Origin of the sequence: Pantoea leporis (genome assembly GCF_028048155.1) — a bacterium.
Lineage (GTDB): Bacteria > Pseudomonadota > Gammaproteobacteria > Enterobacterales > Enterobacteriaceae > Pantoea > Pantoea leporis.
The window spans coordinates 748,087-804,421 of record NZ_JALMEU010000001.1 but is presented as its reverse complement, the minus strand read 5'-3'; the positions used below and the strand labels follow the sequence as shown (position 1 = coordinate 804,421).

The window sequence follows — 56,335 nt, the reverse complement described above, 5'->3', positions numbered from 1 at the left end:
AACCGGCGCTGGCACGCGGTGCCTGGGTGGTGGGCGATCGTCACGATCTCTCTTCCCAAGCCTATCAGGGCGGCGGACGCGGACTGGATGCGCAACTGATGACCACGCTGCGTGATGCGGTGCTGGGCGATTTCCGTCCCGATCTCACACTCTATCTCGACGTCACGCCAGAAATTGGATTGCAGCGCGCCCGCGCACGCGGTGAGCTGGATCGCATTGAGCAGGAATCATTGCGCTTCTTCGAGCGCACGCGTGAACGCTATCTGGCCTTAGCTGCTCAGGATCCCTCGATACTCACCATTGATGCGACGCAAAACATTGCAAACGTGACATTGTCACTTCAACGCACCTTGCGTAGCTGGCTGGCAGGCCAATCCGCATGAATTGGTATCCGTGGTTGAATCAGCCTTATCGACAAATTATCGCCCGTCATCAAAGCGGCCAGGCGCATCACGCGCTACTGGTACAAGCCATTGCAGGCATGGGTGACGATGCGCTGATCTGGGGCGTGAGCCGTTGGTTGATGTGTTTACAGCCGGAAGGATTGAAAAGTTGCGGCCATTGCCACGGTTGCCAGTTAATGCAGGCGCACACGCATCCCGATTGGTATCGCTTGGAAGCTGAAAAGGGGAAATCTTCGCTCGGTATTGATGCGGTGCGCGACGTCACTGAAAAGCTGTATCACTTTGCCCAGCAGGGCGGCGCAAAAATCGTTTGGTTGCCCGATGCCGCGCAGCTGACGGAAGCCGCCGCTAACGCATTATTGAAAACGCTGGAAGAGCCACCGGCCAATTGCTGGTTTTTCCTCAGCGTGCGCGAACCTTCACGCCTGCTGCCTACGTTACGCAGTCGCTGCATGACGTGGCATCTGTCGCCGCCGGAAGAGGCGCATAGCCTGCAATGGCTGCAGAAACAGCAACCGCAGCCGGAAGAGAAGCTGCGCGCTGCCTTGCGTTTGAGTAATGGCGCACCCGCCGCCGCCTTGACGCTGTTGCAGCCCGAGCGCTGGCAGGCGCGTGAAACGTTGTGTGAAACGCTGATTAAAGCGCTCAACGGCGATGTGCTGCAGCTGTTACCCGCGCTAAACAGTGAAGATGTGGCCGTACGTCTCAGCTGGCTGATTTCACTGCTGGTGGATGCGATGAAAGTGCAGCAGGGCGCAAGTCAGTGGCTGAGCAACGGTGATCATCCGGATGTGGTCACACAGTTGGCGCAAAGAATGAACAGTAGTGCGCTCAACAGCAGCGCGCAGCAATGGATGCAGTGTCGCGAACAGCTGTTGCATGTCGCTGCACTCAACCGTGAATTAATGTTGACCGATCGTTTACTCGCCTGGGGACGTTCACTGACTCCGGCAACGGTCGGCTAAGCGAAAAGAGAGCTCTATGTTTATTGTCGATTCCCACTGCCATCTCGATGGCCTCGATTATGAAAAGCACCATCGCGATCTGGATGATGTCATCGCCAAAGCGGCGGCGCGCGATGTGAAGTTTATGCTGGCGATTGCCACCACCTTGCCGGATTACTACAAAATCAAACAGCTGGTAGGCGATCGTGAAAACGTCGCGCTGGCTTGTGGCGTCCATCCGCTTAATCAGGAAGCGCCGTACGACGTCGAAGAGTTCCGCCGTCTGGCCGCAGAGGATCGCGTGGTTGCGCTGGGTGAAACCGGGCTGGACTATTTCTATCAGCAGGAAACCAAAGCGCAGCAACAAGCTTCGTTTCGTGAGCACATTCGTACCGGCATTGCGCTGAATAAACCGATCATCGTGCACACGCGTGATGCGCGTGAAGACACGCTGGCGATTCTGCGCGAAGAGCAGGTAGAGAAGTGCGGCGGCGTGCTGCACTGTTTTACCGAAGATAAAGAGACCGCCGCCAAATTGCTCGATCTCGGTTTTTATATCTCTTTCTCCGGCATTCTGACTTTCCGCAACGCCGAACAGATCCGCGATGCGGCGCGCTACGTGCCGCTTGATCGTATGCTGGTGGAAACCGATTCGCCGTATCTGGCGCCGGTACCGCACCGTGGTAAAGAGAATCAGCCGGCGTTTACGCGTGATGTGGCGGATTATATGGCGGTGTTAAAAGGCGTTGATATCGAAACCCTCGCCGCTGCTACCACCGAAAATTTCTCCTGCCTGTTCCACATCCCGATGAGTCGCCTCGGCGGCTAAACGCTTTATTTCAAACGCTGTAATTAATCACCAATCACTCTCCTGCACTGCGTCTAATGGGACGCAGGCAGTGTTTTATTGCTGTTTATTAGCGCAAGTCAGTAAGAAATGACTGAAAGGAAAGGGGCGTCCTTAGCGAAATGTGATGGCCGTCAATTTAACAATTAGCGATTTATTTTACTCTTCGTAATAAATCAAAAGACGCTCAGCGTCACCCCGGCGAAGGATCCTCCCCCTAAGCCATGCGCACTGCGCAAAAAATTGCACTCATACTCAGGAGTTTCTATGTTCAAGAACGCATTTGCGAACCTGCAGAAAGTAGGTAAATCGCTGATGTTGCCGGTATCGGTTCTGCCGATTGCCGGTATTTTGTTAGGTGTTGGTTCTGCAAACTTCAGCTGGCTGCCGGAAGTGGTTTCTCACGTCATGGCCGAAGCGGGTGGTTCGGTGTTTGCCAATATGCCGCTGATCTTTGCGATCGGTGTGGCGCTTGGCTTTACCAATAACGACGGCGTTTCCGCGCTGGCGGCCGTGGTTGCCTACGGCATCATGGTGAAAACCATGGCGGTGGTTGCACCGCTGGTGCTGCATATGCCTGCCGGAGAAATTGAGGCTAAGCATCTTGCAGATACCGGTGTGCTCGGCGGAATCATCGCCGGTTCCATCGCGGCGTATATGTTTAACCGCTTCTATCGCATCAAACTGCCTGAGTATCTCGGCTTCTTTGCCGGCAAGCGCTTTGTGCCGATCATCTCCGGTCTGGCGGCGATTTTCACCGGTGTGGTGCTGTCATTCATTTGGCCGCCAATCGGTACGGCGATTCAGGAATTCTCACAGTGGGCAGCCTATCAAAACCCAGTCGTCGCCTTTGGACTGTACGGTCTGATTGAGCGTTCGCTGGTGCCGTTTGGTCTGCACCATATCTGGAACGTCCCTTTCCAGATGCAAATTGGTGAGTTCACCAATGCCGCAGGTCAGGTATTCCACGGTGATATCCCACGTTACATGGCAGGCGACCCAACCGCAGGTAAATTGTCTGGCGGCTTCCTGTTCAAAATGTACGGTTTGCCAGCGGCAGCGATTGCGATTTGGCATACGGCTAAACCAGAAAACCGCGCCAAAGTGGGCGGTATTATGATCTCCGCCGCGCTGACCTCGTTCCTGACCGGTATCACCGAGCCAATCGAGTTTGCCTTCATGTTCGTGGCGCCGATTCTGTATGTGATCCACGCGATTCTGGCAGGTCTGGCCTTCCCAATTTGTATTCTGCTGGGGATGCGTGATGGCACCAGCTTCTCACACGGTTTGATCGACTTTATCGTGTTGAGCGGTAACAGCAGCAAAATCTGGTTGTTCCCGATTGTGGGTATCATCTACGGCCTGATTTACTACACCGTATTCCGTTTCCTGATTGTGAAACTGAATCTGAAAACCCCTGGCCGTGAGGAGACCGCGATGGAGCAGAGCAGCGCAACCAGCAGCGAAATGGCGGGTAAGCTGGTTACCGCGTTTGGTGGTAAAGAGAACATCACTAACCTTGATGCCTGTATCACGCGTCTGCGTGTCAGCGTGGCGGATGTCGGCAAGGTTGATCAGGCTGAACTGAAAAGCCTCGGCGCACGTGGTGTGGTGGTAGCAGGTTCAGGCGTTCAGGCGATTTTCGGCACCAAGTCCGATAACCTGAAAACCGAAATGGATGATTATATCCGCAGCATGTAATCGTCTGTTCTGACAGCACGCACATGCGTTGAGAGCAGGAAGAGGCGGCAGAGGAGTAAAGCGTCCCGCGACAAGGATGTCGCGGGCCGAGCCCCAGGGACGGTTTATGGCGACTTTACGATCTGACGCCTCTTCCAGCGTAAGTAGTTAAACCCTCAGACGAGGGTTTTTTGCTATAAATAAACCCGCAAATACTCCGTCAAACACAGCAGCGCCATGGCCTGACCATACGGCATTGAGGTGAGCGGGATTTGGCGGTAATAATCGAGATCGCTGCCCATCGCTGTTCCGAACGACACCTGCTTCAATTCCCCATCTTCATCAATATTGCCGATCACGCCGCGCAACGCTTTCTCCGCCAGCGGCAAATACTCGGGAGAAAGATAATGTTTACGCACCGCTTTAAGAATGCCATAGGCGAAACCGGCGGTGGCGGAGGCTTCCGGGTAACTGTTGGGATCGTCGAGCAAGGTGTGCCACAAACCGCTGCTGTGCTGACAGGCGCTCAGCGCCTTCACCTGGCTTTCCAGCACCTGTTGCAGGAAACGGCGCGTGGCATGCTGTTCCGGCCAGTTCATCATCTCGAGGAAATCAGGAATAACGATAGTCAGCCAGCTGTTGCCGCGCGCCCAACGTGCATTGGCAAAATTGTGCCGTCCCTCAAACGTCCAGCCGTGGAACCACAAACCGGTTTGGCGGTCCATTAAGTATTGGGTATGAATCAGGAACTGATAACTGGCTTCTTCGACAAACTCAGGACGATCCAGCAGCTGGCCAATCTTCGCCAGCGCCATCACGCTCATCATTAAGGTGTCATCCCACAGCTGCTGGGTATTTTCGTTGTTGTAGACGATGTGCTGCAAGCCGCCTTGCTCGGTGCGTGGCATCTCATACATCACCCATTCAGCCCAACGCTCCAGCACTGGTCGCCACGCGGCATTGCGCGTCTCTTCATAGCGATATGCCAGCGTCAGGAACGGGCAGACGGTATTGACGTTCTTGGTTGGCGTACCTTCCGCCAGGCGCGTGCTGAACCAGTCATCGATAATCTTCAGCGTCGCTTGATCGCCGGTTTGCTGATAGTAGTGCAGCATGCCGTACAGACCGATGCCGTGCGTCCACTCCCAACCGGCCCAGCCTTTGGTATCGATCACGCGGCCATCATCGAGGCGCAGCAAAAACTCGCCGCTGTGATCGGTAATATTCACCAGATTATGGGTTAGCCGCTGAATCAATTGCACCAGCTCAGTGCGTGGCAACAGATATTCAGGCTGGCGCAGTAACGCGCTGTGCTTTACAGGAAATACAGTCATGGTTCATTCCTATCGTTAATCAGGGTAGAGAGAGAAGGTAAAGATCGTGGCTGCGTCGGCAGCGGCGGTGCGGCCGCCTTATGACGGTTGAGATATCCGACGTTGTTATTGCCCCACAGATTTTCATACGGCATGCCCGCCAGCATTTCGACCACTTCACGCGCCTGTGGCGAAATACGCTCTGGCACCACGCGTCCGGCTTCGCGCATTTTCAACGTCTCTTCGCGCAGCACGGTGTGGGTTTGCAGATTGAGTTTAAAGCGCAGTGAAATAATGAAGCCGCAGGCCAGCACACAGAGCGTGCCCACGCTGAGGATCGCCAGAATGGTATGGCCGACAGCCGGCACCTGCGTGGCCTGGCCGGAAGAGAAGCCCGCCAGCTGCAACACGATACCGACGAACATCACCGCACCCGCTTGCGAGGCTTTGCGCGTCAGCGTCATGATGCCGGCAAAAATGCCTTCGCGACGCTGGCCGGTAATCACTTCATCGACGTCAGCGATATAGGTGTAAGTATTCCACGGCACATAGTTGATGCCGCCGCGACCAAGACCGGCAAGACCGGAAATCAGTACCAGCAGAGCGAAGTTGTCGTTCATGCCGGTGTACCACAATCCGGCGTAGGAGAGGGCGCTAAGCCCAAACAGCACCACCACCATACGATACGCGGGCGCAGGCCCAAGGCGGATACACAGCGGAATCATCGCCATCACCGCAATAAACTGCATCACCGCCATGGTGCCCATCAGGTTGGAGGCGATCTGCGCGCTTTGCATCAGCACAAACACCACATACCAGGTGAACACCGCGTTAAACACGTCCTGCGCGATATAGCCGCCGAGATACATGCCCAGATGCTGGCGGAAAATACGAATGCGCAGCGTTGAGGCCAGCTCGGTGTAGAGGCGCTTCAGGCTCTGCAGCAAGGTCAGCTGTGATTTTTCCTGCTCTGCGCGGCGCGATTCGGCAGAGAAATCGTCGGGATCGCGTTCCCAGGTAAACAGCCACACCAACGTTAACACCAGCGCACAAATCACCGAGAACACCAGGCTGGCGTAGAAGAAGGAGATCGGATTCTCTTTGCCAAACCAGCCAATCAGTATGCCCGGCAGGAACGCTGCCATAATGGCCGACAGCTGCGCCAGGCCAATACGCGCGCCAGAGAAGCGGGTTTTCTGTTTGAAATCATCGGTCATCTCCGGTACCAGCGTTTCGTAAGGCACCAGAATCATGGTGTAGACCATATCGAACAGCAGATAAGTCAGCAGATACCACCAAAAACTCATGTCGCCAACCCACATCAGGCTGTAGCTGAACACGCACGGAATGCCGAGCAGGATAAAAAATTTGCGGCGGCCAAAGCGCTTACCGAGCCAGGTCGAACCAAAGTTATCGGTCAGGAAACCCATTAGCGGGCTCACCACCGCATCCAGCACGCGGGCGGCGGCGAAAATGAAGGTCGCCTGAATCGGCGAGAGCCCACAAAAGGTGGTGTAAAAGTAGAGCAGCCAGGCGGCGGTTAGCGCCGTGGTGCCTGCACCGAGGAAATCCCCGGACCCATAGGCCAGATAATGGCCCAGGCCAATCTTACGAGAGCGCATGGCAGGTTCTCCTTGAATTAGTCGGTAAACACATCCCTCATCACTCCGTACAACTTGCGCGGATTGGATTGAAAGTAGAGCGGCTTAAGCTGGCAAACCTTCGTGATTTCGCAATGACCTGCAGGTGAGTGGCAAAATCACAAAGAAAAAGGCGTGATATCTCTAATTTATAAAACAGCGTTTCATTTTTGTGGTTAATGAGAGGTTAGAAATGCGAGCTGCAGCACAATGCGTGGCGAAGTGAGAAAACGGCTTAAAGGCAGCCATTTAATGCAGGAATTGTGGTCCTGAGGTTGAAAGAAATGGAATTCCTCACGCATACTGCCTGACTGAACTCAGGCTTAAGGAAATGCACCATGGCTGAAGAAACCATTTTCAGTAAAATCATCCGTCGCGAGATCCCCGCCGACGTGGTTTATCAGGACGAACTGGTCACCGCCTTCCGTGATATCGCGCCCAAAGCGCCTACCCATATCTTGATCATCCCCAATGTATTGATTCCCACCGCCAATGATGCGCAGCCCGCACACGAGCAGGCGCTGGGCCGGATGATCACCGTAGCCGCCAAAATTGCCCGTGATGAAGGCATTGCCGAAGATGGCTATCGTCTGATCATCAACTGCAACAGCCATGGCGGTCAGGAGGTTTATCACATCCATATGCATTTGGTTGGCGGTCAGCCGCTGGGCCCGATGCTGGCCAGCTAACTCAGGCGGACAACGTGATGCGTCAATGGCTGAGTGGCTTGCTGTTGCTGACCCTTGCAGGTTGCAGCAGCGATAAGCCGATGATTAATACCTCGCAGTCGCTGGTGATGGAATCGGCGGTGTTATCCGCGGGCATTATTACCGATGATCCGAAGTTGACCGAACAAGATGGTCAGCAGCGTGCCATGAGCATGTTGTACAACCAGCGTGAAACGCCAGTGAAAGTGCACTATCGTTTCTATTGGTACGACGACAAAGGATTGGAAATCACGCCGGAAGAGCCGGCGCAAAGCCAAATCGTTCCGGCACACGGCAGCGTAGAAGTGGCCTCACAAATGGGCAATCCGACCGCCAGTAAGGTGCGTCTCTATCTTTATCTTTGAGGAGTAAGCTGTGATTCGCAGTGTAAAACGTTCGGGCGCGTTGTTATTTGCGCTAATGCTCACCGGTTGTGTGGTGCAACAACAGACGCCGGCACCGGTAGAACCCACGCAGCCGACTACGCCCACTCAGCCGGTTGAACCTACGCCGCAGCCAGTGCCGCCGCCGCAAACCGTGCCGCAGCCACCAAAGCTGAAAACCATTAACTGGGATGCTAGCGTCCAGCCGTTGGTCGGCAAGATGGTGCAATCTTCAGGCGTGAATCCGGGCAGCGTGCTGCTGGTGGATCGCATCAAGAACAGTACTAATGGCGCGCTGCAAACCGACAAAGCCACCGATGCGATTCAGAATGCGCTGGCCAACAACGGCAAGTTCACGCTGATCACCCCAGAACAGCTGGCGCAGGCCAAGCAAACGCTGGGCTTGTCGCCGGATGACAGCCTCAACTCGCGCAGTAAAGCGATCGGCCTGGCGCGCAACGTTAACGCGCAGTATGTGCTCTACAGCAATGCGCAGGGCGATGTGAAATCACCGACGCTGCAAATGCAGCTGATGCTGGTACAAACCGGTGAAATAATCTGGTCAGGAAACGGTGTTGCTCAACCCTGATCCACAGCTGCAAAACCTGCTTCAGCAACAATGGCCGACGGCGCAAGCTGCCGGTCATTTTTTCGCGCTGCCGGGACTGAGCGGGCAAAGCGTGCGCGTGCAGATGCCGCAGGGCGAATTGCTGGCGAGACGTGCGCCGCCGCAGCCGATCCCGTTTGTCGATCGCCAGCGCGAATACCGCATTCTGCAGCAGCTGCGGCATGCACAACTTGGTCCGCAGCCGCTGGCGTGGCGCCATCCCTGGCTGCTGCAAAGCTGGCTGCCGGGCGAGGTGCTCACTTCCGCGCAGTTTAACGCGCAGCGGCAGGCGATTGTGGCGCTGCTGCAGCGTCTGCACCAACAGCCGCTCACCGGCTACCGTTTACGATTAGCGCCGCTGCTACAGCGCTATTGGCAGCTTTGCCGGCAGCGTCACTGGCGCTGGCAGCGTCGTCTGCAACGCTTATTACAGCAGGGCGAACCGCAGCCGCTGCGCCTGGCGCCGCTGCATATGGATGTCCACGCCGGCAACCTGATTGCCACGCCGGAAGGGTTACGCCTGATCGACTGGGAATATGCCGCCGACGGTGACGTGGCGCTGGAGCTGGCGGCGGTGTGTGCGGTTGATGGCGATACGCGTTCCGCGTGGATTGCTGATTACGCCGCGCGCGCGCAACTGGATGAGCCAGCACTGGCATGCCAGATGCAGCGCTGGCAACCGTGGCTGCAGCTGTTGATGGCCAGCTGGTATCAGCTGCGTGCCGAGCAGAGCCAGGATGACACCTTACTGCAGCTGGCGCAGGCTAGCTGGCACGACCTTTAACTCAGGATTTTAATCATGACCATGAACACACCCGGACCGCTGATGCTCGACGTCGAAAGCTATGAGCTGGACGCCGAAGAACGCGAAATTCTGCAGCATCCGCTGGTGGGCGGACTGATTCTGTTTGCCCGCAACTTCCACGATGTCGAGCAGTTGGCAGAGCTGGTGCGCCAGATTCGCGCGGCATCGCGTCATCGTCTGGTGGTGGCGGTGGATCAGGAAGGCGGTCGCGTGCAGCGTTTCCGCGACGGCTTCACGCAGCTGCCGGCGATGCAATCCTTCGCCGCGCTGCACGATCTCAATAGCGCGGGTGAACTGGCGCATCAGGCGGGCTGGCAGATGGCGTCGGAAATGATCGCCATGGACATCGACATCAGTTTCGCGCCGGTGCTCGATATTGGCCACATCAGCGCGGCGATCGGCGATCGTTCATTCCATGAAGATCCGGCCATCGCCCTACAGGTCGCGCGACGTTTTATCAACGGCATGCATGAAGCCGGCATGAAAACCACCGGCAAACACTTCCCCGGTCACGGTGCGGTCAGTGCCGATTCGCATAAAGAGACGCCGCGCGACAACCGCGATGCCGCCACGCTGCGTCAGCATGACATGGCGATCTTTAAGCAGTTGATCGACGAGCAGCTTCTTGATGCGGTGATGCCGGCGCACGTTATCTATACTGAGGTGGATCCGTTGCCTGCCAGCGGTTCGCCGTATTGGCTGCAAACCGTATTGCGCGAGGAGCTCAGCTTTAACGGCGTGATTTTCTCCGACGACCTGTCGATGGAAGGTGCCGCGGTGATGGGCAGCTACGCCGAACGCGCGCAGCAGTCGCTGAATGCCGGTTGCGATATGATCCTGGTGTGCAATCAACGCGCGGGCGCGGTGAGCGTGCTGGATAACTTGACGCCGATCGGGGCAGAGCGCGTGACGCAGTTATACCATCAAGGGCGTTTTACCCGTCAAAGCCTGCTGGCAAGCGAGCGCTGGCGGCAAAATCAGCGTCAGTTAAGCGCGTTGCAAGAGCGCTGGCTGGCGCACAAAGCCTCGGGCAGATAAGCTTCGCTGCCCGGATTTCACTCCACGCTGAGGATAATCATGATCATCTATCTGCACGGTTTTGATTCCAACAGTCCGGGCAACCATGAAAAGGTGCTGCAGCTGCAGTTTATTGACCCGGACGTCAGATTAGTCAGCTACAGCACCCGCCATCCCAAACACGACATGCAGTTTCTGCTGAAAGAGTGCGACAAGCTGCTGCAACAGGGCGACGATGCGCATCCGCTGATTTGCGGGGTTGGGCTGGGGGGTTATTGGGCCGAACGCATTGGCTTCCTGTGCGGCATGCGTCAGGTGATCTTCAATCCAAATCTGTTCCCGTTTGAGAACATGGAAGGCAAAATCGATCGCCCGGAAGAGTATCTCGATATCGCCACTAAGTGCGTCAACGATTTCCGCGAAAAGAACCGCGAAAAGTGTCTGGCGATTTTGTCTCGTCAGGACGAAGTGCTGGATAATCAGCGCAGCGCGACGTACCTGCAGCCGTTCTATGAAATTATCTGGGATGACGTAGCCAGCCACAAATTCAAGAACATCGCGCCGCATTTGCAGCGCATCAAAGCCTTCAAACTCCTCGCCTGACCGTCCGCGCGCCGTGTGATGCGGCGCATAAAATGTGTAACATTCTGATAATGCAGCTGAAAGATTGATGTACATCAATTTTCTTATGTGATGTCTCTGACGCCGTGATATTCTGCCCTCAGCTCGCGATTTAACGTCGCCAACCCTATGTTTATTAAGGTTTTTATTAACCATTAATTAACTATTGGTTTACAACTTTGAGGGGGTCTTTGTTGACTACATCTATGGAAAAAATCGTTATCATCGGCGGTGGTGCTGGCGGCTTAGAGCTGGCAACGCAGCTCGGTCACAAGCTGGGACGCAAGAAGAAAGCCGAGATCATCCTGGTCGATCGTAACCACAGTCATTTGTGGAAACCGCTGCTGCATGAAGTGGCAACCGGTTCGATGGACGAAGGGATTGATGCGCTGAGCTATCTGGCGCACGCGCGTAATCACGGTTTCCAGTTCCAGTTGGGATCGCTGACGCAAATCAATCGTGAAAACAAAACCCTTGAGCTGGCCGAAATCCGCGATGCGGAAGGCGCACTGTTAGTGCCGCAGCGTGAGCTGGCCTACGATCGTCTGGTCATCGCGCTTGGCAGCACCTCAAATGACTTCGGCACGCCGGGCGTAAAAGATCACTGCATCTTCCTCGACAACCCGCATCAGGCGCGTCGTTTCCATAACGAAATGCTCAACCTGTTCCTGCGTTTCTCGGCCAGCGAAGGCAGCCTGGAAAAAGTCAACATCGCCATTGTCGGCGGCGGCGCCACCGGCGTGGAACTCTCTGCAGAGCTGTATAACGCGGTGAAACAGTTGCACAGCTACGGCTACAAAGGTCTGGATAGCAGCTCGCTGAACGTCACGCTGGTGGAAGCCGGTGAACGCATTCTGCCGGCGCTGCCACCGCGTATCTCGGCGGCGGCGCATCAGGAGCTGACCAAACTTGGCGTACGCGTGTTGACGCAAACCATGGTCACCAGCGCCACCGAAAACGGCTTGAATACCAAAGGCGGCGAATTCATTGATGCCGATCTGATGGTGTGGGCGGCCGGTATCAAGGCGCCAGACTTCCTGAAAGAGATTGGCGTTCTGGAAACCAACCGCATCAATCAGCTGGTGGTAAAAGAGACGCTGCAAACCACGCTGGATGACGACATCTACGCCATTGGTGATTGCGCCTCCTGTGCGCTGCCGGGGGGCGGATTTGTACCGCCGCGCGCGCAGTCAGCGCATCAAATGGCGTCGCGCGCGCTGGAGAACATCCTTGCACAGCGTAAAGACAAACCGTTGAAAGCCTATGTTTATAAAGATCACGGTTCGCTGGTGTCGCTGTCGCGCTTCAGCACCGTCGGCAGTTTGATGGGTAACCTGATGCGCGGATCGATGATGGTGGAAGGGCGCATTGCGCGTTTTGTCTACATCTCTCTATATCGTATGCACCAGATTGCGCTCCACGGATACTTCAAGACCGGTCTTATGATGCTGGTCGGCAGTCTTAACCGCGTCCTGCGTCCGCGTCTCAAGCTGCACTGATGATTTTCGGGCGGTGAATGCCGCCCTACGCCACACCAGCTGCCGTAACCCGCTGAAAACTGCACGTTCAGCTTTAGGTTACGGCACTATTTCATCCGCTCTCGGAACTCTCCTAAAAGCTGGCCCTGATGGGTTTCCGCTGCGTTTCCTCCATTAATCTGATGTTGCAATTACGGTCCATCTGTAAAACTTATCACCAACAAACACGGCGCGGCGCGCACGCCGGTTATGCCTCGGTTACCCAGGATTGGGTAGCGGCAGGAATGCGCGGTAACAACCTTCAGGAGGATATTCCTGTGAATAAATCAATGTTAGCGGGTATCGGTATCGGCGTGGCAGCAGCGTTAGGTGTTGCCGCAGTCGCCAGCATGGATGTTTTCGATCGCGGCCCGCAGTTTGCACAAGTCCTGTCGGCGACGCCGATTAAAGAGAGCATCAAGCAGCCGCGACAGGAGTGTCGCAATGTGACGCTGACCCATCGTCGTGCGGTCCAGGATGAGAATCGCATTGCCGGTTCGGTGCTGGGCGCGGTAGCCGGCGGCGTGTTGGGCCATCAGTTTGGTGGCGGACGCGGACGCGATGTGGCTACGGTAGCGGGCGCGTTAGCTGGCGGTTACGGTGGTAATCAGGTGCAGGGTGCGCTGCAGGATCGCGACACGTACACCACCAACGAGCAGCGTTGCAAAACGGTATATGACAAACAGGAAAAAATGCTGGGTTATGACGTGACCTATAAAATAGGCGACCAGCAGGGCAAAATCCGCATGGAAAACGACCCTGGTACCCGCATTCCGCTCGACCGTAATGGTCAGCTGATCCTGAATTCAAATCAGGCCTAATTGGGCAAAGATGCATCACAGCAGCAGTAACGAAAAAAGCGCCGCAAGGCGCTTTTTTTTATGTGTGAGATCCTCAACGCGCACAGATTCGTAGCGGCGCAATTTGTTGCGCATCATCAATGGCGCACGGAGTCAAAGGCGCGCGATGAATCGCGCCGCTACGATTCCATGCGGATATCCACTAAACCCGGTTTTTCGCCAGCTCGCTGACAAATCCCTGCACCCACTCCATACGGATTTTCCGGTCCGCCATATCGCGGGTGAACTTCAATCGCGTTGGGCCATCCAGCTTCCATTGCTGAGGATCTTTCTGCAGCAGGCCAATCAGCCAGCCCGGATCAACCCGATTCTGCGGCGCAAACTCGAAGAATCCGCCTTTGTCGCTGGCTTCAATCTTACGAATCCCCAACTCGCGCGCCACTAAACGCAGCCCGGCAACATCCAGCAGATTACGCGCGGCATCCGGCAGCGTGCCGAAGCGGTCAATCATCTCAACCTTCAGTTCCGCCAAATCCTGCTCATCGGCGGCGCTGGCCACGCGCTTGTAGAGCGACAAGCGAGTATTCACATCCGGGATAAAATCATCTGGCAGCAGGGCAGGCATACGCAGTTCAATTTCGGTTTGATTGCTGGTGAGATCTTCCAGCGACGGCTCGCGGCCCGCCTTCAGCGCATCGACCGCGTTCTCCAGCAGCTCCATATACAGCGTGAAGCCGATGGTTTCCATCTGGCCGCTCTGATCTTCGCCGAGCAGCTCACCCGCGCCGCGGATCTCCAGATCGTGGGTTGCCAGCGCAAAACCGGCGCCAAGATCTTCCAGCGACGCGATAGCTTCCAGACGTTTTTGCGCATCAGTGGTCATCGCTTTTGGATGCGGCGTCAGCAGCCACGCATAGGCCTGATGGTGCGAACGTCCCACGCGGCCACGCAGCTGATGCAGCTGCGCCAGACCAAAGTGGTCAGCGCGTTCGATGATAATGGTGTTGGCGCTGGGTACGTCGATACCGGTTTCGATGATGGTGGTACACACCAGCACGTTAAAGCGCTGATGGTGGAAATCATTCATCACCCGCTCGAGATCGCGTTCGCGCATCTGACCGTGACCAATGGCAATGCGCGCTTCCGGCACCAGATCGGCCAATCGCTGCGCCGCTTTCTCGATGTTCTCTACGTCATTGTAGAGATAGTAAACCTGGCCGCCGCGCAGCACTTCACGCAGGATTGCCTCGCGCACCACCAGGCTGTCGTACTCACGCACAAAGGTTTTCACCGCCATGCGTCGTGCCGGTGGCGTGGCAATAATCGACAGATCGCGCATGCCGCTCATCGCCATATTCAGGGTGCGCGGAATCGGCGTGGCGGTGAGCGTCAGGATATCGACATCGGCGCGCATCGCCTTGATCCGCTCTTTATGACGCACGCCAAAGCGGTGCTCTTCATCGACAATCAGCAGGCCGAGATCGTGCCACTTCAGGTCGTTCGACAGCAGCTTATGGGTGCCAATCAGAATATCGACTTTGCCCTCGCGCGCCTGTTCCAGCACCTGACTCTGCTCTTTGGCGGTGCGGAAGCGCGACAGCATCTCAATGCGCACCGGCCAGTTAGCGAAACGATCGCGGAAGTTGTCGTAATGCTGCTGCGCCAGCAGCGTGGTGGGCACCAGCACCGCGACCTGTTTGGCGTTCTCAACCGCCAGAAACGCAGCGCGCATCGCCACTTCGGTTTTACCAAAGCCGACGTCGCCACACACCAAACGATCCATCGCCAGCGGCTGACACATGTCGCTCAGCACCGCGTTGATCGCCTGGCCTTGATCCGGCGTGGTTTCAAACGGGAAGCCTTCGCAGAACAGCTGATACTGATCGCGATCGTGCTTAAAGGCAAAGCCGGTTTTGGCTGCGCGCTGAGCGTAAATATCCAGCAGCTCTGCCGCCACGTCGCGCACTTTCTCAGCAGCTTTCTGCCGCGCGCGTGACCAGGCATCGCTGCCAAGTTTATGCAGCGGCGCGTTTTCATCCGCGCCACCGGCATAGCGGCTAATCAGATGCAGTGATGAAACCGGCACGTACAGCTTGGCGTCGCCCGCATAGGAGAGCATCAGATACTCAGCGACGATGCCGCCGGCTTCCAGCGTGGTCAGGCCGATATAACGCCCAACGCCGTGCTCCAGATGCACCACCGGCTGGCCAGGATGCAGCTCGGCGAGGTTGCGGATCAGCACATCAGGATTGATGGTGCGGCGATTATCCTGGCGACGACGACTGACGCGCTCGCCAAGCAGATCGCTTTCGCAGATCAACGCCAGCTGGCGTTGCGTATCGATAAAGCCGCGCTCGCTGGCGCCAATCATCAGGCTAAGCGGCTGATTGGCGGCCTGATCAAAGTGATCGATAGCCTGTGGACGCAGTTTAATGCGCGCCAACAGCTCTTGCAGGCTTTCACGGCGGCCTTCACTCTCAACCGAGAAAATCACCTGACCGCTGAATTGTTCAAGGAACTGACGCAGCAGATCGAGTGGCGCTTTGGCCTGCGCCTGCACCGTCAATTCCGGCAGCGGCTGATAACCGAGATTGGTATTCGCTGCTTTTTCCGGCAGCGTCTCGCTGCTTAACTGCATGCGCGGCCAGGCTTTCAGTTCGCTCATCAGCGTGTCGGGACGCAGCCACAGCGTGACCGGCTCCAGCAGCGGGCGCATCGGATCGATACGGCGATTCTCAAAGCGCGCGTTGGCGTCAAGCCAGAAGCGCTCGGCGCTGGCCAGCAAATCGCCGCTGTTGAGCAGCAGCGTATTGGCGGGCAGATAGCTGAACAGCGTCGGCAACGCCTGCTCAAAGAACAGCGGCTGCCAGTATTCGATACCGGCGGGCAGCGTGCCTTTGCTCACCTGCTGATAGACATGCTCCGGCTCGCGCCGTACGTCAAAGGTTTCGCGCCAGCGGCTGCGGAACAGCTCGATGGCGGCTTTATCCGTGGGGAATTCATGCGCCGGCAACAGGTTGATGGCGTTGACCGCCTCCAGCGTGCGCTGCGTATCGACGTCAAACAGACGCAGGCTGTCGATCTCATCGTCAAAGAAGTCGATGCGATAAGGTTGGTCGCTGCCCATCGGGAACAGATCGAGCAGCGCACCGCGCGTGGCGTATTCACCGTGCTCCATCACCTGATCGACGTGGCGATAACCGGCCTGCTCCAGCTGATCGCGCAGCGCATCGCGCGACAGCTTTTGCCCTTGCTGCATCACCAGCGCATGGCCGTGCAGGAAGCTGTGCGGACATACGCGCTGCATCAGCGTGTTGACCGGCATAATCAGCATACCGCGCGTTAAGTTGGGCAGTTGATACAGCGTGGAGAGGCGAGCTGAGATGATGTCCTGATGCGGCGAGAAGCTGTCGTAGGGCAGCGTTTCCCAGTCAGCGAGATGGGTGACCGGCAGATCGGTGAACTGGCGAATCTCCTCCTGCAGACGCAGGGCAGATTGCATATCCGGGGTAATCATCAACACCGGACCGCTGTGGCGTTCGGTGATGCTGGCGCACTCAAGCGCTTGCGCGGCGCCGACGAGCTGGCCGAGCTGGCGATGGTCGCCGGCTTTGACTGGCAGGGTATAACGACTCTGTTCCGACATGGGATCTCGACATTCTCTCCTTGGATTACAGGGCGTCATCATTCCATAATCCGCCCTGAGGATCATCTGTCGTGGTGCGATTTCTCACACTTTTGCCGGTTGAGCTACTTACTCGATTGCTGTGTGTAGTGCATACGTGGGCGGTCGATATTGGCCCAGGACAGCTCTTTCTCCAGATGGTAGCTGTGGTTGCCGTCGTCCCACTTCACGTAATAGCCGGTTGGCGCATCTCCCTGTTCAAAAACGTTGACGATCTCGCCTTTAATTTCACCCGATTTATGCTTAACAATGCTGCTTTTGGGGAACTTGAACATGGTGTACTCCTCGTCGCCTACGGTAATTCACCTTTAAGTCTACGCCAGCCAATGACGAATAAACGTACAAATAACATCATTAATTTGTCGCAATTTTATGCATAAGCGTTGGCTGGGACGGTTTTTGACACAACTTTGCCGCAGACTCAGAGGGTTAGAGGTTTCATAAAGGGGACGCCTCCTTTATCATCCCACTACTTATTTTCAGGCAACTGCCAAGACGGATCTCATGTATCAACCAGTCGCGTTATTCATCGGTTTACGCTACATGCGTGGACGTGCCTCAGACCGCTTTGGTCGCTTCGTCTCCTGGCTCTCAACTATCGGCATCACGCTCGGCGTGCTGGCGCTGGTCACCGTGTTGTCGGTGATGAATGGCTTTGAGCGCGAGCTGGAAGGCAATATCCTCGGCCTGATGCCGCAGGCGCTGATCACCAGCGAAAAAGGCAGCATCAGTCCCAAGGCGTTGCCCGCCGATAATCTCCAACTGCAAGGGGTTAAGCGCATCGCACCGCTGACCACCGCTGATGTGGTGCTACAAAGCGCGCGTAACGTCTCGGTCGGCGTGATGCTCGGCATCAATCCCGACGAACAGGATCCGCTGACGCCATTCCTCGTCAACACCCAACAAAGCGTGCTGCAGCCGGGCCAGTACAACGTCATCCTCGGTGAACAGCTGGCTGCACAGCTGGGCGTGAAGCGCGGCGATCAGCTGCGTCTGATGGTGCCATCGGTCAGCCAGTTCACGCCGGTAGGACGTTTGCCGAGCCAGCGTATTTTCACTGTGGCTGGCACCTATGCCGCCAACAGCGAAGTGGATGGCTATCAAATTCTGGTCAATCAGCAGGATGCGTCACGCGTGATGCGCTATCCGCTCGGCAACATCACCGGCTGGCGTTTGTGGCTGGATAAGCCGTTAAGCGTTGATGCGCTCAGCCAGCAGAAACTGCCGGAGGGCCTGACGTGGAAAGACTGGCGCGAACGCAAAGGCGATCTGTTCCAGGCGGTACGCATGGAAAAAAACATGATGGGGCTGCTGCTGAGCCTGATCATCGCGGTGGCGGCTTTTAATATCATTACCTCGCTGGGCCTGCTGATCATGGAGAAGCAGGGCGAAGTGGCCATTTTGCAAACGCTGGGTTTAACCCGTCGCCAGATTGTTGCGGTGTTTATGGTGCAGGGCGCCAGCGCGGGCATTATTGGCGCGCTGCTGGGCACCGTGCTTGGCGTGCTGCTTGCCAGCCAACTGAATAATTTGATGCCGGTGATTGGTCTGTTCCTTGATGGCGCGGCGCTGCCGGTCGACATCAACGTGTTGCAGGTGATCACCATTGCGCTGGTCTCAATGGCCGTCGCGCTACTTTCTACCCTTTATCCGTCGTGGCGCGCTGCCGCCGTCCAACCCGCTGAGGCTTTACGTTATGAGTAATACTCCTTTGTTGCAGTGTCGTGACCTATGCAAACGCTATCAGGAAGGCAGCGTGCAGACCGATGTGCTGCGCAATGTGGCTTTCAGCCTGCAGCCGGGTGAACTGACGGCGATTGTCGGCAGCTCCGGTTCGGGTAAAAGTACCTTACTGCATCTGCTTGGCGGTCTGGATGCGCCGACGTCAGGCGATGTGATTTTCGATGGTAAATCGCTGAATGCGATGTCGTCGGCCGCGAAAGCCGAGCTACGCAACCGCGAGCTGGGCTTTATCTATCAGTTCCACCATCTGCTGCCGGATTTTAGCGCGCTGGAGAACGTGGCGATGCCGCTGCTGATTGGCAAAATTGGCAAAGCGGAAGCGGAATCACGCGCGCGTGAAATGCTGGCGGCGGTCGGGCTGGAAAAACGTGCTGCGCATCGGCCTTCTGAACTGTCGGGCGGTGAACGTCAGCGTGTGGCGATTGCCCGCGCGCTGGTGAATCGTCCGCGGCTGGTGATGGCCGATGAACCTACCGGTAACCTCGATGCGCGCAACGCCGACGCGATTTTTGAACTGCTCGGCGAGCTGAACGTTAAACAGGGCACCGCTTTTCTGGTAGTGACGCACGATCTGCAGCTGGCGAAACGCCTGAGCCGCCAGATGGAAATGCGCGACGGTGAGCTGAGCGACCAACTGACGCTGGGAGTGATCTGATGGCTTCGTCATTATCCCTGCTGCTCGGGCTGCGTTTTAGCCGCGGTCGGCGGCGTGGTGGCATGGTCTCGCTGATCTCCATCATCTCCACCATCGGCATTGCGCTGGGCGTGGCGGTGCTGATCATCGGCCTGAGCGCCATGAACGGCTTTGAGCGTGAGCTGAATAACCGCATTCTGGCGGTGGTACCGCACGGTGAAATCGAGCCGGTGAATCAGCCGTTCCGTAACTGGCAACCGATGATCGCGCCGATTGAGCAGGTGGCCGGCATTGCCGCCGCAGCGCCCTATATCAACTTCACCGGGCTGATTGAGAGCGGCGCAAAGCTGCAGGCGCTGCAGGTGAAAGGCGTCGATCCGCAGCAGGAAGCGCGTCTTAGCGCCTTGCCGAGCTTTGTGGCCGGAGATGCATGGTCGCAGTTCGCGGCTGGTAAACAGCAAATCATTCTGGGTGGCGGCATCGCTAAATCGCTCAATGTGAAACAGGGCGACTGGATCACCATCATGATCCCCAATAATGATGGCGAGAATAAGCTGCTGCAGCCAAAACGTATTCGTCTGCAGGTCAGCGGCGTGCTGCAACTGAGCGGCATGCTCGATCACAGCCTGGCGCTGGTGCCGCTGGCCGATGCGCAGAAATATCTGGATATGGGCGACAGCGTCAGCGGTATTGCGCTGAAGATGAATGACCCGTTCCAGGCGCAGAAGTTGATACATGACGCCGGTGAAGTGACGCACTCTTACGTCTACATTAAGAGCTGGATTGGCACTTACGGCTACATGTACCGTGACATCCAGATGATTCGCGCCATTATGTATTTAGCCATGGTGCTGGTGATTGGCGTGGCCTGCTTCAACATCGTTTCGACGCTGGTGATGGCGGTTAAAGACAAGAGCAGCGACATCGCGGTACTGCGCACGCTGGGGGCCAAAGATGGTTTGATCCGCGCCATCTTTATCTGGTACGGCTTGCTGGCGGGCCTGCTCGGCAGCGTCAGCGGCGTGGTGGTCGGCGTGCTGGTAGCGCTCAATCTCACGCCGGTGATGCGCGTGTTTGAGCACCTGACCGGGCATCAGCTGCTGGCAGGCGATATCTACTTTATCGATTTCCTGCCGTCCGAACTGCACTGGATTGATGTGATTTCGGTGCTGGCCACCGCGATTGTCCTGAGCCTGATTGCCAGCTGGTATCCGGCACGACGCGCCAGCCGTATCGATCCGGCCCGCGTACTCAGCGGTCAGTAAAGATAAAACGCAGCCGCTGTGCGGCTGCTATTATCGGGCAGAGTAGCCCGAAAAATCCCCGATGCGCGGCAATAAACGCCGCAGATAAGGAGCTTTTATGCGCATACCGCGCCGCCGCCTACGACTCGCCCGCGACAAAAAAAACCGCCGCAAGGTGCATCAGCGCTTTCGGCAGCGCATCTTCGAGCGCGATCGCAAAGCTGAACTGGCCGCGCATCCGCAACCGCGCGTGGTGGTGCTGACTGGCGCGGGGATCTCCGCCGAATCCGGTATTCGCACTTTCCGCGCCGCCGATGGCTTGTGGGAAGAGCATCGCGTTGAAGATGTCGCCACGCCGGAAGGTTTTCAACGCAATCCGGCGCTGGTGCAGGCGTTTTACAACGCGCGGCGTCAACAGCTGCAGCAGCCAGAAATTCAGCCCAACGCCGCGCACAAAGCGCTGGCGGAACTGGAGCAGGTGCTGGGCGATAACTTCCTGCTGGTGACGCAGAATATCGATAACCTGCACGAACGCGCCGGCAGCCAGCGCGTGCTGCATATGCACGGTGAACTGTTGAAAGTGCGCTGCGTCAGCAGTGGACAAGTGCTGGACTGGACCGAAGATTTAACCGCGGACGATCGCTGCACCTGCTGCCAGTTCCCGGCCATGCTGCGCCCGCACATCGTGTGGTTCGGCGAAATGCCGCTGGGGATGGAAGAGATTTATCAGGCGATTGAGCAGGCGAATCTGTTTATCGCCATTGGCACGTCGGGCCATGTCTATCCCGCCGCCGGTTTTGTCCACGAAGCGAAACTGCAGGGCGCGCATACTGTGGAGCTGAATCTGGAACCGAGCCAGGTCGGCAATGAGTTTGCCGAGCGTCATTACGGCTTAGCAAGCGAAGTGGTGCCGGAGTTTGTGCATACGTTTTTGCGTGGGTTGTATAAGTAGATTTGTGCGCGCTTTACCTCATCCCAACCTTCTCCCAGAGGGAGAAGGGGCTAGACGGAACCCTCTCCCGCTTGCGAGAGAGGGCAGAGCGAGGGGAAGCCGCAGAGAGTTAACGTCCCGCCTTCAGCTTCTGGAACAACGTCTCATACTGCACGCTGGCGTCACCGACATCGTTTTGCCACTCGCCGTTTTTGATCACATCCTCAGCAGGATAAAGCGAAGGATCGCTGGCCACTTCTTGTGGCAGTAACTTCTTCGCTGCCAGGTTTGGCGTGGGATAGCCGATGGTTTCCGCCACCTGTGCCGCCACATCCGGACGCAGCAGGAAGTTAATCAGCTTCAGCGCGCCTTCACGGTTTTTCGCATTGGCCGGAATCGCCAGGTTATCCATCCAGAAAATCCCGCCTTCCTGCGGCCAGATAATCTGCAGCGGCGTGCCTGCCTGGCGCGCCACGTAGGCGGAACCGTTCCAGATCATCCCAACGTTCACTTCGCCTTCCATAAACGGATTTCCTGGATTATCGGAGTTAAACGCCAGCACGTTCGGCATCAGCTTTTTTAACTCTTCATAAGCGGCTTCGATCTGCTTGGGATCGCGGGTGTTGCCCGAATAGCCCAGCTTACGCAGCGCCATCTGGAATACTTCACGCGCATCGTCGGTCAGCAGCAGGCTTTGCTTATACTCAGGCTTCCACAAATCGGCCCAGCGGGTAATGCTTTTGGCATCCACTTCGTCAGTGTTGATGCCAATGGCGGTCGCGCCCCAGATATAGGGGATCGAGTAATCATTGTTAGGATCAAACGGCTTGTTGAGCAGGTTAGGATCGAGGTTTTTGAAGTTGCTGAGCTGGGTTTTATCGATCTTTTGCAGCATGCCTTCATTACGCATTTTGGCGACGAAGTAGGTTGAAGGCACCACCAAATCGTAGGCGCCATCTTTCCAGGTCTTCAGCTTGGCATACATGCTTTCATTGGATTCGTAGGTGGAGTAAATCACCTTGATGCCGGTCTCTTTGGTGAACTGCTCCAGCAGTCCCGGCGGCACGTATTCGGTCCAGTTATAGAAGTAGAGCGTTTTGCCGGCGTCCGCCTGCGCGCTCTGCATGCCCAATGCTAGCGCCCCAGCCGCCAGCCAGTGAGACCACTTTTTCATCGATTATCCTCTATTTGGTTTTATCACGGAGCAACAGCTGACTGAGCGCCACCAACAGCAGCGACAGCAGCAGCAAAATTGTCGCCAGCGCGTTCACTTCCGGTGACACGCCAACTTTCACCATCGAATAGATTTTTAACGGCAAAATTTCGAAGCTCGGGCCGGTGACGAACGACGATACCACGACATCGTCCATCGACAGCGTAAAGCTCAGCAGCCAACCTGCTGCGACCGCCGGCAGCGCCAGCGGCAGCAGAATTTTGCGCAAAATGGTGAGTTCGCTGGCACCGAGATCTTTGGCGGCTTCCAGCATGCGCACATCAAACCCTTTCAGGCGTGAATAGACGGTGATCACCACAAACGGCAGGCAGAAGGTGATATGCGAGAACAGCAGCGACCAGAAGCCCAGCGAAATGCCCAGCAGCATAAACAGCACCAGCAGCGAAATCGCCATCACGATATCCGGCGACATCATCACCACAAACAGCATGCCGCTGACGAACGGTTTACCACGGAAGCGATAGCGATAGAGCGCGACGGCGGTCAGCGAGCCGATAATCGTGGCGCAGCTGGCAGAGAGCACGCCCATCAGCAATGAATGTTGTGCCGCCTGAATCAGGCTGTCGTTATTCATCAGCATGCGATACCACTGCGTGCTGAAGCCCTGCCAGTTAATGCCGAAACGCGAACGGTTGAAGGAGTTGACGATCAGAATGATGATCGGGATATAAAACCAGGCATAAATCACGGCCATGAAGCCGCCACGTAACCAGCGCGCCATCATTGCAGTTCCACCTTGTTATTCAGCATACGCGCTGCGCGCCAGTAAGCCAGCAGCATCAGCCCCATCAGCAGCGTCATCACAATGCTGGTGGCAGCACCGAACGGCCAGTCACGGATATTCAGGAACTGGCTCTTGATCACGTTGCCAATTAACAGGTTTTTCGCGCCGCCCAGCAAATCCGCTACAAAGAACAAGCCCATCGCCGGGATAAACACCAGCAGGCAACCGGCGACAATGCCCGGCATGGTAAGTGGCAGAATGATGCGCAAAAAGGTTTTCACTTTGTTCGCGCCAAGATCGCGCGCCGCTTCGAGGCAGGATTTATCCAGCTTTTCCAGGCTGGAGTAGAGCGGCAGCACCATAAACGGCAGCAGAATGTAGATCAGCCCCAGAATCACCGCTTCCGAGGTGTACATGATGCGAAACGGTTTATCGATCACCCCAAGCCACAGCAAAAATTCATTCAGCCAGCCGCGCGTGCTGAGGAAGATTTTCAGACCATAGATACGGATCAGCGAGTTGGTCCAGAACGGCACAATCAGCAGGAACAGCATCAGCGGACGCAGGCGCGCCGGCAGTTTCGTCAGACACCAGGCAAACGGATAACTGAGCAGCAGGCAGCACAGCGTGGCGATCAACGCCATATTCAGCGAGTGCAGCAGCACATCAGCGTAGAGCGGATCGAGCAGCCGCGTGTAGTTATTGAGGGTGAAGGCCATACTGACAAAATGCGCATCATCGCGCGTCAGGAAGCTGGTGGCGAAAATCATCAGGTTAGGCAGCAGCACAAACAGCGTGAGCCAGCTGACGATCAGGGCAACAATGACTTTCTGCAGGCGGTTACGCATCAACTTCATACGGCAACACCACCTCCCAGTTGGCGACCCAGCTGACGGCCATTTTCTGGTTCAGCGAGTGATCAAAATCGGGATCGTCTTCGTTAAAGAACTCGCTCACCGTCAGCAGCTTGCCGTTCTCCAGCTCAACAGTAGACTCCAGCGTCATGCCTTTATAGTTGCGCTCGCGCACGAAGCCGATCAGATTGTCGCTGCGGCTGTCGTGATCGATCTCTTCAACGCGCAGATCTTCCGGGCGCAGCAGCACGTGCAGTTTATCGCCGACGCAGACCGGGAAATCACATTGCAGCGTGCATTCAAGGCCTTCCACACGCGCGCGGATTGTAGGCGCATGTTCGCTGTTCAGCACCTCGGCATCGAACACGTTAATCTCGCCAATAAAGCGCGCCACAAACAGGTTGGCGGGCTCTTCGTAAATCTCGCGTGGCGTGCCATCCTGTTCGATGCGGCCATCGCGCATTACCACGATACGATCGGACATGGTCAGCGCCTCTTCCTGATCGTGGGTCACAAACACAAAGGTGATGCCAAGCTTACGCTGTAGCGCTTTGAGCTCGTTTTGCATCTGGCGCCGCAGTTTGTAATCCAGCGCCGACAGCGACTCGTCCAGCAGCAGCACTTTCGGGCGATTGACCACCGCGCGCGCAATCGCCACGCGCTGCTGCTGACCGCCCGAAAGCTGATGCGGACGGCGATCGGCAAAACTCTCCAGTTGTACCATCGCCAGCGCATCGTTAACGCGCGTGGTGATCTCCGCCGCCGGGGTTTTCTGCATGCGCAGGCCAAAGGCGACGTTCTCAAACACCGACATGTGCGGGAACAGCGCGTAGCTCTGAAACACGGTGTTAATGTGGCGATGCTCGGCGGGCAGATCGGTGATGTCGTTATCATCAAGAGTGATATGACCGCGATCGGCCGCTTCCAGCCCGGCAATCAGGCGTAAAATGGTGGTTTTTCCGCAGCCGGAAGGGCCAAGCAGCGTGATGAACTCGCCGTGACGGATGGTCAGGTCAAAGTCAGAGATGATGGTTTTGCCATCAAAAGCTTTACTGATGCCAGAAAGCGTAACCAGCGCAGGCGCGCGTGTTTGCGTCATTTTAGTCACTCAGTCTGATGGTGAATCAGGTTACAGCATAGCCGCTGGTGGCCGCTTGCTGTGATGAAGGGCGCGATGATACCGCAAAAATGTGTCAATGCCATGTTTTGCCACGGATTTACCTTGAAAACTCTGAAAAATGCCGGAGTATGCGTAACGGATAAGTCGGTCAGGCGCGAGTGAGCGAATTTTCAACGCAAGTCACGTTGAGAGAGCTAACCTGAAGGATAATGATTTGACGCAACATGGTGCCATTTGGCCACCATGATAATGACGCAGGTTCTTTAGAGGGATGACAGATGGATCAATTACTTGAGCGTTTTCTCAGTTATGTTGCAGTAGAAACTCAGTCAAAACCTCAGGCACGACAGGTGCCAAGCAGCGAAGGGCAGTGGACGCTGGCGCGTCAATTACAGGAAGAACTTATCGCGCTGGGCTTTGTTGATGTCTCTCTGAGCGATCACTGCTGTGTGATGGGCACCTTACCGGCTAACGTTGATTGGGCCACGCCGGTAATCGGCTTTATTTCGCATATGGACACCTCGCCGGATTTTACCGCCAAAAACGTCAATCCGCAGATTATTGAAAACTATCGCGGTGGCGATATCGCGCTCGGTAACGGTAATGAAATTCTGTCACCGGTGATGTTCCCGGTACTGCATAAGCTGATCGGTCATACGCTGATCACCACCGATGGCAAAACGCTGCTCGGCGCGGATGATAAAGCCGGTATCGCCGAGATTATGACCGCGATGGCGCGTCTGGCAAAAGGGGATACGCCACACGGTGCGATTCGCGTGGCCTTTACACCGGATGAAGAGATTGGTCGCGGCGCGTCGCACTTCGACGTCGAAGGCTTTGCCGCCGATTGGGCGTATACCGTTGATGGCAGCGATCTCGGCGAGTTCGAGTTCGAGAACTTCAATGCCGCTACCGCGATGGTTAAAATCACCGGCAACAACGTGCATCCAGGCAGCGCTAAAAATGTGATGGTCAATGCGCTGGATCTGGCGATGCGCTTCCACGCGGAACTGCCAGCCAAAGAGAAGCCGCAGTATACCGACGGCTATGAAGGCTTCTTCCATCTGCACACCATCAAAGGCACGGTTGAACATGCCGAGCTGATGTATTTGATCCGCGATTTTGATGCCGACAGCTATGAACAGCGTAAACAGCTGCTGGAAGAGATTGGTCAGCGCGTCAGCAAAGGGCTGCAAAGCGAATGTTCGGTGAAAGTGGAGATCAGCGACAGCTATCGCAACATGCGCGAGAAAGTCGAACCGCATCCGCACATTATTGAGTTGGCGCTGCAGGCGATGCGCGATTGCGGCATCGAACCGAACGTCAAACCGATTCGCGGCGGCACCGACGGCTCTGCGCTGTCGTGGAAAGGATTGCCATGCCCGAACCTGTTCACCGGCGGCTACAACTATCACGGCAAGCACGAGTTCGCCTCACTCAATGTGATGGCGCAGTCGGTGGATGTGATTGTGCGTTTGGCTGAGCTGGCGGGGCAGAAGAAGGGGTGATGGTGCTTGCTTAGTGCGGGTTGTCCCCCATCCCAGCCTTCCCCCATAAATGGGGGAAGGAGACGCTGCCACATGCAACTCCCAACTCCCTACTCACACATTGCAGCATCTTCCTCCCCCATTTATGGGGGAGGACCGAGGAGGGGGACAGCGAGCACCCACCGAGGAGGGGGACACCGAGCACCTACCGAGCACCCACCGAGTTTTAGAAACCCCGAGACAGACTGAAACTTACTCGCCGAAGAACCAATACCCGCTATTCACCAACGCCGCCAGCTGCGCCAGCAGTGAAGGGTCATCCAGCGCATCGCCGAAATCTTCCAGCGTCAGCACGTGATTGTGCGCCAATGCCGCCAGCACATGCGGATGGCTGCTGGTGACCGATTCACCGTTCACAAACACCACATCGCCAATGGTCAATACGCGCAGGCCGCCGAGCCGCGTTAGTGCATCGCCTTGCTGCAATGCATCGTAAATTTCGTCCGGTTGATACGGCGGCTCCGGCGGCGCGACGTCCAGCTCATGACGCGACTGAGAAATAAACTCGCCAAACCACTGATTAAACTGCTCCGGCTGGTTAATCACATCCATCATGACTTTGCGGATGCCTTCCAGTTCTGACGGCAGAATTTGCGATGGGCATTCACGCGATGGCACATCGGGATCGCTGTAGCGGTAGCTGCCCAATTCGTTGGCCAGCATGTGATCGGCAAAACCGCTGATCAGCTCGCGACCGTTCGGTGCGCGGAAGCCGACCGAATAGTTGATGGCGTTTTCCAGCGAATAGCCTTCGTGCGGGAATCCTGGCGGAATATAGAGAATATCGCCGGGCTCCATCTCTTCATCGATGATGGCGTCGAAAGGCTCAACCTGCAGCAGGTCCGGATGCGGGCAGTGCTGTTTCAACGGCACTTTTTCACCCACGCGCCAGCGACGGCGGCCAGTGCCCTGAATGATAAACACATCGTACTGATCGAAATGCGGACCGACGCCGCCGCCCGGCACGGCAAACGAGATCATCAGGTCGTCAACACGCCAGTCGGGCAGAAAACGGAACGGGCGCATCAGCGCAGCAGAAGGTTCATGCCAATGGTTGACCGCCTGCACCAGCAGCGACCAGTTGCTCTCACCGAGATGATCGTAGCTTTCAAACGGGCCGTGGCTGACTTGCCATTTGCCCTCGTTATGGCTGACAAGGCGGCTATCGACCTCATTTTCCATCGCCAGACCGGCCAGCTCGTCAGGAGAAATAGGATCGACGAAGTTTTTAAATCCACGTTTAAGCACCACCGGGCGTTTCTGCCAGTAGCGCTGAATAAAGTCGGGCCAGTTGATATCGAGCTGATAGTCCATATGAGGAGTCCGTTTGCTGCAAAGAATGATGGCAAGTATAACAGCCCGCGTCCCTTTCTACTCGCGGTGATGCTCGACTTCCTGGCGCTGGAAAATCACTTCCATGCGCGCGCCGCCGAGCGGGCTGGTGGTGGCGATCACCTGACCGGCGTACTGTTCGAGGATGTCGCGCACCACGGCTAAACCTAATCCCTGGCCGGGACGCAAAGTGTCGGCACGTTGACCGCGCACGAAGATCAGATCGCGTTTGCTTTCCGGAATGCCGGGGCCGTCATCATCAATAAACAGATGCAAAGTGTTGTCGGTTTGTCGTGCGGTGACTTCAATAAATTCGAGGCAATATTTGCAGGCGTTATCCAGCACGTTGCCAAGCACTTCCATAAAGTCATTCTTATCGCCGATAAAGGTCAGCTCCGGCGAGATATCCAACGTGATCGCCACGCCCTTGCGTTGATAGACTTTATTCAGTGCCGAGCACAGACTATCGAGCAGCGCCGAAACCGAATGCAAATCGCGCTGCAGAGGATTGTGATCGGCCTGCATGCTGGCGCGATGCAGGTAATAACCAATCTGCTGCGAGATGCGGCTGATCTGCTCCAGCATCACCGGTTCGGCCTGTTCAATGGTTAACTCTTTACCATTGCGTAACGATCGCAGCGTACTTTGCAGCACTGCCAGCGGGGTTTTCAGGCTATGGGTGACATCCGACAAGGTGGTGCGATAGCGCGTGTAGCGTTGACGTTCGTTGGTCAGCAGCAGGTTAAGATTGCGCACCAGACTGCGTAACTCTTGCGGCGGATTGTCATCAAGATTCTCGCGCTGACCGGTTTCCAGCTCGCGCACCTGCGAAGTGAGATCGCCAATCGGCCGCAAACTCCAGTGCGCCGCTAGCCACAGCAGCGGGATCACCAGCAGCAGATTGGCCGCCAGCACATAGCTAAACCACGACCACACCACATCGGAATGCTGCAACTCTTGCGGAATTGAGTCGACCACCACAATGGTCAGCGCCGGTAAGTTGGTGGTGGCATCGTAGCGATTGACCGCGACCGAGTGGGTGAAGGTGTCACTGCTGTCGCTATCCAGCGCGTGCAGCCGCTCTTTCGCCTGCGGGTTGTTGCCCATCGCCGCCATGCTGGTGCGATTGCTGGTATCGATTTCGTAGAAATCGGGCTTGAGCAGCCATTCACGATGAATCTTTTTGCGGATTTCGGGCACATCGCGCTGCTGCCACAGCAGTTTGCCGCGTTCATCGTAGATAAAGACCAGCGTGGGGAAATTGAGCGTCATGCGCTCCGGCTGGCCGATGGTGAGCTGATTGTCGTGCCACTGCGCCAGCGTAAAGAACAGATTGCTCTCGCCGCGCATCACGCGATAGGTATTTTTATCGAAACTGACGACATAGCCAACCACCGCGACCATGCCGTAGGAGAGTGACAAAAACAACACGATCGCCGCGGTCGCCAGCAGAAAACGAGCGCGGAGAGAGAAGGGGCGTAAACGCCGGAACCACGTCATAAATCAGAGATCAAAGCGATAGCCCTGGCCGCGTACGGTGTTGATCACTTCGGTTGGATAGAGTGAGAGAATTTTTTTACGCAGACGGCCCATCAACACGTCGATGGTGTGGCTTTCACGCAGTTCGGCATCCGGATAGAGCTGCAGCATCAGCGAATCTTTGCTCACCACTTTACCCGCGTTGCGAATCAGGGTTTCGACGATGGTGTATTCGAAAGCGGTCAATTTTACCGGTTCATCTTGCACCGTCAGTTCGCGGCGAGAGAGATCGACCTGGAACGGCGGCATAGAGATAATTTGCGACGCGTGTCCGCTGTTGCGACGCATCAACGCCTGCAAGCGTGCAGCCACTTCTTCAATGTGGAACGGCTTGGTGACATAGTCGTCGGCACCCGCTTCCAGCGCTTCCACCTTGGCCTGCCAGCCTTCGCGCGCGGTTAAGACCAGAATCGGTTGACGTACCGCATCGGTGCGCCAGCGGCGAATCAGCGACATGCCATCTTCATCGGGCAAACCGAGATCGACCAGCGCGATGTCGGGGACATGTTCTTGCAGGAAATAATCCGCTTCTTTGGCATCTTCTGCGGCGTCGACCTGATGGCCCATTTCACGCAATTGCACGGCGAGGTGATGGCGTAGCAGCGCATTATCTTCCACAACCAGAACACGCATAGTATTTCCTTAGCTTCGAACGTAGTGATGATGAGGAGAGTATACGCAAAGCCAGCTAAACCAGAGAACAACCAGGCGCGCGAAACGCGCCTGGCCACCGCATTACTTCAAATCATCAACCATCTGAATCGCACGGCCGAGGTAGTTGGCTGGCGTCATCTGCTTCAGACGCACTTTTTCCTCTTCCGGTAGTTCGAGGCTATCGATAAAGGTCTGCATGCCGGCGGCATCAACGCGTTTACCGCGCGTCAGCTCTTTCAGCTTCTCGTACGGTTTTTCGATACCATAACGACGCATCACGGTTTGGATCGGCTCAGCCAGTACTTCCCAGTTGTGTTCCAGCTCGTCCAGCAGACGATCGCGGTTCACTTCCAGTTTAGAGATGCCTTTCAGTGTGGCTTGATAAGCGATCAGCGCATAACCAATGCCCACGCCAAGGTTACGCAGCACGGTGGAGTCGGTCAGGTCGCGCTGCCAGCGTGACACCGGCAGTTTGCTGGCCAGATGCTGCATCATGGCGTTAGCCAGGCCGAGGTTGCCTTCGGAGTTTTCGAAGTCAATCGGGTTCACTTTGTGCGGCATGGTGGACGAACCGATTTCACCGGCGATGGTTTTCTGCTTGAAGTGATTGAGCGCCACGTAGCCCCAGATATCACGATCAAAGTCGATCAGAATGGTGTTGAAGCGCGCGATGCAATCAAACAGTTCAGCGATGTAATCGTGCGGCTCGATCTGCGTGGTGTACGGGTTCCAGGTGAGACCTAAGGAGGTAACAAACTGCTCGCTCAGCTGGTGCCAATCCACTTCCGGGTAGGCGGAGATGTGGGCGTTATAGTTACCGACCGCACCGTTGATTTTACCCAGCACGTCAATTTTGCTCAGCTGACGCAACTGGCGCTCGAGACGGTACGCCACGTTCGCCATCTCTTTACCCATGGTTGACGGCGTTGCCGGCTGGCCGTGGGTGCGCGACAGCAGCGGAATGTCACGATATTCGTGTGCCAGGCCTTTAACAGCATCGATCAGTTGGGTCCAGAACGGCACGATCACATCACGACGAGCGGTTTCCAGCATCAGCGCATGCGACAGGTTGTTGATATCTTCGGAGGTACAGGCGAAGTGGATGAATTCAGACACCGCATGCAGCGCGGGTACATCGGCCACTTTCTCTTTCAGGAAATACTCCACGGCTTTGACGTCGTGGTTGGTGGTGCGCTCGATGGTTTTGATGCGTGCCGCGTCTTCTTCGCTGAAATTGGCGACAATGGCATCAAGGAAAGCGTTTGCGTCGGCATCAAATGCAGGAACTTCCTTGATCTCGACAGTCGTGGCCAATTTTTGTAACCAGCGAACCTCAACCTCAACGCGGAATTTCAGCAAACCGAACTCGCTGAAAATGGCGCGCAGTGGGCTGACTTTATCGCCGTAACGACCATCGACAGGTGAAACGGCGGTCAGAGAGGATAATTCCATCAGTGCAACTCCTGAATCGTTTAACAATTATGCCGGGGCGGCGCTTAATACGCCGGGCCCAGGCGGGATAAAATGGTTTTAGCTTCGCTCAGCAAGCGCTGGCGCGAGAACATCAGCTGCAGACGGCCACCGCCAACCTGCTGCCATAACACCGCAGAGCGAATACCGGCCAGCAGGGCGGCGCGCACTTTACTCTGCACTTGTGAATTCTGTAGCACCTGCGGTGAACCGGTCACCTGAATGCGCGGGCCCAGCGGGCTAATCACATCCACATAAATGCCGGCCATTGCGCTGATGATGGTGTCCGATTCCAGCTCGTAATGCGCCAGCTGGCGGTCAAGCTGGCCGATGCGTTGTGCCAGCGTGTTCATCGAGGTTTTGTTGCCATGCAGCTTACGCTCCAGCACCATCATGCTTAAGGTATAACGGGTCAGTTCAGCGCTGGCACCCTGACGATTGCTGCTGTTGAGCACCGCCATCAAGGTCTCTAATCCAACCTTTAAATTGGCTTCGTCGTTGCCAAACACTGCCAGCGTCGAACCGGGATTGAGATCGATCAGGCTGCGCAGCGACACATTCAGTGCCGCGTTATTGCAATTTCCCTGCTGCGCGAGCTGTTGCACCACATGGGCGGCTTGGCATACGCCCGCCAGCGCCAGCGTAATCTCATAATAGTTCTTAGCCACGCTTAACTCCTGTCATCGCGTCGGGCAGCGCCGACCTTAGGCTTCTGCCAGAGGCAGGCGTTGTTCGATAATGCCGCCGCCGAGGCACACTTCACCGAGATAGAACACGGCGGATTGGCCTGGCGTGACGGCCGCAACCGGCTCGTCAAAACGGACTTCAATACGGTCATCGCCGTGCGGAATAATTTCACACGGAATGTCGGTCTGGCGATAGCGGGTTTTCACCGTGCAGCGCAGCGGCGCGGTCATTGGCTGGCGATCAACCCAGTGCAGCTGTTGCGCAATCAACCCCACGGACAGCAGGCGCGGATGCTCGCCGCCTTGCGCCACAATCAGGCGGTTGCGCGCCACATCTTTGTCGACCACATACCAGGGATCGTCGTTGCTCTCTTTACGGCCGCCGATGCCCAGACCTTTGCGCTGGCCGAGCGTGTGGTACATCAAGCCCTGATGTTCACCGACGATTTCGCCGTCAACGGTTTCGATTTCGCCCGGCTGCGCAGGCAGATAACGACCAAGGAAGTCGCGGAACTTGCGCTCACCGATAAAGCAAATGCCGGTCGAATCTTTCTTCTTTGCGGTGATCAGATCCAGCTGCTCAGCGATGCGGCGCACTTCCGGCTTATCGAGTTCGCCAACCGGGAACAGGCTTTGCGCGATCTGCTGGTGGCTGAGCGTGTAGAGGAAATAGCTCTGATCTTTGTTGCCATCGAGGCCGCGCAGCAAGCGGCTTTGGCCATCCACATCCTGACGGCGCACGTAGTGGCCGGTGGCGATGAAGTCTGCGCCGAGATCATCCGCCGCGAATTCGAGGAAGGCTTTGAACTTGATCTCTTTGTTGCACAGGATGTCAGGATTCGGCGTGCGGCCGGCTTTGTACTCTTCCAGGAAGTGCTCGAACACGTTATCCCAGTACTCAGCGGCGAAGTTGATTTTGTGCAGTTTGATGCCGAGTTTGTCACACACGGCTTGTGCGTCAGCCAGATCATCGGCGGCGGTGCAATACTCCTCGCCATCGTCTTCCTCCCAGTTCTTCATGAACAGGCCTTCAACCTGGTAGCCCTGCTGCTGCAGTAACCAGGCGGAAACGGAAGAATCGACGCCGCCGGACATTCCGACGATCACTTTTTTCTGGCTGTTGTCAGACATGACGCACTCTTAAATTACGATAAAAACAGGCGGCGCATTCTATCATGCAGAAGCGGGGCGCGCACCCTCATGAAACGGCCACTGGAACGGCGCGACCAGATGCAGCGGATAACGCTCGCCTTGTTGCCACAGTCGCACGCTCTCTGCCACTAACGGCGAACGCAGGCGATTGGCCGTCAGAATCTGCTCTGGCGGCAGCCACCAGCAGCAGTCGATGTCGCGATCGTGCGGCGAGGTATCGACTTTTTCGGCCAGATCGAGGCCAAACAGGAAACGCACAAAAGGTGTATCGTCCGGCGCAATCCACTGCTGCACGCCGAGGAAATATTCAGGTTTGGCTTCAATGCCGGTCTCTTCAAACAGTTCACGCTGGGCGGCTTCGAGAAGAGTTTCATTGGCCTCAAGATGCCCGGCGGGCTGGTTCCAGGTAATACGACCGTGCACGCGCTCTTCAACCACCAGCAAATGTCCCTGTGCCTGCACAATACAGGCCACCGTTACATGAGGTTTAAACATCCTTCCTCCGAAATTGTTAACTAAAAGTTATTAAATGGCTGCACTGATATCGCGCCATTCACCCGGGGGCAAATCGCCTAACTGATGTTCGCCCATCGCAAAGCGAATCAGGCGCAATGTCGGAAAGCCTATGTGTGCCGTCATGCGGCGCACCTGGCGATTTCGTCCCTCAAACAAGGTGATTTTCAGCCAGCTGGTGGGAATCGCTTTGCGTTCACGAATCGGCGGCTGGCGCGGCCATAGCCACTCTGGCTCGCTCACTAACTCAATCCCTGCCGGCAAAGTGGGGCCATCGTTCAGCGTCACGCCGCTGCGTAACAGGGATAAATCTGATTCCTGCGGCGCACCTTCCACCTGCACAAAATAGACCTTTCCGGTGCGCTTGCCGGGCTGCGTCAGCGCGGCCTGCAGCGCGCCATCGTTGGTCAAAATCATCAATCCTTCGCTGTCGCGATCGAGTCTGCCAGCGGCGTAGACGTCGCTCACCGGCACAAAATCCTTCAGCGTGCGGCGTCCGGCTTCGTCACTGAATTGCGGCAAAACATCGAATGGTTTGTTAAAGAGTATGACGCGTCTTGGACCTTTCGGACGGGTATCGCGGCGCACGGGCTTACGTGCCGGGGCGCTTGCGCGCTTATCCTGGTGAATTCGTTGAGAAGTTTTTCGCATGGGCTTTGCAGTCGGAAACATTCGGCGCATTATAGCGCGAAACTACGGTGATTGGCGTAGCGGAAATAATCAAGTAGTATTGACCCGCATCTTACAAATCATTAACAAAAAATCGCTCGAAGGAGAGGTTGATGGAAAGCAAAGTAGTTGTTCCGGCGGAAGGTCAAAAAATCACCCTGGATCAGGGAAAACTGAATGTTCCGAATAACCCGATTATTCCTTACATTGAAGGTGACGGTATCGGCGTTGATGTTTCCCCGGTAATGTTGAAAGTGGTTGATGCCGCTGTGAAGAAAGCCTACAACGGCGAGCGAAAAATTTCCTGGATGGAAATTTATACCGGCGAAAAATCAGTAGAACTCTACGGCCAGGACGTCTGGCTGCCGCAGGAAACCCTCGATTTAATTAAAGAATATCGCGTTGCCATCAAAGGCCCGCTGACTACTCCAGTTGGTGGCGGTATTCGTTCTCTGAACGTTGCGCTGCGTCAGGAGCTGGATCTGTACGTTTGTCTGCGTCCGGTTCGCTACTACAAAGGCACGCCAAGCCCGGTTAAGCGTCCAGAAGAGACCGACATGGTGATCTTCCGTGAAAACTCAGAAGATATCTATGCCGGTATCGAGTGGAAAGCGGGCACGCCAGAAGCGGATAAAGTGATCAAGTTCCTGCGCGAAGAGATGGGCGTGAAGAAAATTCGCTTCCCTGAGCAGTGTGGTATCGGCGTTAAGCCATGCTCGGAAGAGGGCACTAAACGTCTGGTGCGCGCAGCGGTTGAATACACCATCACCAACGACCGTGATTCTCTGACCCTGGTTCACAAAGGCAACATCATGAAGTTCACCGAAGGTTCTTTCAAAGACTGGGGTTACCAGTTAGTGAAAGAAGAGTTCGGCGGCGAGCTGATCGATGGCGGCCCGTGGATGAAGTTCAAGAACCCGAACACCGGTAAAGAGATCATCGTTAAAGACGTGATCGCCGACGCCTTCCTGCAGCAGATCCTGCTGCGTCCGGCGGAATACGACGTGATCGCCTGTATGAACCTGAACGGTGACTACATCTCTGATGCCCTGGCGGCACAGGTTGGCGGTATCGGTATTGCACCAGGCGCCAACATCGGTGACGAATGTGCCCTGTTCGAAGCGACACACGGTACAGCACCGAAGTATGCAGGTCAGGATAAAGTGAACCCAGGTTCAGTGATCCTGTCAGCTGAAATGATGCTGCGTCATCTGGAGTGGTTCGAAGCGGCTGACTTAATCGTTAAAGGTGTTGAAGGCGCAATCGCTAACAAAACCGTGACCTACGATTTCGAACGTCTGATGGAAGGCGCTAAACTGCTGAAATGTTCAGAGTTTGGTGACGCGATCATCAGCAACATGTAATTTGCCACTCAGGCAGAAAGCATAACGGGAGCCAATGGCTCCCTTTTTTTGTCTAAAGTTCGCGGATAATCTCGGTTTATTGCCTTGCCAGCACCGACTGAGCATCGATAATCATGCATTTTCCTGTGCAGCTCTCATTGCCGGTGATCACTGGCGATTTGGTTAGAGTGTAATTCATACCCGCTTCTTTTTTTACGGTGAATGCCATACCGGCAAACGTCCACGACATGCCTAAAGATAAAGAACCAAACTCATCATATTTCGATGATTTTGCAATTTTTGGCAAGTTCTCACTATTTAAGCGGTAGTAAAGGGCGCCATCGAAATCTTTTGCGACCATTTTAGTTATTTCGGCTTTTAAAAGTGCATACTCTTTTTGCTGAGGTGAAGAAAAACCCTCTTTAATATTGCTGGCTGCAAGCCATCCGGCAGCGACAGGTAGCAATAGATAAAGGAATCGTGAGTATTTTGTCTTATCGATCACCACGAATAGCCCGATAAGGAAGCAAGACGTGGTAATCAGCGAGAGCGCACTGATTGTTCGGTAAGCCGCCCAACTCTCTGTCACCAATAAGTTTGGTGTCACTGCTGCAACAGCGAACAGTAAAGATAAAATCACTTTCTCCTTGCCGTTCCCGCTAATTTTTTTCAGCCCAATAAAGATGAATAACAGAGAGATGATAACTGATAGTGCTTTTCTACCAGTGTCAAAATTACAGATGGCATTTTTTAATGGCTCTACAAAGAACCATTTTATTTTTCCCAAGAGATCAAGGGTAATGTTACTTCTTGAAAGTGTCTCGCCGAATAACAGGAGCGGAATGACTTTGGCTAATATTAATGCCATCAGCATGCCAAAGAAAATCATTAACAATGTACGAATGAGTTCTTTTTTAGCGACTTTACGTGGAGTCAGGCAAGTGTCCATAAACGCAAAAAAAAGAAAACACATGGCCGTGGGCTGGTAAATAGCGAAAGAGAGCGTAATCAGCAAGGCTGACACCGTTATTCCCTTAATACCACGCAATCGGGTTAATGCTGAGTAACTCCATCCAGCAAGAAGAATAGACGTCACAAAAGGAAAACATACTGACCAGGCGTTGAATACCTGAAAAGAGGGCAGTAAACAGATCACTAAAGAGAATATAACTCTCTGCAGTGGATTTTTAAGGATACCTCTCTCAGAGATAAATTTGTAAAAGTAACAGCTTAGTAATATGAGAGAGACAACGGATAGCACTCTTATCAGTATCAAAGAGTTCACGCTGGATATCAGGAAAGAGAAACCATAGCGCAAAGCGCCATAGGCCGGCCTTCCAGAGAGGACGTCCCACTTGAAAATGCTGGCAGGATCAGTTTGGGCGCTGAACAGATAGTACCAATCATCCGAAAAGGCATAGCTTGAAAGAAAGACAGGGCTATAGCAAACCAATAATGCCGCAGCTAAAAAAAGATAAACTTTAAAGTTATTACAAGCTATGTTTGTCATCTGCTTCCTTTTTAATATATCGAGGTCTATGCTTGGTTTCAATATATATCCTGCCAATATATTCACCTAGCACACCTATTCCAATTAATTGAATTCCACCCAAAAACAGTATTGATACCAGTAGTGATGGATAACCTGCTACCGGGTTACCCCATATTATTTTATCAATGATCATCCACGCGCCATAAACGAACGACAGGAATGCGACAAAAAAACCAATATAGGTCCACACTCTGAGCGGAAAGGTTGAGAAACTGGTCAGCCCTTCAAGCGCTAAATTCCAAAGTCGCCATCCGTTAAACTTTGCCTCTCCCGCAACGCGCGCTGAACGGCTATATTCCACGATGGCAGCATCACCCTCCACCCAACTCAGGATGCCTTTCATAAATAGATTGCGTTCCTGCAATTGCTTTATGTTTTCGACAGTAGCGCGAGAAAGTAAACGAAAGTCTCCAACGTTTTCTTCTAGCTTTGGTGAGCTGATCTTATTATGCAGTTTATAAAACCATGCAGCCGTTTTACGCTTAAAATGACTATCGCTACTTCGGTCATTGCGTTTTGCCAGCACAATGGGCCATCCCTCTTGCCATTTGCTTATGAGCAAGGGAATCACCTCGATGGGATCCTGTAAATCAACGTCAACCGGAATGACTGCATCACCGGTAGCATGTTCAAGTCCGGCAAGCAGCGCGGTTTCTTTACCAAAGTTACGAATAAAATTAATGACTAATACAGATTCGTCATCATCCCGCAGCGACTTAATAATCTGCTCTGTTCTATCGGTACTGCCATCATTAATGAAGACAATTTCGAGAGGGTAAGAAGAGAGTTTTTCTTTGACGGTACGATAGAATATCGGGATTGCATCTTCTTCATTGAAGACGGGAACGACCAGAGAAATTTTCACTTTTTCACCTTAAAAACAATAAAGTTTGAATAGATGAAGCCGAATACCAGGCTTATTATAGAAAATGAAATAAGCGTAATAATCGGATTAATATGCGTATGATCGGCGAAACTGCCGATGCCTGTGGCCATCATGCCCATAAAGGCCACGAAGATGACATAGCGAAAAGTTGTCGCTTCGGCTTTAAACGTCCAGCGTGCATTGGCAAAAAATGAAAAAGTTACCGCGACAATGAAAGCCAACAGATTAGCCAGCCATTGGCGGGTATTAAGAGAATACAGGGCTGCAAACACCATCCAATGAATCAGGGTGTTAATGATGCCAACTGATAAAAAACGTGAGAATAATTTCAACATAGTGAAATATTAGCCATGACGACATCATTATTTGCAAAATAGATGCGAATTTTACATGCAGGGGTACAATAAATAAAGTTGAAAAATCAGCGTCCTTACCGGTATGTCATAAGCGCAGGCTATTCACTCATCGTCAGAAAAAAACGGAAGTTAATCGCTTCCGTTTTTTTAATGCATTAATCGACTTGCTGCTCATTGGTTTTGGTGATTTGGGCACGCTCCTGCGACAGCCGCCAGAAATCGCTGCCGCCCGGTTGCTGATACATCCGCAGCGAGAAGTGACCGACAATTGCATAGATATACTCAAAAATGGCCGACTGAGAATCCTCGTAATCTACCCACAATACTGACGAGGTGAAGCAATAAACCTCCACCGGCAAGCCCTCGGGCGAAGGCTTCATGGCGCGTACCACGATATACATATCCTTTTTGATATCGTCGCGCTGCGACAGCCACGCCGTCAGGTATTTACGAAACACCGTCAGATTGGTTATGCCGTTTTCTGCAAACCAGCGTTCGCCCACCGCATTGCTATCGCGGCCATCCATCAGTGCTGAAAGTTGCTCACTGACGCCGCGGATTTGGCTCATCTGCTGCACCATCTCGTGATCGAGAAAGCGTATCGACATCTGATCAAGATGGAAACTGCGCATAATGCGGCGCGCGCCGGAGGAGAACATCGCCTGCCAGTTGGTGTAGGTTTCGGTGAGGAAGTTTTTGGTGGGGATACGCGACAGCGTATTGTCCCAGTTGCGAATGGTGATGGTATGCAGCGCGATATCGATCACTTCGCCGCTGATGCCGTTATCCGGCATCTCAATCCAGTCGCCGAGTTGCAGCACATCGTTCGATGACACCTGAATATTGGCCACCAGCGACATCAGCGTATGCTGGAACACCAACATCAATACCGCCGCTACGGCACCCAAACTGGAGATAATAATCACCGGCGATTTATTCGACATAATCGCCAGAATCATAATCGCCGAAATAATGTGCACCAGAATCTTGCCGACCTGGATATAACCCTTGATCGAGTGATTTTTGCGCTTGGCTTTTTTCGAATAGGAGTTATTAACGATCTCCAGCACTTCGGTAAAGAACAGCGATAAATAGACGAAGAACAGAATGCCGCAGATGGTCTTAATTGCGATCAACAGATGCTCGGGTAAATCTGGCATAAACTGCAGCAGATAATAGACCGTGATCACCGGGATAAAGTTAGAGAGCTTCTCCGAAAGCCTGACGTCCTTATCCAGCGGCACCTGATTTTTGTGCGTGCTGAAGAACACCTTTCTGACCACTTTAACGATAAAGAATTTACAGATCAGATGGGCGATCATGCCGGCAAACATCAATAACACCAGGCTGAAAGCGGCCGACAGCACCGTGTTACCCTCAATAAAACTTTGTATCTTGCTTAAATAATTCATTTCAACCACATGCCGGACAGTGTTGGCGGGAATTCAAACATAATCGCGCCGATAGCGATATGCGACGCGTGCGCATTAGTCTACACCATCATGGGTTTACATTCCCTTTCGCAGAACTTTGAAACAGTTAACATTTACATGCTGATGGCAGTGTGCATTAAAGACTAAACCGTTATCTTCAGCGCTTACGATTCAGGAGGTGGTATGCAAGGTGTAATCAAGTTCGTTAAAGGCTGGCTGCTGTTTTCGCTGTTGTGGGGCATCTTTATGTGGTTTGTTTCGTGGCAGGCGCAGGGCAAAGAGATCGGCATGGTGATCGTGATGAGCTTGTATGCGGGATTAATTTACCAGGCGCTGATGACCATGGTTGCGCGATACAAAGCACGGCGCGCGCAGGTGTAGTTGTACACAACTGACTACAGAGCTTTGCGGCAAATTGACGCTCATTTTCATTTACTCGGGCAATCTGAGCCAACATATCTCAGCTTGCTGGAAAAAGAACGATGGGAAAGAAAGTTGTCGCTGCGTGGTTTTTTCTGCTGCTGTCTGTGGTCGCTTGCGCACAGCCTTCAAGCTTAATAACGTTAACCCTGCAGCACGATCGTCATTTGAAGATGGAAAACAGCACCGCAGATGTGGCTGAAACGCCGGATGAACATATCAAAGAAGGAATATATGAAGTGGGTCAGCACCATTAAAATCGGGGCCTTGAGGCCCCGTTTTAACGGATTACTTACGTCCGAGCAGAAAACCAACAATCACACCAATGCTGGCTGCAACTGCCAGGCCGGTCGCGGGGTTATCGCGTACCGATTTCACCACACAATCCGCTGCATCCTGAACCGCATAGCTGGCCTGAGCCGGATAACGACGCGCCGCGCCTTTGGCTTCATGACGGCGTGAACCGGTGAATTGACCAAATTTTTCCTGGACGGCACCCGCCGCTTCATTCAATTTTGCTTCCGCTTTGTCGCTCATAATGACTCCCTGATCGTGGTGAATGTCCTGTAAAGCGTAGTCAGAGAAACTACAGGCAGCAAATGACGCAGCGGTAAAGGTTGTAACAGCAGTTTGCAGTACGCAAAAATTCTGCGCATGCCAGCGGAGTGGGAAAGCGAAAACCTGAAGTTAGCGCTGACCGCGATAAGCCGGATACCAGCTCACCAGAAAGTGACGCAGGTGGTCAAAACACCATTCGGCATCGTCGGCCTGCTGGCAGTAATAGCGTAAGGTCACTTTTTCGTAGCGCATGTGGCGCTGCTGCAGGGGAGACCAGCTCCAATCAAGCACCGCACGCGCGTAGTTGATTAGCGTGCCATTCTGCATGTTGTGCTGCTTCTCCTGACGGCTGAGGTAGATTTCAAACGCCTGATCGAGGCTTTGCGTCTCTTCCGTATTGAAGCCTGCCACCGTCGGACGAAATGCCACATCGATAAATCCGCACACGCCATCGTCACGTTGCTGCCAGTCGCAGGCCAGCGTCATAAATAAGCCATCCTGCAGATTCACTTCTTCCAGCAGGCGCCGCATATTTTCGGAGTGTTTACCGGCGGTGATCTCATCAATACGATCGGTTTCCAGCGTGAGGTCAAATCCACAGGGATTCACCGAGCCATCCGCATTGGTGCTGGCCGGAAAGGGGAAATCGATATAGCCGTTGTTATCCAGACTCTTTTCCATCATGCAGGTCCGCCGCGTGCGATGGGCAGACAATAAACCATCTCACGCTGCGACGCACGGCTTATGGGCACGTCCAGGTAATCATGGTGTTCTGATAAGGATTGATCAGGCGGAACTGTTTATCAGACACGCGTTGCGCGTAGAAGCCCTCTGCGGTGATGGCCGATGGCACGTACTGAAAGCGATCGGTGGAGTGCAGCGTACCGCTTTGCACCTTCACGCCATCGCGCGATACGGCGAAGGCGCTCACCAAATCAAAGATGCGCGCCTGCGTGTTGCCCATCGATTGTCCATAAATCGTCGACACTTCGCCCGGACAGTCGACACCTTTCGGTGCGGAACTGCAGCCAGCTAACATTAAAAGGGTGAGTACAACCGTGATTCGCCACATGAGCACCTGCTTCATTCCCTGGTTTGCCATGGCACGCCTATGCGTACTGATAAGTGGATCATAGCAGGTCTGACGCTGCTTCCCATTTGTCATTTGTATAATCGTTAAGCGGAAGGAATGTAAAGGGGTGACTTTACTAGCAGAGAAACGGTATTCTTGCCAGCGTTGCGCACCAGGTAAGCAAAACAAGGGTAAATTAATGAAAGAAGAAGAAGCGAGTTTAATGATTCTTCAGCACGCGATCGACAAATTAGAAGCCGACAAAAAGAAGCAGGTAATGAACTGCGTAGCGGCCATTCAGGAAGTGATGCAGCGTTTTGAAGCCGAAGAAGCCGGACTGGCATTGATGTTGGTCGCGGCGCAAGTGGCCGCTGAATAGTGCCTGCTCCCGCAGAATCTCATTGCGCTTGATGTACCAGGCTTTGCTGTTGTTGGATGAAGTTTATGGAATGCAGCAGCAAGGCCAATCACGCCACGAAATCATCATTTAACCTCAGCGGAGAACCCAATGAAGGCACTAGTCATGGCCGTTGGCGTGCTGGCATGTCAGATAGCGCCCGCCTGGAGCGAAACCGAATACCAAATCACCTGTCCCGGCCGTCCGACTATGACGGTATCGCGTGCCGAGTATGGTTTGAGTACGTTAATGTGGCCAACGCGCCACTTCCAGATTGCTGCCGGGCAGCAGCGCACCAGCCTGAAAGGGGGTGACAAAGTTGCCATCACCCGTTTTCGTAATGGCGATCAGTTAATCGTGAACAAAAAGAACGATGAAACTTTCTTCGTCTACGCCAACAGCAACAAGTTGTTGCCCTGCAGCCGCACCGATAAGCGCGATGCGCAGATTCTATCGCTAGAACGCTACGACGACAGCGCGCGTCCAAACTCGTGAGTTAATAGCCCGGTTTGATGAGTTGCCGCTGGCGCAAATCCAGCGGCGACTGTTCCGCCTCATCAATGGCTGCCAGCCAGCTCTGCAAATTCACCTTAGCCCACGAAAGATGTCCGCGCGTGGTGCTCATCAGCACGACATCCGGGCGTAACGAGCGATACAACTCCAGCGACTGCTGCAGTTCGGTGGGATTGCTTTCAGGCATCAGCACGCTGATCCAGCGGTTGTAATCGCGGGTCAGCGTATCGCCGACAAACAGATAAGTGTGGCCGAGCGGCGAGTGATAGAGATAGCTGCTGCTGCCGGGCGTGTGTCCGGGCGTCGGCAGCAGGTGAAAATCGCCGAAGTGCGTCTCTTGCTGTGTAAAGGTTTCGTCGGGCTCAATCACCAAACTGACCGGCCCGAGCGAACGACTGTGGCAATAGAGCGCGCTATTAAAGCGCTGCTGAATGGCGATCGCCCCCGGCGCGGCTTCGTGCCAGTGAGTCAAATAGTGGCGAATGACGCCGCCGGCATCGTTAAGGAACTCATGATCGAGCGGATGCTCCACGCGGCCAATCAATAAATTGCCGCGTGGGTGGCACAGCATAAAGCCATGCATCATTAAGTCACTCGCCGTCTCTTCGGCGGGGAATTCTGGCGTGGAGATCCACAAATCGTCGTACAGTGGCTTCATTGTCGGTCTCCTGCGGCAACACGTTAGCGCAATGTCGGGTGGCCGGTGAAGGCGAACTGTGCTTCTCCATTCTCAATCTGCAACGTGGCGCTAGCGCCCAGCGGCAGCGTCACGGTATCTGCATCGTGTCCAAAAGCCAGATCGCTAATCACGGGAATCTGAAACTCGTCACGAATGCGCTGCCATACGGTGGCAAAATCAAAACCGTTGTCATACGCCGACAGCGATGTGCTGGTAAAGCTGCCGGTAATAATCGCTTGCTGGCGCGACAAAATGCCACTCTGCTGCAGCTGAATCAGCATGCGCTCGATACGGAACGGATGTTCGTTCACATCTTCGATCACCAGAATCCCGCCTTCAATTTGCGGCATCCACGGCGTACCAATCAGCGAGCAAATCATCGCTAAATTGCCGCCCCATAAAGTGCCTTGCCAGCGGCCGTGATCCGGGCTGGTGCTGCGCCAGCTTAGATTGACTGTAGGTGATGTCAGCGTTTGCCAAAAGTGCGATTCGGTAAAATCAGATAATGCCTCGGCGCCGAAGTTACCGGCCAACATCGGCCCGCTAAAGGTGATCAGCCCGATTTGTGCCAGTAACGCCAGTTGTAGCGCGGTGAAATCGCTATGGCCGCACAGCGCCACCGGTTGATTGAGCAATCGACGTTGCAGGCCAACGTAATCGATCTTATCCAGCAAACGTGAAGTGCCGTAGCCGCCACGCACCGCCAGCACGATATCGGGCAGCGCCTCTAGCGTGGCCAGCGCATTGATATCATTTAGCCGCTGCGCATCATCGCCGGCAAAGCGTTGAAAGCGGCGGGTGATCGCCGATAGATTGTCAAGATGATGGCCAGCAGCCTGTAAACGACTCACCGCGCGCTGGGCGGCGTCCTGATTGTGGCAATAACCGGAAGGGGCGATGAGACGTAGCGTGCGGGGAGTAACCATAACTTCCATCCTGCTGTAGAGTGGCCTGCTGATGATGACGAAATGCGTTATCGAAGTCACGGTAGCATAAGGTTTTTTACCGATTTAGGATAAACGGTAATTTTGCATCGCGCTGCGCCAGGTATGATAGCTTGCGCCAACCCTATTGCGGAACCAAAAATCAGTGAAAATTCGCCTACTTATGCTTTCTGCACTGCTGCTTGCTGGCTGTTCCAGCGAGCCGGAAAAACCGGCACTGCCCGAGAAGAATACGCCGTTAACTCAGGCACCGCCGTCGAAGGTGAATGATGCATGGTCAATGTTTACCGAAGATGCCGCCAGTCATTATGGCGTTGATGAGAAGTTAATCAGCGCCATTATTAGTGTCGAATCCGGAGGCAATCCCACCGTGGTGAGCCGTTCCAATGCGGTTGGTCTGATGCAAATTAAGGCCTCGACCGCGGGCCGCGAAGTCTATCGCACCCAGGGCCGTCATGGTCAGCCATCCTCGTCCGAGCTGCGCGATCCGGCGAAGAACATCGATATTGGCGCGGCCTACCTGAAAATTCTGCAGGATTCCGCCTTAGCCGGAATTCGCGATCCGCTGACCCTGCGTTACGCCACCATTGTCTCCTACGCCAACGGTGCCGGTGCCTTGCTGCGTACTTTCTCGCGTGACCGCGAGCGTGCTATTGCGATGATCAATTCCATGACGCCGGACGAGTTTTACCAGCACGTACAGAATAAGCATCCGGCGGCGCAGGCCCCGCGTTATTTATGGAAAGTCACCACCGCCTACCGTACCATCGGTTGATGCTGTACACCTATCTGTTGCGGCGCGATTTATGACGCAATGAATTGCGCCGCTACACCAACAATCGCGCCGTCGGATAATCCACAATCAACACCTGCACATAACCGCCGCGCAACGCCCCGCGAATCGCCTGCGCTTTCTCTTTGCCGCCCGCTAACGCCACCACCTGCGGACAGCGTTTTACCTGCGCCAACTCCATACCAATTACCGGATCTTCCTCTGCGCTCAGCACCGGTTGACCGTCGGCGTCGAAATAGTGCAGGCAGATATCGCCCACCGCGCCACGTTCGGCCAGCGTTTGCAGCATCTCACCGTCGTAATAGTTGCCGGAATTACGCAGCAGGGCGGACGGCTCGAGATCGCCGATGCCGACAATCGCCAGGTCCACCTGATCAAACTTTTCCAGTACCACCGCGACATCGGGATTAACCGATAAACGCTGGCGATCCTTTACCGAGTGTTCGATTGATTGCGACGGCAGCAGCCACGCCGGACAACCCAGCAGCGCCGCGAGATTCTGCGTCAGAATCGTGGCCTGCACATTGCCGTTAGCGCCCACGCCGCCCAGCAGCTGAATGACGCCTTTGCACGGCGCGCTGAGCGGATGCAGCGCATCGACCATGGCGCGAATGGTGCCGCTCCAGGAGGAAATGCCAATCAGCTCATCGGCACGCACCCGCGTTTCCAGATAGTGCGCGGCGGCGGAACCGATCGCCTGTTTGATCTGCAATGCGGAAGCCTGATCCGGCACATCCACCACAATCACCTGCGGCAGTTGATACAGCTGCTCAATGGCTTTTTCCAGCTCAGGGAACACATTGGCCGGCGGCACCACGCTGATCTTCACCACACCTTCTTTCACGCTGCGATTAAGGATGCGCGACACAAAAGATTGCGACAGCTTCAACAGCTGCGCAATGTCGGACTGCTTCCTGCCTTCCACATAATAAAGCGTGGCGATTTTCACCATCAGCCGCTGTTCATCCTGTTTTGCCATGGTTTTTTCTCTCTCTTAACCCGCCTGGTATTGTTAATCAGCCTGTCAAAAATAACAACGCAGAACATTTTGTGATCGTTTTCGCTTTTTGAGGATCGGGCAATGGACGTGCTCAAGAAGCCAGCGCATAGTCATTATGCATATAAAATCGCAATTGAATATATATTCAATCGGAGATAACAAATGAAAGCCTCTGTCCTCAAAGTCTCTCTACTTGCTTCAATCATGATGATCTCGGCGGCGTCGCTGGCGGCGGATAAGGGGTTGCTGGCGATTATTACGCCATCACATGACAACCCGTTCTTTAAGGCCGAAGCCGACGGCGCGCAGGAGAAAGCCAAAGCCCTCGGTTACACCACGCTGGTGGCCTCACACGATGATGACGTGAATAAACAAAATCAGCTGATTGAAACCGCCATCGCGCGCAAAGCCAAAGCCATCATCCTTGATAACGCCGGTGCGGATGCCACCGTTGGCCCGGTGCAAAAAGCCAAAGATGCCGGCATTCCTACCTTCCTGATTGACCGCGAAATCAATAAAACCGGCATCGCCGTGGCGCAAATCGTCTCCAACAACTATCAGGGCGCACAGCTCGGCGCCGAGAAGTTCGCCAAACTGCTGAACGGCAAAGGGGATTATGTCGAGCTGCTGGGCAAAGAGTCAGATACCAATGCGGGTGTACGTTCGCAGGGATATCACGATGTGCTGGATGATTATCCCGATCTGAAGATGGTGGCGCAGCAGAGTGCCAACTGGAGCCAGACCGAAGCCTTCAGCCGCATGGAAACCATCCTGCAGAAGAACCCCAACATTGTCGGCGTGATCTCCGGTAACGACACCATGGCGCTTGGCGCGGAAGCGGCGCTGAAAGCGGCGGGCAAAACCAATGTGATCGTGGTCGGCTTCGACGGCAGCGATTACACCCGCGACTCCATCCTCAATAAAGGCAACATCAAAGCCACCGTGCTGCAGCCGGGCTGGGATCAGGCGCAAATGGCCGTCGAGCAGGTGGATTACTACCTGAAAAACGGCAAAGCGCAGAAAGAAGAGAAACAGCTGATGGATTGCGTGCTGATTGACGACAGCAATGCCGCGAAGCTGAAAACCTTCAAGCTGGCGCAATAAGATGGAGGCCGGCATGAAGGGGAAAGCGCTGAGCAGCATGCTGGTGGCGCTGCTGACGCTGATGTTAGCCGCCTGCACCGTGGTGGATCTCGATGCCAACGGCAAACCCATCATGCCGAAAGATCCCAACGCCAAACCGGGTTACAGCGATCAAACGCCGCAGCAGATTGCGGAGTCAAGCTGGGCCAGCCGCGTGCAGCAGCCAGCTGAGAAGCAGGCGCTGAGCTGGGCGGATATGGAAACCAAAAGCCACACCGTCAAAGCGGGCGGCAGCGAAAGCGTGTTTGTGCGCGCTGCGGGCACGGTGACGGCGTTTGATAACAGCAACGAGCGGGAACGCAGCCTCACCATGACCATCAACGGCAAGCCGGTGAAAGTGTTGATTGGTCCGGTGCTGCGCGGCAACGCGATTCGCGATGCAGCCGGTTTCCGCTTTGAAGAGTTTACTAATCAGGTGCAGTACGCGCAGCTCACCAAAGCACTCAATCGCCACGCGGTGAAACAGCTGCCCGCGGTGGATGCCAGCTGGGTGGGCAAACCGGCGCAGGCGCTGCTGGCCGTCAGCATAGGCGCGGGCACAGTGGAAGATGTGGTGGCGGTGCGGCTGCAGCAGGGGAATCCATAATGAGCGACGAGATCATTCTGCAAGCTAATCAGATGTCGATGCTATTCCCTGGCACCTTAGCGCTGGATCGCGTGGATTACCGCGTGTGGCGCGGCAAAGTCAACGTCATCATCGGCGAAAACGGCGCGGGAAAATCGACGCTGATGAAGATTCTCGCCGGCGTGCAGCAACCGACCAGCGGTGAGATGTTCCTGAACGGTAACAAAGTGGCGTTTCACAGCACGCGAGACGCCGCGCGTCACGGCATCGGCATGGTGCATCAGGAGCTCAACCTGTTTGAGAACCTCAGCGTAGCGGAGAACATTTTCCTTGGCCGGGAAATCCAAAGCGGCATTCGGCCCATCAATGAAGCCGAGCAGAAACGCCGCACCGCCGCGCTGATGCAGCGCCTCGATCAGCCAATTTCACCGGATGAGAAGGTCGGCAGCCTGAAGGTTGGCCAGCAGCAATTAGTGGAGATCGCCAAAGCGCTGGCGGAGGACGCTGACATTTTGATCCTCGACGAACCGACCTCGGCGCTGAGCAAAACTGAAGTGGAGATCCTGTTTCGGGTGATCCGCGAACTGACGCGTCAGGGCGTCTCCATCATCTATATCTCGCATCGGCTCGAGGAGCTGATGGCGATTGGTGATGTGATCACCATTCTGCGCGACGGGCGTTTTCAGGCCGAAGCGCAGGTCAGCGATATCGACGTGCCGTGGATCGTGCGCGAAATGCTGGGCAGTGAACCGGTCGGCACTTTCCTGCCGCCGGATCGCCAGTTCGGTGCGCCGGTGCTGGAAGCCGAACACATCACCTGCGTCAGCCCGAACGGCAACACGCTGGTGGATGATGTCAGTTTTCAGGTGCGTTCCGGAGAGATCGTCGGCATTTACGGGTTGATGGGCGCGGGGCGCACCGAACTGTTTGAGTGTTTGCTTGGCACTCAGCGTAACTATCTCGGCAAGCTGTGGCTCGACAGCAAACCGCTGCCGACGCGTCTGCCGACCGCTGAACGCATTCGTATGGGCATGAGTCTGGTGCCGGAGGATCGCAAACGCTCGGGCATTTTTCCCATCTCATCGGTGGCGAGTAATCTCACCATCGCCAGCCTGTGGCGGCGTCTGTCGCATCGCACCGTGATTTCAGAGCAGGCGGAACGCGAAGTGGTGACCAGCACCGTCGGCAATCTGGCAATCAAAATCTCCTCGCCGGATGTCGCCATTAGCGCACTGAGCGGCGGCAATCAGCAAAAGGTGGTGATTGGCCGATCGCTGCTGACCAATCCGCGCTTGCTGCTGCTGGATGAACCGAGCCGTGGTATCGACGTCGGTGCCAAAGGCGAAGTGTTCCGCATGATGGTGAAGCTGTCGGAGCAGGGCATTGCGGTGGTGTTCTCCACCTCGGATTTGAAAGAGATCATGGCCGTAGCCGATCGCATCATTGTGATGTCCGGCGGCAAATTGACTGCTGACCTGCCGCGCGCTGAAGCGGAAGAGGCGGCGCTGGTTAAAGCAAGCGCACAAGGGTTCTGATATGAAAAACAATGGCGCGCTCGCGCTCGCATCGCCTGTCAAAGCATTCAACTCTCGCGAAAGCCTGATTTTGCTGCTGCTGAAACTGCGCACCTTTATTGCGCTGTTTCTGATTGTCGGCTTCTTCGCTATCACGGTGCCCGATTTCCTCGCGGTGGGCAGCATGGTGATCATGGTGAAACACATCGCCATTAACGCCTTCCTCGCGCTCGGCATCACGTTTGTCATTATCACGGCGGGCATCGATCTCTCTATCGGCGCCACGCTCGGCCTGTGCGGCATGATCGCCGGCTGGCTGATTACCAAAGGCATCGTGTTGCCGATGTTTGGCATCGCTATCTTCCCCAGCGTGTGGCTAATCGTGCCGATTGTATTGCTGATTGGCGGGCTGATTGGCGCGGTCAATGGCTGGATCATTACCCGCTATAACGTGGCTCCGTTCATCTGCACGCTCGGCACCATGTACATCCTGCGCGGCACGGCGATGCTCACCTCGGGCGGCGAAACCTTCCCCGGTTTGCAGGGCAATGAAATGCTGGGGAATACCGGATTCGACAAGATTGGCGCCGGCTATTTCCTTGGCTTGCCGTGGGCCATCTGGATGATGGTGCTGCTGGCGCTGGTGATTGCCTACGTGGCGCGCCGCCTGCCGTTTGGCCGTCAGGTTTACGCGATTGGCGATAACGAACGCGCCGCTGAACTCTCGGGCGTGAAAGTGAAGTCGGTGAAAATCTGGGTCTATGCCATCTCCGGTTTCTGCGCGGCAATTGCTGGCATCGTGGTCTCGTCGCAGCTGGTGGCCAGCCATCCGGCGAACGGAACCTCCTTTGAAATGAACGCGATTGCCGCAGTGGTGCTGGGCGGTACCTCGCTGGCGGGTGGACGCGGCACCATTCTTGGCACGCTGATTGGTGCCTTTGTGATCGGCTTCCTCGCCGACGGTTTGATCATGATGGGTGTGAGCGAGTTCTGGCAAATGGTGATCAAAGGCATCGTGATTATCGTGGCGGTGATCATCGACCAAATGCAGAGCCGCATGCAGCAGAAAGCGGCGGTGGTGGCGCAGAAAGCGCTGATTGAGGAGGGCGGTAGCCCGGCAAAAAGTTAATCGGTTGGGTGCAGGCGCTGATTGTCTGCACCTTTTTTTCTTCATCACGAATAAATATTCATCCATGCTTTAAAATTCAGAGGTGTCTATGAATCCTTTCAAATACTCGGTAGCGGATCTGGCAGCGAAAGCGCGCGCCGTGCGCCGCCGCATCATCCAGCTTAATGCGGGCAGCCCGGCGGGCGGTCACACCGGTGCCGATCTCTCACAGGTTGAGATCCTTACCGCGCTCTATTTCCGCATCCTGAACTGCGCGCCAGATCGCACCAACGATCCGCAGCGCGACATCTATATCCAGTCGAAAGGCCATGCGGTGGGCGGTTATTACTGCGTGCTGGCAGAAGCCGGTTATTTCCCCACCGAATGGCTGCCGACTTATCAGCATTCCGATTCGCATCTGCCGGGCCATCCGGTGCGGCAAAAAACGCCGGGCGTTGAGCTGAACACCGGCGCGCTGGGTCACGGTTTACCGGTGGCGGTCGGCATTGCGCTGGCGGCGAAGAAAGATAACAGCGACCGACGCATTTTTGTCGTCACCGGTGACGGTGAGCTGGCGGAAGGCAGCAACTGGGAAGCGGCGCTGGTGGCGGCGCATTACGGCCTCGATAACCTGGTGATCATCAATGACAAGAACAAGCTGCAGCTGGCGGGGCATACGCGCGACATCATGAATACCGATCCGCTGCCGGAAAAATGGCGCGCCTTTGGTCTGGATGTGAGCGAGTGCAACGGCAATGACATGGCGGCGGTGGTGGACGCCATCGAAAACCTGCCGCGCAACAGCGGCAAGCCACAGGTGATTGTGGCGCATACCGAAAAAGGCTTCGGCATCTCCTTTATTCAGGGCAAACCGGAGTGGCATCACCGTGTGCCGAAAGGGGAAGAGATTGCGTTGGCACTGGAGGAATTAAAAGATGAGTAATGCAAAACATTTGGCGACGGTAATGGTTGAGGCATTTATTGATGCGGTTAATCGCGGTGTCGATTTAGTGCCGGTGGTGGCCGATTCCACCTCAACCGCGAAAATTGCGCCCTTTATCAAAGCATTCCCCGATCGCCTGATCAACGTGGGTATCGCGGAGCAAACGCTGGTGGGCACCGCCGCCGGTCTGGCAATTGGCGGCAAAGTGGCCGTGACCTGCAACGCCGCGCCGTTCCTGGTTTCCCGCGCCAATGAGCAGGTTAAAGTCGACGTCTGCTACAACAACACCAACGTTAAACTGTTTGGCCTGAATGCCGGTGCCAGCTACGGCCCGCTGGCCAGCACCCATCACAGCATCGACGACATTGCGGTGATGCGCGGCTTCGGCAACATCGAAATCTATGCGCCATCCTGCCCGCTGGAGTGCCGCCAGATTATTGAGTATGCGCTGGCGCATGTCGGGCCGGTGTATATCCGTCTGGACGGTAAGGATCTGCCGCAGCTGCACGATGAAAACTATCAATTCCGTCCTGGCCAAATCGACGTGTTACGTGAAGGTCATGACATTGTGCTGGTGGCGATGGGCTCGACGGTTCACGAGGTGGTTCACGCCGCCGAGCAACTGCATGAGCAAGGCATTACAGCAGGTGTGATCAGCATTCCATCGATTCGACCTTGTGATACCCAACAGCTGCGCGAGCTGTTAAATCACTATCCAGCGGTCATTACCGTGGAAGAACACAACGTCAACGGCGGCGTCGGCAGCCTGGTGGCGGAAGTGCTGGCGGAAGGCGGCTGTGGCATCCCGCTGCTGCGTTTGGGCATCCCCGACGGCGAATACGCGATTGCTGGCGATCGCGCCTCCACCCGTGCCCGACATGGCATTGATGCCGCCAGCGTGGTGAAGAGTGCAGCGCGCATCTGTGCAGGAGCGTAAAGATGGCAGGTTCGTTGATACTGGCAATTGATGAAGGCACCACCAACGCGAAAGCGATTGCGGTCGATCGTGCCGGCAATGTGGTGGCACGCGGCAGTCAGCCGCTGACGCTGGAACATCCGCAGCCGGGTCTGGCGGAGCAGGATCCGCTGGCGATTTGGCAGGCGGTGAAGCAGGCGGTGAGCGCTTGTCTGGCGCAGTGTGCGGGGGCGCAGGTTGCGGCGGTGGCGATCAGTAACCAGCGCGAATCGGTGCTGATCTGGCAGCGACATAACGGTCAGCCGCTGACGCCGCTCGTCAGCTGGCAGGATCGCCGCTCGGAGGCGTTTTGCCGCGATCTGCGCGTGGCGGGTAAAGCCCCGCGCATCACCGGACTCACCGGGTTGGCGGTCGATCCGATGTTCCCGGCCGGTAAACTTACCGGCATGCTGGCTGCGTTGCCGAATGGATTCGCGCGCGCGCAGGCCGGTGAACTCTGTATCGGCACCGTGGATAGCTGGCTGAGCTGGCAGCTGAGCGGCGGCGAAAGCTTCGTCACCGATCATGCCAATGCGGCACGCACCCAACTCTACAACCTGCACAGCGGCGACTGGGATGATGAATTGCTGGCGCTGTTCCATATTCCCCGCGCGGCGCTGCCGCAGATTGTGCCCTCGGCCAGCGCGCAAGGCGTGGTGACACGCAACGATATTCCCGGTTTAGCGCCCGGCACGCCGATTTTGTCACGCATCGGCGATTCGCACGCTGCGCTGCAAGCGCAGCGCAACGGCAGCGAAGAGGTGGTGAAAGCCACTTACGGCACCGGTTCATCACTGATGATGTCGATGGCGACGCCGTTGCTGACGGAAAATGGCCTCAGCACCACGGTGGCGTGGCACGACGGCACGCTGCGCTATGCCTTTGAAGGCAACATTACCCACACCGGTTCCGGCGCGGCGTGGCTGGGCCGCATGCTGGGCATTCATGATCCGCGAGAACTCACTGCGCTGGCGCAGCAAAGCGAACACAATCAGGGCATCTATTTTGTGCCGGCGCTTTCCGGTCTTGGCGCGCCCTGGTGGGATTTGAAAGCGCGCGGCATGGTATGTGGCTTGACCGATGCGGCTACGCCGGAGGTGCTGGCGCGCGTGGCGCTGGAGTCGATCACTTTCCAGATCGCCGATGTGTTTTTTGCCATGGAGCAGGCCAGTGGCGTGCAACTTCCTGCGCTGTGCGTGGATGGCAGCGCCACGGAAAATAGCTGGTTGATGCAGATGCAGGCCGATGTCTTGCAGCGGCCACTGAAACGCGTACCCACGGCAGAAGTTTCTGCGCTGGGCGCCGCGCTATTAGCGGGCCGCACCTTAGGCTGGTGGCAGCAGGGCAGTGAGATGCAGGCGTTACAGGGCGGTAGCGTGATCACGCCGCGTGAGGATCAGGCGAAAAACATGCAGGAGAATTATCACGGCTGGCTGGATGCGGTGGCGCGTTGCCGTTATCAGCCGCATTGATTATCGTTATATAAATCGCGCACGCTTCGTAGCGGCGCGATTTATCGCGCTTTTTAGACATTTATCTCATGCCACATAGCGCAATAAATTGCGCCGCTACGATGTTGTACGGTGATAAACGTCCAGCGCTACTGAAAACGGTTGGCTTTATCACGCGCCAGACGTTCCAGCGCAAAAATCACCTGCTGTAGCTGGCGTTCCTGAATCGGTTCGATGGCGGTAAAGCGGAAGCTAAGGCGCGGTGTGGCGCGGGTTTCATTCTTGCTGGTCACTACGGTGCGTTCACCAATGTGCAGCAGCTGTGCTGTCACCTCAAAGTGACCATACTCAGCTAAATCCACGCGCAGGTTTTTAAAGGTATCGCCGCGATTGAGCCCTTCCGGTAGCGCTTCGTCCAGCAGCACGCCGACGCCACCCAGTGACAGATCCTGCAGGCGGAAACGCGCGGTACGCCCATCAGGCCACTGGCTGTGGCAATAAAAAACCGGTTCCAGCGGCGCATTTACGCGAAAGAATTCACGACGTTGAATCTGCCACACCAGTTCCGGCAGCGACGCAGCAAAAGCGGGTAAGCCTTCGAATTCAACCCGCTGTAAACCAGTTAAGCCAAATTCGACTTTGGCACCGTGCGTTTCGGCGGCAATATTCACTTCGCCACCTTGCAGCGCTAAATCGTTATCCAGCGCGTTGCTGCCGAGGTCAAAGATCACCTGATCTTCATCGGCTGACAGCAAGCGACTGATAAACTGACCGCGCGAAAAATTCACCATCAACGGGGTTTGAAAACGCAACAGGTCCTTCATCACGCCCAAAACCGCTAACGTGCCTCGCTTGAGGTATTGTTCTTTATCGGCTTCTCCCACGTCCTGCTCCACTTATCCGATTGTTATTTTCACGACTGACAATGCTGTTCGTCAGTTATCGGCGTCGCTGCGCTAACCTTTAGTCAGCTAACGGCTATTTACGGCAGCAAGTTGGGATGCAGATCATAAAATCCCGTCTATACTAGAGGCGGTGAACACATTGATTAATAACGTAAGGAGCAGTACATGGGTATTCTTTCATGGATTATTTTTGGTCTGATTGCCGGGATTATCGCTAAGTGGATTATGCCGGGTAAAGATGGCGGCGGCTTTATCATCACCGTGGTTCTGGGTGTGGTGGGTGCGGTTGTCGGTGGCTGGATCAGTACCCTGTTTGGTTTCGGTAAAGTTGACGGTTTCAACTTTGGCAGCTTCGTGGTGGCAGTGATTGGTGCCATTGTGGTGCTGTGGATCTACCGTAAAGTGCGAAGTTAATCGCGCCAGTATTTGATGAAATCCGCCATCCCGCAAAGGGTGGCGGATTTTTTTATGCCTGATTAAAAGTCGTAGCCCACCGTGGCCATGACCGTGCGCTCGGCACCGCGATAGCAGTAACCGGTGCCGTAACAGGCGGCCAGATACGTCTTATCGGTCAGGTTGTTGGCATTCACCTGCAGCCAGGCGCCTTTCAGCTTTGAGTTCCATGCGCCAAGATCGGCGCGAACCGACGCATCAAACAGCGTTACCGATGGCAGACGCGTGGTGTTCTCGTTATCCGCCCACTGTTTACCGATATAGCGCACACCCGCACCGGCGCTCAAGCCGTAGTCAAACTGATAATGTCCCCACAACGATGCCATGCTGTTCGGC

59 protein-coding genes (2 of these 59 running past the window's edge) are annotated in these 56,335 nt (G+C 55.3%); 31 read left to right on the top strand and 28 right to left on the bottom strand.

The features are described from left to right. From tmk to ptsG, 4 genes are all read left to right on the top strand, one after another. Nucleotides 1–383: the 3' portion of a dTMP kinase gene (gene tmk, locus MWH02_RS03775; RefSeq protein ID WP_271459923.1), read on the top strand. The gene continues 253 nt to the left of window position 1, outside the view; only the last 383 of its 636 coding nucleotides appear in the window; its start codon lies beyond the left edge, outside the window; the stop codon is at nt 381–383. Then, nucleotides 380–1,369, top strand: a complete 990-nt coding sequence (gene holB, locus MWH02_RS03770) for a DNA polymerase III subunit delta' (RefSeq protein WP_222233260.1) — start codon at nt 380–382, stop codon at nt 1,367–1,369. The genes tmk and holB overlap by 4 nt, the downstream gene beginning before the upstream one ends. Nucleotides 1,370–1,385: 16 nt before the next feature. Beyond that, entirely contained in the window at nt 1,386–2,177 is a 792-nt protein-coding gene (locus MWH02_RS03765; protein ID WP_271459922.1) for a metal-dependent hydrolase, read from the top strand. A 285-nt stretch (nt 2,178–2,462) separates the two neighbouring features. Continuing rightward, the gene (gene ptsG, locus MWH02_RS03760) at nt 2,463–3,896 is read left to right on the top strand and encodes a PTS glucose transporter subunit IIBC (RefSeq protein ID WP_192234281.1); all 1,434 of its coding nucleotides are present in this window, start codon (nt 2,463–2,465) and stop codon (nt 3,894–3,896) included. 173 nt (nt 3,897–4,069) lie between these two features. Here the strand turns inward: ptsG and bglB are convergent, their stop codons facing one another. Both bglB and MWH02_RS03750 read right to left on the bottom strand, forming a co-directional pair. Beyond that, nucleotides 4,070–5,209: a beta-galactosidase BglB gene (bglB, locus tag MWH02_RS03755; RefSeq protein WP_271459921.1), complete on the bottom strand. Its 1,140-nt coding sequence runs from the start codon at nt 5,207–5,209 to the stop codon at nt 4,070–4,072. Next, nucleotides 5,206–6,810 carry an MFS transporter gene (locus MWH02_RS03750; protein WP_271459920.1) on the bottom strand — a complete coding sequence of 535 codons (1,605 nt, stop codon included), beginning with the start codon at nt 6,808–6,810 and terminating at the stop codon, nt 5,206–5,208. The genes bglB and MWH02_RS03750 overlap by 4 nt, the downstream gene beginning before the upstream one ends. 356 nt (nt 6,811–7,166) lie before the next feature. On the opposite strand from MWH02_RS03750, the gene hinT reads away from it, so the two are divergent. From hinT to MWH02_RS03710, 8 genes are all read left to right on the top strand, one after another. After that, the gene (gene hinT, locus MWH02_RS03745) at nt 7,167–7,517 is read left to right on the top strand and encodes a purine nucleoside phosphoramidase (protein WP_101760825.1); all 351 of its coding nucleotides are present in this window, start codon (nt 7,167–7,169) and stop codon (nt 7,515–7,517) included. 17 nt (nt 7,518–7,534) lie between these two features. Then, nucleotides 7,535–7,900 (top strand): YcfL family putative periplasmic lipoprotein, encoded by a 366-nt coding sequence (locus MWH02_RS03740; RefSeq protein ID WP_110865934.1) that lies wholly within the window; start codon nt 7,535–7,537, stop codon nt 7,898–7,900. 10 nt (nt 7,901–7,910) lie between these two features. After that, nucleotides 7,911–8,507 (top strand): penicillin-binding protein activator LpoB, encoded by a 597-nt coding sequence (lpoB, locus tag MWH02_RS03735; RefSeq protein WP_101760823.1) that lies wholly within the window; start codon nt 7,911–7,913, stop codon nt 8,505–8,507. After that, a complete protein-coding gene (gene thiK / locus MWH02_RS03730; RefSeq protein WP_271459919.1) occupies nt 8,494–9,309 on the top strand; it encodes a thiamine kinase in 816 nt (271 codons plus the stop codon). The genes lpoB and thiK overlap by 14 nt, the downstream gene beginning before the upstream one ends. A gap of 15 nt (nt 9,310–9,324) precedes the next feature. Continuing rightward, nucleotides 9,325–10,368 (top strand): beta-N-acetylhexosaminidase, encoded by a 1,044-nt coding sequence (gene nagZ, locus MWH02_RS03725; protein WP_271459918.1) that lies wholly within the window; start codon nt 9,325–9,327, stop codon nt 10,366–10,368. A 39-nt stretch (nt 10,369–10,407) separates the two neighbouring features. Next, a complete protein-coding gene (gene ycfP / locus MWH02_RS03720) occupies nt 10,408–10,950 on the top strand; it encodes an alpha/beta hydrolase YcfP (protein ID WP_271459917.1) in 543 nt (180 codons plus the stop codon). Between the two features lie 212 nt (nt 10,951–11,162). After that, entirely contained in the window at nt 11,163–12,467 is a 1,305-nt protein-coding gene (locus MWH02_RS03715; protein WP_271459916.1) for an NAD(P)/FAD-dependent oxidoreductase, read from the top strand. A gap of 296 nt (nt 12,468–12,763) precedes the next feature. Further along, nucleotides 12,764–13,306 (top strand): glycine zipper 2TM domain-containing protein, encoded by a 543-nt coding sequence (locus MWH02_RS03710; protein WP_007885735.1) that lies wholly within the window; start codon nt 12,764–12,766, stop codon nt 13,304–13,306. 181 nt (nt 13,307–13,487) lie between these two features. On the opposite strand, the gene mfd is transcribed toward MWH02_RS03710, so the two are convergent. Continuing rightward, nucleotides 13,488–16,931, bottom strand: a complete 3,444-nt coding sequence (gene mfd / locus MWH02_RS03705) for a transcription-repair coupling factor (protein WP_271459915.1) — start codon at nt 16,929–16,931, stop codon at nt 13,488–13,490. A 104-nt stretch (nt 16,932–17,035) separates the two neighbouring features. Then, nucleotides 17,036–17,245 (bottom strand): hypothetical protein, encoded by a 210-nt coding sequence (locus tag MWH02_RS03700; RefSeq protein WP_271459914.1) that lies wholly within the window; start codon nt 17,243–17,245, stop codon nt 17,036–17,038. Between the two features lie 229 nt (nt 17,246–17,474). Here MWH02_RS03700 and lolC point away from each other — a divergent pair, with 229 nt between their 5' ends. The 4 genes from lolC to cobB all read left to right on the top strand — a co-directional run bounded on the left by lolC (nt 17,475) and on the right by cobB (nt 21,543). Next, complete coding sequence (lolC, locus tag MWH02_RS03695; protein ID WP_101760818.1) at nt 17,475–18,674, top strand: lipoprotein-releasing ABC transporter permease subunit LolC; 1,200 nt, start codon at nt 17,475–17,477, stop codon at nt 18,672–18,674. Then, nucleotides 18,667–19,368 carry a lipoprotein-releasing ABC transporter ATP-binding protein LolD gene (gene lolD, locus MWH02_RS03690; protein WP_008103026.1) on the top strand — a complete coding sequence of 234 codons (702 nt, stop codon included), beginning with the start codon at nt 18,667–18,669 and terminating at the stop codon, nt 19,366–19,368. Before lolC ends, lolD begins: the two co-directional genes overlap by 8 nt. Beyond that, entirely contained in the window at nt 19,368–20,612 is a 1,245-nt protein-coding gene (gene lolE / locus MWH02_RS03685) for a lipoprotein-releasing ABC transporter permease subunit LolE (protein WP_192413639.1), read from the top strand. Before lolD ends, lolE begins: the two co-directional genes overlap by 1 nt. A gap of 97 nt (nt 20,613–20,709) precedes the next feature. Beyond that, the gene (gene cobB / locus MWH02_RS03680; RefSeq protein ID WP_101760816.1) at nt 20,710–21,543 is read left to right on the top strand and encodes a Sir2 family NAD+-dependent deacetylase; all 834 of its coding nucleotides are present in this window, start codon (nt 20,710–20,712) and stop codon (nt 21,541–21,543) included. Nucleotides 21,544–21,652: 109 nt separating this feature from the next. Here the strand turns inward: cobB and potD are convergent, their stop codons facing one another. The 4 genes from potD to potA are packed head-to-tail and all read right to left on the bottom strand — an operon-like array spanning nt 21,653 to nt 25,433. Beyond that, entirely contained in the window at nt 21,653–22,696 is a 1,044-nt protein-coding gene (gene potD, locus MWH02_RS03675) for a spermidine/putrescine ABC transporter substrate-binding protein PotD (RefSeq protein ID WP_101760815.1), read from the bottom strand. Between the two features lie 10 nt (nt 22,697–22,706). Beyond that, nucleotides 22,707–23,480 carry a spermidine/putrescine ABC transporter permease PotC gene (gene potC, locus MWH02_RS03670; RefSeq protein ID WP_271459913.1) on the bottom strand — a complete coding sequence of 258 codons (774 nt, stop codon included), beginning with the start codon at nt 23,478–23,480 and terminating at the stop codon, nt 22,707–22,709. Further along, entirely contained in the window at nt 23,477–24,337 is an 861-nt protein-coding gene (gene potB, locus MWH02_RS03665) for a spermidine/putrescine ABC transporter permease PotB (RefSeq protein ID WP_271459912.1), read from the bottom strand. Before potB ends, potC begins: the two co-directional genes overlap by 4 nt. Next, complete coding sequence (potA, locus tag MWH02_RS03660; protein WP_271459911.1) at nt 24,321–25,433, bottom strand: spermidine/putrescine ABC transporter ATP-binding protein PotA; 1,113 nt, start codon at nt 25,431–25,433, stop codon at nt 24,321–24,323. Before potA ends, potB begins: the two co-directional genes overlap by 17 nt. 299 nt (nt 25,434–25,732) lie before the next feature. Between potA and pepT the strand changes: the two genes are divergently transcribed. Continuing rightward, complete coding sequence (gene pepT / locus MWH02_RS03655; protein ID WP_271459910.1) at nt 25,733–26,962, top strand: peptidase T; 1,230 nt, start codon at nt 25,733–25,735, stop codon at nt 26,960–26,962. Nucleotides 26,963–27,193: 231 nt separating this feature from the next. Here the strand turns inward: pepT and MWH02_RS03650 are convergent, their stop codons facing one another. The 8 genes from MWH02_RS03650 to rluE form a co-directional block, all read right to left on the bottom strand. Further along, the gene (locus tag MWH02_RS03650) at nt 27,194–28,315 is read right to left on the bottom strand and encodes a ribosomal protein uL16 3-hydroxylase (protein WP_101760811.1); all 1,122 of its coding nucleotides are present in this window, start codon (nt 28,313–28,315) and stop codon (nt 27,194–27,196) included. Nucleotides 28,316–28,372: 57 nt separating this feature from the next. Beyond that, the gene (gene phoQ / locus MWH02_RS03645; RefSeq protein ID WP_101760810.1) at nt 28,373–29,833 is read right to left on the bottom strand and encodes a two-component system sensor histidine kinase PhoQ; all 1,461 of its coding nucleotides are present in this window, start codon (nt 29,831–29,833) and stop codon (nt 28,373–28,375) included. A 3-nt stretch (nt 29,834–29,836) separates the two neighbouring features. Continuing rightward, entirely contained in the window at nt 29,837–30,505 is a 669-nt protein-coding gene (gene phoP / locus MWH02_RS03640; protein ID WP_101760808.1) for a two-component system response regulator PhoP, read from the bottom strand. Nucleotides 30,506–30,607: 102 nt separating this feature from the next. Continuing rightward, a complete protein-coding gene (gene purB, locus MWH02_RS03635) occupies nt 30,608–31,978 on the bottom strand; it encodes an adenylosuccinate lyase (RefSeq protein ID WP_271459909.1) in 1,371 nt (456 codons plus the stop codon). A gap of 44 nt (nt 31,979–32,022) precedes the next feature. Then, nucleotides 32,023–32,664 (bottom strand): high frequency lysogenization protein HflD, encoded by a 642-nt coding sequence (gene hflD / locus MWH02_RS03630; RefSeq protein ID WP_271459908.1) that lies wholly within the window; start codon nt 32,662–32,664, stop codon nt 32,023–32,025. Nucleotides 32,665–32,700: 36 nt separating this feature from the next. Next, on the bottom strand, nt 32,701–33,813 hold the full coding sequence (mnmA, locus tag MWH02_RS03625; protein ID WP_271459907.1) for a tRNA 2-thiouridine(34) synthase MnmA: 1,113 nt from the start codon (nt 33,811–33,813) through the stop codon (nt 32,701–32,703). A 42-nt stretch (nt 33,814–33,855) separates the two neighbouring features. Continuing rightward, a complete protein-coding gene (locus tag MWH02_RS03620; protein ID WP_101760804.1) occupies nt 33,856–34,329 on the bottom strand; it encodes an NUDIX domain-containing protein in 474 nt (157 codons plus the stop codon). A 30-nt stretch (nt 34,330–34,359) separates the two neighbouring features. Then, entirely contained in the window at nt 34,360–34,998 is a 639-nt protein-coding gene (gene rluE / locus MWH02_RS03615; protein WP_439652353.1) for a 23S rRNA pseudouridine(2457) synthase RluE, read from the bottom strand. Nucleotides 34,999–35,129: 131 nt separating this feature from the next. Between rluE and icd the strand changes: the two genes are divergently transcribed. Beyond that, entirely contained in the window at nt 35,130–36,380 is a 1,251-nt protein-coding gene (gene icd, locus MWH02_RS03610) for an NADP-dependent isocitrate dehydrogenase (protein WP_064740914.1), read from the top strand. Nucleotides 36,381–36,456: 76 nt separating this feature from the next. Here icd and MWH02_RS03605 read toward each other — a convergent pair whose 3' ends face one another. The 4 genes from MWH02_RS03605 to MWH02_RS03590 all read right to left on the bottom strand — a co-directional run bounded on the left by MWH02_RS03605 (nt 36,457) and on the right by MWH02_RS03590 (nt 40,565). After that, the gene (locus MWH02_RS03605; protein WP_271459906.1) at nt 36,457–37,869 is read right to left on the bottom strand and encodes a glucosyltransferase domain-containing protein; all 1,413 of its coding nucleotides are present in this window, start codon (nt 37,867–37,869) and stop codon (nt 36,457–36,459) included. Continuing rightward, a complete protein-coding gene (locus tag MWH02_RS03600) occupies nt 37,850–38,776 on the bottom strand; it encodes a glycosyltransferase family 2 protein (protein WP_192413623.1) in 927 nt (308 codons plus the stop codon). The genes MWH02_RS03605 and MWH02_RS03600 overlap by 20 nt, the downstream gene beginning before the upstream one ends. Further along, on the bottom strand, nt 38,773–39,132 hold the full coding sequence (locus tag MWH02_RS03595) for a GtrA family protein (RefSeq protein ID WP_271459905.1): 360 nt from the start codon (nt 39,130–39,132) through the stop codon (nt 38,773–38,775). Before MWH02_RS03595 ends, MWH02_RS03600 begins: the two co-directional genes overlap by 4 nt. Nucleotides 39,133–39,308: 176 nt before the next feature. Next, entirely contained in the window at nt 39,309–40,565 is a 1,257-nt protein-coding gene (locus tag MWH02_RS03590; protein WP_101760799.1) for a mechanosensitive ion channel family protein, read from the bottom strand. 204 nt (nt 40,566–40,769) lie between these two features. Here MWH02_RS03590 and MWH02_RS03585 point away from each other — a divergent pair, with 204 nt between their 5' ends. Then, a complete protein-coding gene (locus MWH02_RS03585) occupies nt 40,770–40,967 on the top strand; it encodes a DUF6404 family protein (protein ID WP_007891509.1) in 198 nt (65 codons plus the stop codon). Between the two features lie 101 nt (nt 40,968–41,068). Beyond that, nucleotides 41,069–41,263: a hypothetical protein gene (locus tag MWH02_RS03580; RefSeq protein ID WP_137385582.1), complete on the top strand. Its 195-nt coding sequence runs from the start codon at nt 41,069–41,071 to the stop codon at nt 41,261–41,263. Nucleotides 41,264–41,294: 31 nt separating this feature from the next. On the opposite strand, the gene MWH02_RS03575 is transcribed toward MWH02_RS03580, so the two are convergent. The 3 genes from MWH02_RS03575 to MWH02_RS03565 form a co-directional block, all read right to left on the bottom strand. Continuing rightward, on the bottom strand, nt 41,295–41,543 hold the full coding sequence (locus MWH02_RS03575; protein ID WP_101760797.1) for a DUF883 family protein: 249 nt from the start codon (nt 41,541–41,543) through the stop codon (nt 41,295–41,297). A 150-nt stretch (nt 41,544–41,693) separates the two neighbouring features. Further along, a complete protein-coding gene (locus MWH02_RS03570) occupies nt 41,694–42,245 on the bottom strand; it encodes a hypothetical protein (RefSeq protein WP_271460176.1) in 552 nt (183 codons plus the stop codon). 61 nt (nt 42,246–42,306) lie between these two features. Then, on the bottom strand, nt 42,307–42,636 hold the full coding sequence (locus MWH02_RS03565; RefSeq protein ID WP_271459904.1) for a hypothetical protein: 330 nt from the start codon (nt 42,634–42,636) through the stop codon (nt 42,307–42,309). Nucleotides 42,637–42,835: 199 nt separating this feature from the next. Between MWH02_RS03565 and MWH02_RS03560 the strand changes: the two genes are divergently transcribed. Both MWH02_RS03560 and MWH02_RS03555 read left to right on the top strand, forming a co-directional pair. Next, a complete protein-coding gene (locus tag MWH02_RS03560; RefSeq protein WP_008108187.1) occupies nt 42,836–43,015 on the top strand; it encodes a hypothetical protein in 180 nt (59 codons plus the stop codon). 129 nt (nt 43,016–43,144) lie between these two features. After that, entirely contained in the window at nt 43,145–43,528 is a 384-nt protein-coding gene (locus tag MWH02_RS03555) for a hypothetical protein (protein WP_101760796.1), read from the top strand. Nucleotide 43,529: 1 nt separating this feature from the next. Here MWH02_RS03555 and MWH02_RS03550 read toward each other — a convergent pair whose 3' ends face one another. Continuing rightward, complete coding sequence (locus MWH02_RS03550; RefSeq protein ID WP_101760794.1) at nt 43,530–44,204, bottom strand: MBL fold metallo-hydrolase; 675 nt, start codon at nt 44,202–44,204, stop codon at nt 43,530–43,532. Between the two features lie 23 nt (nt 44,205–44,227). Beyond that, entirely contained in the window at nt 44,228–45,151 is a 924-nt protein-coding gene (ldcA, locus tag MWH02_RS03545; protein WP_271459903.1) for a muramoyltetrapeptide carboxypeptidase, read from the bottom strand. A gap of 163 nt (nt 45,152–45,314) precedes the next feature. Between ldcA and emtA the strand changes: the two genes are divergently transcribed. Continuing rightward, entirely contained in the window at nt 45,315–45,944 is a 630-nt protein-coding gene (gene emtA, locus MWH02_RS03540; RefSeq protein WP_101760791.1) for a membrane-bound lytic murein transglycosylase EmtA, read from the top strand. A gap of 52 nt (nt 45,945–45,996) precedes the next feature. Here emtA and MWH02_RS03535 read toward each other — a convergent pair whose 3' ends face one another. Continuing rightward, nucleotides 45,997–46,941 (bottom strand): sugar-binding transcriptional regulator, encoded by a 945-nt coding sequence (locus tag MWH02_RS03535; RefSeq protein WP_110865952.1) that lies wholly within the window; start codon nt 46,939–46,941, stop codon nt 45,997–45,999. A gap of 183 nt (nt 46,942–47,124) precedes the next feature. Between MWH02_RS03535 and MWH02_RS03530 the strand changes: the two genes are divergently transcribed. From MWH02_RS03530 to MWH02_RS03500, 7 genes are all read left to right on the top strand, one after another. After that, a complete protein-coding gene (locus tag MWH02_RS03530) occupies nt 47,125–48,066 on the top strand; it encodes a D-ribose ABC transporter substrate-binding protein (RefSeq protein WP_110865953.1) in 942 nt (313 codons plus the stop codon). A 13-nt stretch (nt 48,067–48,079) separates the two neighbouring features. Beyond that, nucleotides 48,080–48,691 (top strand): DUF2291 family protein, encoded by a 612-nt coding sequence (locus MWH02_RS03525; protein ID WP_271459902.1) that lies wholly within the window; start codon nt 48,080–48,082, stop codon nt 48,689–48,691. Then, nucleotides 48,691–50,205, top strand: coding sequence for a sugar ABC transporter ATP-binding protein (locus tag MWH02_RS03520; RefSeq protein ID WP_110865954.1), 1,515 nt, complete (start codon nt 48,691–48,693; stop codon nt 50,203–50,205). Before MWH02_RS03525 ends, MWH02_RS03520 begins: the two co-directional genes overlap by 1 nt. A 1-nt stretch (nt 50,206) precedes the next feature. Next, nucleotides 50,207–51,313, top strand: a complete 1,107-nt coding sequence (locus tag MWH02_RS03515; protein ID WP_101760787.1) for an ABC transporter permease — start codon at nt 50,207–50,209, stop codon at nt 51,311–51,313. 88 nt (nt 51,314–51,401) lie between these two features. Then, entirely contained in the window at nt 51,402–52,235 is an 834-nt protein-coding gene (locus MWH02_RS03510) for a transketolase (RefSeq protein WP_192234240.1), read from the top strand. Next, nucleotides 52,228–53,172, top strand: a complete 945-nt coding sequence (locus tag MWH02_RS03505) for a transketolase family protein (RefSeq protein WP_101760785.1) — start codon at nt 52,228–52,230, stop codon at nt 53,170–53,172. Before MWH02_RS03510 ends, MWH02_RS03505 begins: the two co-directional genes overlap by 8 nt. A 2-nt stretch (nt 53,173–53,174) precedes the next feature. Beyond that, entirely contained in the window at nt 53,175–54,662 is a 1,488-nt protein-coding gene (locus tag MWH02_RS03500) for an FGGY family carbohydrate kinase (protein WP_217546909.1), read from the top strand. Nucleotides 54,663–54,790: 128 nt separating this feature from the next. Here MWH02_RS03500 and MWH02_RS03495 read toward each other — a convergent pair whose 3' ends face one another. Further along, on the bottom strand, nt 54,791–55,525 hold the full coding sequence (locus MWH02_RS03495; RefSeq protein ID WP_101760783.1) for a flagellar brake protein: 735 nt from the start codon (nt 55,523–55,525) through the stop codon (nt 54,791–54,793). A 186-nt stretch (nt 55,526–55,711) separates the two neighbouring features. Here MWH02_RS03495 and MWH02_RS03490 point away from each other — a divergent pair, with 186 nt between their 5' ends. After that, on the top strand, nt 55,712–55,960 hold the full coding sequence (locus MWH02_RS03490) for a GlsB/YeaQ/YmgE family stress response membrane protein (RefSeq protein WP_008102737.1): 249 nt from the start codon (nt 55,712–55,714) through the stop codon (nt 55,958–55,960). A gap of 62 nt (nt 55,961–56,022) precedes the next feature. Here the strand turns inward: MWH02_RS03490 and MWH02_RS03485 are convergent, their stop codons facing one another. Further along, nucleotides 56,023–56,335: the final stretch of a TonB-dependent siderophore receptor gene (locus MWH02_RS03485; protein ID WP_271459901.1), read on the bottom strand. Its footprint extends 1,787 nt past the window's final position; 313 of the gene's 2,100 nt are visible here — the last part of the coding sequence; the start codon falls outside the window, past its right edge — the gene reads right to left on this strand; it ends in the stop codon at nt 56,023–56,025.

Excerpts from the sequence above, each read along its gene's own strand:
- ldcA (WP_271459903.1), bottom strand. The coding sequence starts at position 45,151 with ATGGTTACTCCCCGCACGCTACGTCTCATCGCCCCTTCCGGTTATTGC.
- icd (WP_064740914.1), top strand. The coding sequence starts at position 35,130 with ATGGAAAGCAAAGTAGTTGTTCCGGCGGAAGGTCAAAAAATCACCCTG.
- MWH02_RS03555 (WP_101760796.1), top strand. The coding sequence starts at position 43,145 with ATGAAGGCACTAGTCATGGCCGTTGGCGTGCTGGCATGTCAGATAGCG.
- lolE (WP_192413639.1), top strand. The coding sequence starts at position 19,368 with ATGGCTTCGTCATTATCCCTGCTGCTCGGGCTGCGTTTTAGCCGCGGT.
- MWH02_RS03535 (WP_110865952.1), bottom strand. The coding sequence starts at position 46,941 with ATGGCAAAACAGGATGAACAGCGGCTGATGGTGAAAATCGCCACGCTT.
- MWH02_RS03530 (WP_110865953.1), top strand. The coding sequence starts at position 47,125 with ATGAAAGCCTCTGTCCTCAAAGTCTCTCTACTTGCTTCAATCATGATG.
- MWH02_RS03560 (WP_008108187.1), top strand. The coding sequence starts at position 42,836 with ATGAAAGAAGAAGAAGCGAGTTTAATGATTCTTCAGCACGCGATCGAC.
- potA (WP_271459911.1), bottom strand. The coding sequence starts at position 25,433 with ATGACGCAAACACGCGCGCCTGCGCTGGTTACGCTTTCTGGCATCAGT.
- MWH02_RS03515 (WP_101760787.1), top strand. The coding sequence starts at position 50,207 with ATGAAAAACAATGGCGCGCTCGCGCTCGCATCGCCTGTCAAAGCATTC.
- MWH02_RS03590 (WP_101760799.1), bottom strand. The coding sequence starts at position 40,565 with ATGAATTATTTAAGCAAGATACAAAGTTTTATTGAGGGTAACACGGTG.
- MWH02_RS03605 (WP_271459906.1), bottom strand. The coding sequence starts at position 37,869 with ATGACAAACATAGCTTGTAATAACTTTAAAGTTTATCTTTTTTTAGCT.
- hinT (WP_101760825.1), top strand. The coding sequence starts at position 7,167 with ATGGCTGAAGAAACCATTTTCAGTAAAATCATCCGTCGCGAGATCCCC.
- potB (WP_271459912.1), bottom strand. The coding sequence starts at position 24,337 with ATGAAGTTGATGCGTAACCGCCTGCAGAAAGTCATTGTTGCCCTGATC.
- MWH02_RS03550 (WP_101760794.1), bottom strand. The coding sequence starts at position 44,204 with ATGAAGCCACTGTACGACGATTTGTGGATCTCCACGCCAGAATTCCCC.
- MWH02_RS03585 (WP_007891509.1), top strand. The coding sequence starts at position 40,770 with ATGCAAGGTGTAATCAAGTTCGTTAAAGGCTGGCTGCTGTTTTCGCTG.
- MWH02_RS03750 (WP_271459920.1), bottom strand. The coding sequence starts at position 6,810 with ATGCGCTCTCGTAAGATTGGCCTGGGCCATTATCTGGCCTATGGGTCC.
- ptsG (WP_192234281.1), top strand. The coding sequence starts at position 2,463 with ATGTTCAAGAACGCATTTGCGAACCTGCAGAAAGTAGGTAAATCGCTG.
- MWH02_RS03765 (WP_271459922.1), top strand. The coding sequence starts at position 1,386 with ATGTTTATTGTCGATTCCCACTGCCATCTCGATGGCCTCGATTATGAA.
- MWH02_RS03580 (WP_137385582.1), top strand. The coding sequence starts at position 41,069 with ATGGGAAAGAAAGTTGTCGCTGCGTGGTTTTTTCTGCTGCTGTCTGTG.
- lolD (WP_008103026.1), top strand. The coding sequence starts at position 18,667 with ATGAGTAATACTCCTTTGTTGCAGTGTCGTGACCTATGCAAACGCTAT.
- MWH02_RS03505 (WP_101760785.1), top strand. The coding sequence starts at position 52,228 with ATGAGTAATGCAAAACATTTGGCGACGGTAATGGTTGAGGCATTTATT.
- MWH02_RS03650 (WP_101760811.1), bottom strand. The coding sequence starts at position 28,315 with ATGGACTATCAGCTCGATATCAACTGGCCCGACTTTATTCAGCGCTAC.
- ycfP (WP_271459917.1), top strand. The coding sequence starts at position 10,408 with ATGATCATCTATCTGCACGGTTTTGATTCCAACAGTCCGGGCAACCAT.
- rluE (WP_439652353.1), bottom strand. The coding sequence starts at position 34,998 with ATGCGAAAAACTTCTCAACGAATTCACCAGGATAAGCGCGCAAGCGCC.
- purB (WP_271459909.1), bottom strand. The coding sequence starts at position 31,978 with ATGGAATTATCCTCTCTGACCGCCGTTTCACCTGTCGATGGTCGTTAC.
- cobB (WP_101760816.1), top strand. The coding sequence starts at position 20,710 with ATGCGCATACCGCGCCGCCGCCTACGACTCGCCCGCGACAAAAAAAAC.
- bglB (WP_271459921.1), bottom strand. The coding sequence starts at position 5,209 with ATGACTGTATTTCCTGTAAAGCACAGCGCGTTACTGCGCCAGCCTGAA.
- MWH02_RS03565 (WP_271459904.1), bottom strand. The coding sequence starts at position 42,636 with ATGTGGCGAATCACGGTTGTACTCACCCTTTTAATGTTAGCTGGCTGC.
- nagZ (WP_271459918.1), top strand. The coding sequence starts at position 9,325 with ATGACCATGAACACACCCGGACCGCTGATGCTCGACGTCGAAAGCTAT.
- MWH02_RS03520 (WP_110865954.1), top strand. The coding sequence starts at position 48,691 with ATGAGCGACGAGATCATTCTGCAAGCTAATCAGATGTCGATGCTATTC.
- MWH02_RS03700 (WP_271459914.1), bottom strand. The coding sequence starts at position 17,245 with ATGTTCAAGTTCCCCAAAAGCAGCATTGTTAAGCATAAATCGGGTGAA.
- MWH02_RS03510 (WP_192234240.1), top strand. The coding sequence starts at position 51,402 with ATGAATCCTTTCAAATACTCGGTAGCGGATCTGGCAGCGAAAGCGCGC.
- MWH02_RS03500 (WP_217546909.1), top strand. The coding sequence starts at position 53,175 with ATGGCAGGTTCGTTGATACTGGCAATTGATGAAGGCACCACCAACGCG.
- MWH02_RS03740 (WP_110865934.1), top strand. The coding sequence starts at position 7,535 with ATGCGTCAATGGCTGAGTGGCTTGCTGTTGCTGACCCTTGCAGGTTGC.
- potC (WP_271459913.1), bottom strand. The coding sequence starts at position 23,480 with ATGATGGCGCGCTGGTTACGTGGCGGCTTCATGGCCGTGATTTATGCC.
- lolC (WP_101760818.1), top strand. The coding sequence starts at position 17,475 with ATGTATCAACCAGTCGCGTTATTCATCGGTTTACGCTACATGCGTGGA.
- phoP (WP_101760808.1), bottom strand. The coding sequence starts at position 30,505 with ATGCGTGTTCTGGTTGTGGAAGATAATGCGCTGCTACGCCATCACCTC.
- holB (WP_222233260.1), top strand. The coding sequence starts at position 380 with ATGAATTGGTATCCGTGGTTGAATCAGCCTTATCGACAAATTATCGCC.
- mnmA (WP_271459907.1), bottom strand. The coding sequence starts at position 33,813 with ATGTCTGACAACAGCCAGAAAAAAGTGATCGTCGGAATGTCCGGCGGC.
- MWH02_RS03570 (WP_271460176.1), bottom strand. The coding sequence starts at position 42,245 with ATGGAAAAGAGTCTGGATAACAACGGCTATATCGATTTCCCCTTTCCG.
- MWH02_RS03595 (WP_271459905.1), bottom strand. The coding sequence starts at position 39,132 with ATGTTGAAATTATTCTCACGTTTTTTATCAGTTGGCATCATTAACACC.
- pepT (WP_271459910.1), top strand. The coding sequence starts at position 25,733 with ATGGATCAATTACTTGAGCGTTTTCTCAGTTATGTTGCAGTAGAAACT.
- mfd (WP_271459915.1), bottom strand. The coding sequence starts at position 16,931 with ATGTCGGAACAGAGTCGTTATACCCTGCCAGTCAAAGCCGGCGACCAT.
- potD (WP_101760815.1), bottom strand. The coding sequence starts at position 22,696 with ATGAAAAAGTGGTCTCACTGGCTGGCGGCTGGGGCGCTAGCATTGGGC.
- phoQ (WP_101760810.1), bottom strand. The coding sequence starts at position 29,833 with ATGACGTGGTTCCGGCGTTTACGCCCCTTCTCTCTCCGCGCTCGTTTT.
- MWH02_RS03525 (WP_271459902.1), top strand. The coding sequence starts at position 48,080 with ATGAAGGGGAAAGCGCTGAGCAGCATGCTGGTGGCGCTGCTGACGCTG.
- MWH02_RS03490 (WP_008102737.1), top strand. The coding sequence starts at position 55,712 with ATGGGTATTCTTTCATGGATTATTTTTGGTCTGATTGCCGGGATTATC.
- MWH02_RS03575 (WP_101760797.1), bottom strand. The coding sequence starts at position 41,543 with ATGAGCGACAAAGCGGAAGCAAAATTGAATGAAGCGGCGGGTGCCGTC.
- MWH02_RS03620 (WP_101760804.1), bottom strand. The coding sequence starts at position 34,329 with ATGTTTAAACCTCATGTAACGGTGGCCTGTATTGTGCAGGCACAGGGA.